Source organism: Pseudomonas qingdaonensis, assembly GCF_018398475.1.
In the GTDB taxonomy this organism is placed as follows: domain Bacteria; phylum Pseudomonadota; class Gammaproteobacteria; order Pseudomonadales; family Pseudomonadaceae; genus Aquipseudomonas; species Aquipseudomonas palmensis.
The window spans coordinates 5,877,874-5,935,544 of record NZ_CP074676.1; the positions used below are offsets into that span (position 1 = coordinate 5,877,874).

General features: G+C 57.6%; 49 protein-coding genes and 1 pseudogene (2 of these 50 only partly in view). 9 read left to right on the forward strand and 41 right to left on the reverse strand.

Translation table 11 applies throughout. The features are described 5' to 3' along the window. A protein-coding gene (gene cls / locus KH389_RS26965; protein WP_054916444.1) for a cardiolipin synthase crosses the window boundary here: on the forward strand, window positions 1-1,171 show its 3' portion. It extends 269 nt beyond the left edge of the window; 1,171 of the gene's 1,440 nt are visible here — the last part of the coding sequence; its start codon lies beyond the left edge, outside the window; its stop codon occupies window positions 1,169-1,171. 9 nt (window positions 1,172-1,180) lie between these two features. On the opposite strand, the gene cfaB is transcribed toward cls, so the two are convergent. Continuing rightward, window positions 1,181-2,365 carry a C17 cyclopropane fatty acid synthase CfaB gene (gene cfaB, locus KH389_RS26970; RefSeq protein WP_054916443.1) on the reverse strand — a complete coding sequence of 395 codons (1,185 nt, stop codon included), beginning with the start codon at window positions 2,363-2,365 and terminating at the stop codon, window positions 1,181-1,183. Between the two features lie 188 nt (window positions 2,366-2,553). Here cfaB and lpdA point away from each other — a divergent pair, with 188 nt between their 5' ends. Then, window positions 2,554-3,954 carry a dihydrolipoyl dehydrogenase gene (gene lpdA / locus KH389_RS26975; protein WP_213606596.1) on the forward strand — a complete coding sequence of 467 codons (1,401 nt, stop codon included), beginning with the start codon at window positions 2,554-2,556 and terminating at the stop codon, window positions 3,952-3,954. A 77-nt stretch (window positions 3,955-4,031) separates the two neighbouring features. Here the strand turns inward: lpdA and hcnC are convergent, their stop codons facing one another. From hcnC to hcnA, 3 genes are read right to left on the reverse strand one after another with little or no spacing between them, the layout of a single operon-like run. Next, entirely contained in the window at window positions 4,032-5,276 is a 1,245-nt protein-coding gene (gene hcnC, locus KH389_RS26980) for a cyanide-forming glycine dehydrogenase subunit HcnC (protein WP_058541963.1), read from the reverse strand. Next, complete coding sequence (hcnB, locus tag KH389_RS26985) at window positions 5,273-6,676, reverse strand: cyanide-forming glycine dehydrogenase subunit HcnB (RefSeq protein ID WP_213606598.1); 1,404 nt, start codon at window positions 6,674-6,676, stop codon at window positions 5,273-5,275. The genes hcnC and hcnB overlap by 4 nt, the downstream gene beginning before the upstream one ends. Next, on the reverse strand, window positions 6,673-6,987 hold the full coding sequence (hcnA, locus tag KH389_RS26990) for a cyanide-forming glycine dehydrogenase subunit HcnA (protein ID WP_043861504.1): 315 nt from the start codon (window positions 6,985-6,987) through the stop codon (window positions 6,673-6,675). The genes hcnB and hcnA overlap by 4 nt, the downstream gene beginning before the upstream one ends. A gap of 176 nt (window positions 6,988-7,163) precedes the next feature. Between hcnA and KH389_RS26995 the strand changes: the two genes are divergently transcribed. Beyond that, entirely contained in the window at window positions 7,164-9,377 is a 2,214-nt protein-coding gene (locus KH389_RS26995) for an LTA synthase family protein (RefSeq protein ID WP_244988668.1), read from the forward strand. Window positions 9,378-10,022: 645 nt separating this feature from the next. Here KH389_RS26995 and KH389_RS27000 read toward each other — a convergent pair. Further along, window positions 10,023-10,472, reverse strand: coding sequence for a type II toxin-antitoxin system PemK/MazF family toxin (locus KH389_RS27000; protein WP_213606602.1), 450 nt, complete (start codon window positions 10,470-10,472; stop codon window positions 10,023-10,025). Window positions 10,473-10,475: 3 nt separating this feature from the next. Beyond that, complete coding sequence (locus KH389_RS27005; RefSeq protein WP_213606604.1) at window positions 10,476-10,754, reverse strand: hypothetical protein; 279 nt, start codon at window positions 10,752-10,754, stop codon at window positions 10,476-10,478. Between the two features lie 1,299 nt (window positions 10,755-12,053). Here KH389_RS27005 and KH389_RS27010 point away from each other — a divergent pair. Continuing rightward, window positions 12,054-12,716 (forward strand): hypothetical protein, encoded by a 663-nt coding sequence (locus KH389_RS27010; protein ID WP_213606606.1) that lies wholly within the window; start codon window positions 12,054-12,056, stop codon window positions 12,714-12,716. Window positions 12,717-13,260: 544 nt separating this feature from the next. Here KH389_RS27010 and KH389_RS27015 read toward each other — a convergent pair. Then, complete coding sequence (locus KH389_RS27015; RefSeq protein WP_213606608.1) at window positions 13,261-14,526, reverse strand: abortive infection family protein; 1,266 nt, start codon at window positions 14,524-14,526, stop codon at window positions 13,261-13,263. Window positions 14,527-14,934: 408 nt separating this feature from the next. Between KH389_RS27015 and KH389_RS27020 the strand changes: the two genes are divergently transcribed. Beyond that, window positions 14,935-15,531, forward strand: a complete 597-nt coding sequence (locus KH389_RS27020) for a GNAT family N-acetyltransferase (RefSeq protein ID WP_213606610.1) — start codon at window positions 14,935-14,937, stop codon at window positions 15,529-15,531. A gap of 143 nt (window positions 15,532-15,674) precedes the next feature. Here the strand turns inward: KH389_RS27020 and KH389_RS27025 are convergent. The 12 genes and pseudogenes from KH389_RS27025 to KH389_RS27080 all read right to left on the reverse strand — a co-directional run. Then, window positions 15,675-15,902: pseudogene (locus tag KH389_RS27025) on the reverse strand (DDE-type integrase/transposase/recombinase); the annotation flags it as partial. 35 nt (window positions 15,903-15,937) lie between these two features. Beyond that, window positions 15,938-18,169 carry a type II secretion system secretin GspD gene (gene gspD, locus KH389_RS27030; RefSeq protein WP_213606612.1) on the reverse strand — a complete coding sequence of 744 codons (2,232 nt, stop codon included), beginning with the start codon at window positions 18,167-18,169 and terminating at the stop codon, window positions 15,938-15,940. Window positions 18,170-18,205: 36 nt separating this feature from the next. Next, on the reverse strand, window positions 18,206-18,712 hold the full coding sequence (locus KH389_RS27035; protein ID WP_213606614.1) for a hypothetical protein: 507 nt from the start codon (window positions 18,710-18,712) through the stop codon (window positions 18,206-18,208). Beyond that, the gene (gene gspM / locus KH389_RS27040; protein ID WP_213606616.1) at window positions 18,705-19,313 is read right to left on the reverse strand and encodes a type II secretion system protein GspM; all 609 of its coding nucleotides are present in this window, start codon (window positions 19,311-19,313) and stop codon (window positions 18,705-18,707) included. Before gspM ends, KH389_RS27035 begins: the two co-directional genes overlap by 8 nt. After that, entirely contained in the window at window positions 19,310-20,344 is a 1,035-nt protein-coding gene (locus tag KH389_RS27045) for a PilN domain-containing protein (protein ID WP_213606618.1), read from the reverse strand. Before KH389_RS27045 ends, gspM begins: the two co-directional genes overlap by 4 nt. Beyond that, the gene (locus KH389_RS27050; protein WP_213606620.1) at window positions 20,341-20,922 is read right to left on the reverse strand and encodes a prepilin-type N-terminal cleavage/methylation domain-containing protein; all 582 of its coding nucleotides are present in this window, start codon (window positions 20,920-20,922) and stop codon (window positions 20,341-20,343) included. Before KH389_RS27050 ends, KH389_RS27045 begins: the two co-directional genes overlap by 4 nt. Then, complete coding sequence (locus KH389_RS27055) at window positions 20,919-21,293, reverse strand: type II secretion system protein (protein ID WP_213606622.1); 375 nt, start codon at window positions 21,291-21,293, stop codon at window positions 20,919-20,921. Before KH389_RS27055 ends, KH389_RS27050 begins: the two co-directional genes overlap by 4 nt. Further along, window positions 21,290-21,697, reverse strand: a complete 408-nt coding sequence (locus KH389_RS27620; RefSeq protein WP_213607560.1) for a GspH/FimT family pseudopilin — start codon at window positions 21,695-21,697, stop codon at window positions 21,290-21,292. Before KH389_RS27620 ends, KH389_RS27055 begins: the two co-directional genes overlap by 4 nt. A 32-nt stretch (window positions 21,698-21,729) precedes the next feature. Further along, a complete protein-coding gene (locus KH389_RS27065) occupies window positions 21,730-22,098 on the reverse strand; it encodes a type II secretion system protein GspG (RefSeq protein ID WP_244988739.1) in 369 nt (122 codons plus the stop codon). Window positions 22,099-22,162: 64 nt separating this feature from the next. After that, a complete protein-coding gene (locus tag KH389_RS27070; protein ID WP_213606626.1) occupies window positions 22,163-23,365 on the reverse strand; it encodes a type II secretion system F family protein in 1,203 nt (400 codons plus the stop codon). Further along, window positions 23,362-25,059 (reverse strand): GspE/PulE family protein, encoded by a 1,698-nt coding sequence (locus KH389_RS27075; protein WP_213606628.1) that lies wholly within the window; start codon window positions 25,057-25,059, stop codon window positions 23,362-23,364. Before KH389_RS27075 ends, KH389_RS27070 begins: the two co-directional genes overlap by 4 nt. 93 nt (window positions 25,060-25,152) lie before the next feature. Then, entirely contained in the window at window positions 25,153-25,881 is a 729-nt protein-coding gene (locus tag KH389_RS27080; RefSeq protein ID WP_213606630.1) for a type II secretion system protein GspK, read from the reverse strand. Window positions 25,882-26,261: 380 nt separating this feature from the next. On the opposite strand from KH389_RS27080, the gene KH389_RS27465 reads away from it, so the two are divergent. The 3 genes from KH389_RS27465 to KH389_RS27095 all read left to right on the forward strand — a co-directional run bounded on the left by KH389_RS27465 (window position 26,262) and on the right by KH389_RS27095 (window position 31,848). Then, window positions 26,262-29,921 carry an RHS repeat domain-containing protein gene (locus KH389_RS27465; RefSeq protein WP_244988670.1) on the forward strand — a complete coding sequence of 1,220 codons (3,660 nt, stop codon included), beginning with the start codon at window positions 26,262-26,264 and terminating at the stop codon, window positions 29,919-29,921. 22 nt (window positions 29,922-29,943) lie between these two features. Continuing rightward, entirely contained in the window at window positions 29,944-30,825 is an 882-nt protein-coding gene (locus KH389_RS27090) for an RHS repeat domain-containing protein (RefSeq protein WP_213606632.1), read from the forward strand. Window positions 30,826-31,590: 765 nt separating this feature from the next. Next, window positions 31,591-31,848, forward strand: coding sequence for a hypothetical protein (locus KH389_RS27095; protein WP_213606634.1), 258 nt, complete (start codon window positions 31,591-31,593; stop codon window positions 31,846-31,848). A 130-nt stretch (window positions 31,849-31,978) separates the two neighbouring features. Here the strand turns inward: KH389_RS27095 and KH389_RS27470 are convergent, their stop codons facing one another. Genes KH389_RS27470 through KH389_RS27110 form a run of 3 tightly spaced genes read right to left on the reverse strand, consistent with a single transcriptional unit; the run spans window position 31,979 to window position 36,284 of the window. Continuing rightward, on the reverse strand, window positions 31,979-33,322 hold the full coding sequence (locus tag KH389_RS27470) for an ATP-binding cassette domain-containing protein (RefSeq protein ID WP_244988671.1): 1,344 nt from the start codon (window positions 33,320-33,322) through the stop codon (window positions 31,979-31,981). Beyond that, on the reverse strand, window positions 33,319-35,328 hold the full coding sequence (locus tag KH389_RS27475; protein WP_244988672.1) for a transposase: 2,010 nt from the start codon (window positions 35,326-35,328) through the stop codon (window positions 33,319-33,321). The genes KH389_RS27470 and KH389_RS27475 overlap by 4 nt, the downstream gene beginning before the upstream one ends. After that, window positions 35,325-36,284 carry a PDDEXK family nuclease gene (locus tag KH389_RS27110; RefSeq protein WP_244988673.1) on the reverse strand — a complete coding sequence of 320 codons (960 nt, stop codon included), beginning with the start codon at window positions 36,282-36,284 and terminating at the stop codon, window positions 35,325-35,327. Before KH389_RS27110 ends, KH389_RS27475 begins: the two co-directional genes overlap by 4 nt. A gap of 604 nt (window positions 36,285-36,888) precedes the next feature. Here KH389_RS27110 and KH389_RS27115 point away from each other — a divergent pair. Further along, a complete protein-coding gene (locus KH389_RS27115) occupies window positions 36,889-38,517 on the forward strand; it encodes a TnsD family Tn7-like transposition protein (protein ID WP_213606636.1) in 1,629 nt (542 codons plus the stop codon). 11 nt (window positions 38,518-38,528) lie between these two features. Here the strand turns inward: KH389_RS27115 and KH389_RS27120 are convergent, their stop codons facing one another. From KH389_RS27120 to mnmE, 19 genes are all read right to left on the reverse strand, one after another. Beyond that, the gene (locus tag KH389_RS27120; protein ID WP_213606638.1) at window positions 38,529-38,921 is read right to left on the reverse strand and encodes an antitoxin Xre-like helix-turn-helix domain-containing protein; all 393 of its coding nucleotides are present in this window, start codon (window positions 38,919-38,921) and stop codon (window positions 38,529-38,531) included. Window positions 38,922-38,952: 31 nt separating this feature from the next. Beyond that, the gene (locus tag KH389_RS27125) at window positions 38,953-40,104 is read right to left on the reverse strand and encodes a TniQ family protein (protein WP_213606639.1); all 1,152 of its coding nucleotides are present in this window, start codon (window positions 40,102-40,104) and stop codon (window positions 38,953-38,955) included. Window positions 40,105-40,259: 155 nt separating this feature from the next. Then, on the reverse strand, window positions 40,260-42,095 hold the full coding sequence (glmS, locus tag KH389_RS27130) for a glutamine--fructose-6-phosphate transaminase (isomerizing) (protein WP_043860659.1): 1,836 nt from the start codon (window positions 42,093-42,095) through the stop codon (window positions 40,260-40,262). 11 nt (window positions 42,096-42,106) lie between these two features. After that, window positions 42,107-42,874, reverse strand: a complete 768-nt coding sequence (locus tag KH389_RS27135) for a DeoR/GlpR family DNA-binding transcription regulator (protein WP_213606640.1) — start codon at window positions 42,872-42,874, stop codon at window positions 42,107-42,109. 191 nt (window positions 42,875-43,065) lie between these two features. Continuing rightward, a complete protein-coding gene (gene glmU, locus KH389_RS27140) occupies window positions 43,066-44,433 on the reverse strand; it encodes a bifunctional UDP-N-acetylglucosamine diphosphorylase/glucosamine-1-phosphate N-acetyltransferase GlmU (protein ID WP_213606641.1) in 1,368 nt (455 codons plus the stop codon). Between the two features lie 127 nt (window positions 44,434-44,560). Continuing rightward, a complete protein-coding gene (locus tag KH389_RS27145; protein WP_043860662.1) occupies window positions 44,561-44,980 on the reverse strand; it encodes a F0F1 ATP synthase subunit epsilon in 420 nt (139 codons plus the stop codon). Window positions 44,981-45,024: 44 nt separating this feature from the next. Continuing rightward, window positions 45,025-46,401, reverse strand: a complete 1,377-nt coding sequence (gene atpD, locus KH389_RS27150) for a F0F1 ATP synthase subunit beta (RefSeq protein ID WP_043860663.1) — start codon at window positions 46,399-46,401, stop codon at window positions 45,025-45,027. 27 nt (window positions 46,402-46,428) lie between these two features. After that, window positions 46,429-47,289, reverse strand: coding sequence for a F0F1 ATP synthase subunit gamma (atpG, locus tag KH389_RS27155; protein WP_054916061.1), 861 nt, complete (start codon window positions 47,287-47,289; stop codon window positions 46,429-46,431). 50 nt (window positions 47,290-47,339) lie between these two features. Continuing rightward, window positions 47,340-48,884 (reverse strand): F0F1 ATP synthase subunit alpha, encoded by a 1,545-nt coding sequence (gene atpA, locus KH389_RS27160; RefSeq protein WP_043860665.1) that lies wholly within the window; start codon window positions 48,882-48,884, stop codon window positions 47,340-47,342. Between the two features lie 21 nt (window positions 48,885-48,905). Then, entirely contained in the window at window positions 48,906-49,442 is a 537-nt protein-coding gene (locus KH389_RS27165; RefSeq protein WP_043860666.1) for a F0F1 ATP synthase subunit delta, read from the reverse strand. A gap of 12 nt (window positions 49,443-49,454) precedes the next feature. Continuing rightward, a complete protein-coding gene (locus tag KH389_RS27170) occupies window positions 49,455-49,925 on the reverse strand; it encodes a F0F1 ATP synthase subunit B (protein WP_043860667.1) in 471 nt (156 codons plus the stop codon). Between the two features lie 57 nt (window positions 49,926-49,982). Next, the gene (atpE, locus tag KH389_RS27175; RefSeq protein WP_003097235.1) at window positions 49,983-50,240 is read right to left on the reverse strand and encodes a F0F1 ATP synthase subunit C; all 258 of its coding nucleotides are present in this window, start codon (window positions 50,238-50,240) and stop codon (window positions 49,983-49,985) included. Between the two features lie 142 nt (window positions 50,241-50,382). Continuing rightward, window positions 50,383-51,252, reverse strand: a complete 870-nt coding sequence (atpB, locus tag KH389_RS27180; protein ID WP_043860668.1) for a F0F1 ATP synthase subunit A — start codon at window positions 51,250-51,252, stop codon at window positions 50,383-50,385. Window positions 51,253-51,268: 16 nt separating this feature from the next. After that, window positions 51,269-51,676 (reverse strand): F0F1 ATP synthase subunit I, encoded by a 408-nt coding sequence (locus KH389_RS27185; protein WP_043860669.1) that lies wholly within the window; start codon window positions 51,674-51,676, stop codon window positions 51,269-51,271. Between the two features lie 149 nt (window positions 51,677-51,825). Continuing rightward, entirely contained in the window at window positions 51,826-52,698 is an 873-nt protein-coding gene (locus tag KH389_RS27190) for a ParB/RepB/Spo0J family partition protein (RefSeq protein WP_043860670.1), read from the reverse strand. A gap of 9 nt (window positions 52,699-52,707) precedes the next feature. Next, the gene (locus KH389_RS27195) at window positions 52,708-53,502 is read right to left on the reverse strand and encodes a ParA family protein (RefSeq protein WP_043860671.1); all 795 of its coding nucleotides are present in this window, start codon (window positions 53,500-53,502) and stop codon (window positions 52,708-52,710) included. A gap of 18 nt (window positions 53,503-53,520) precedes the next feature. Continuing rightward, a complete protein-coding gene (rsmG, locus tag KH389_RS27200) occupies window positions 53,521-54,171 on the reverse strand; it encodes a 16S rRNA (guanine(527)-N(7))-methyltransferase RsmG (protein WP_058541972.1) in 651 nt (216 codons plus the stop codon). Further along, window positions 54,168-56,060: a tRNA uridine-5-carboxymethylaminomethyl(34) synthesis enzyme MnmG gene (gene mnmG / locus KH389_RS27205; RefSeq protein WP_054916064.1), complete on the reverse strand. Its 1,893-nt coding sequence runs from the start codon at window positions 56,058-56,060 to the stop codon at window positions 54,168-54,170. Before mnmG ends, rsmG begins: the two co-directional genes overlap by 4 nt. A 514-nt stretch (window positions 56,061-56,574) precedes the next feature. Further along, window positions 56,575-57,671 carry the 3' portion of a tRNA uridine-5-carboxymethylaminomethyl(34) synthesis GTPase MnmE gene (gene mnmE / locus KH389_RS27210; RefSeq protein ID WP_043860673.1) on the reverse strand. It continues 274 nt past the right edge of the window, so 1,097 of the gene's 1,371 nt are visible here — the last part of the coding sequence; its start codon lies beyond the right edge, outside the window; it ends in the stop codon at window positions 56,575-56,577.

A 57,671-nucleotide genomic window follows, 5' to 3' on the forward strand; every position in this document is an offset into this window, starting at 1 on the left:
GGAAGAGGCGCTGACCGCGCGCAACTCCGAATCCTATGCGGCGCTGCGGGCCATGCCCAAGCTTGGGCGCATGCCGTGCCTGGCCAACAACCAGGTCAGCCTGCTGATCGACGGGCAGGCCACCTTCGACGCGATCTTCAAGGCGATAGAAGCGGCCCACGACACGGTACTGATCCAGTTCTTCATCATCCACGACGACGGCATCGGCCGTGAGCTCAAGGCGCTGCTGCTGAGAAAGGCCGCTGAAGGGGTGAAGATCTACGTGCTGTTCGACAGCGTTGGCAGTCACGCCCTGCCCTCCGCCTATATACAGAGCTTGCGCGAAGGCGGCGTGAACATCCGCGCCTTCGCCACCCGCCGCGGTTGGTTCAACCGCTTCCAGGTCAACTTCCGCAACCATCGCAAGATCGTGGTGGTCGACGGCATGCTGGGGTTCATGGGGGGCCATAACGTGGGCGACGAATACCTGGGCGGCAACCCCAGGCTATCGCCCTGGCGCGACACCCATGTGCAGGTCAGCGGCCCGGTGCTGGCCTGCCTGCAGGAATCCTTTGCCGAAGACTGGTACTGGGCGGCGCGCCAGTTGCCGCCACTGATCCTGCCCGACACCTACCCCGACAACGGCGTACTTTGCCAGGTACTGGCCAGCGGGCCGGCCGATCCGCAGGAGACCTGTTCGCTGTTTTTTGTCGACGCCATCCACGCGGCGCGCGAGCGGCTCTGGATCACCAGCCCGTACTTCATTCCCGACGAGGCCGTGTCGGCCGCGCTGCGCCTGGCGGTGTTGCGGGGCGTCGACGTGCGTATCCTGATTCCCTCGCGCCCTGACCACCGTATCGTGTACGCCGCCTCCAGCCTGTTCGCCTTCGAGGCGGTGCAGGCCGGGGTGCGCATGTTCCGCTACGGGCCGGGGTTTCTGCACCAGAAGGTGGTGCTGGTCGACAACGAAGTCAGCGCCATCGGCAGTGCCAACCTGGACAACCGCTCGTTCCGCCTGAACTTCGAAATCATGCTGCTGACCGTAGACCTTGCCTTTGCCGCGCAGGTCGAAGCCATGCTCCAGCACGACTTCGACCAAGCGCGGGAAATCACCCCCGAGGACAGCCAGCAGACGCGCCGCCTGCAACAACTGGGGATGCGCATCGCCCGACTGATCTCGCCGATCCTCTGAGCGCGACTGTCAGCGGTACAGGTCCTCGCGGGTCAGCGGCAGGTCGTGGCCACCATCGGCGAACGGCTTGACTGCCAGAATCTGGTGCAGGTTGATCCAGCCCTTGGCAAAGGCATAGGAGCAACCGGCCAGGTACAGCCTCCAGATGCGCAGGGCCTTTTCCGGCACCAGGCTCGCGGCCTTGTCCAGCTGGCTTTCCAGGCGATCGCTCCACTGCGCCAGCGTCCGTGCGTAATGCAGGCGCAGGCTCTCGACGTCGACCACTTCCAGCCCCGCTTCGCTGATACGCGCACTGATCATCGACAGGTGCGGCAGCTCGCCATGGGGGAACACATAGCGCTCGATGAAATTGCCCGCGCCGCGCCCCACCGGGCGCCCGTCCACATGCTTGGCGGTGATGCCGTGGTTCATCACCAGGCCGCCTTCGCGCACCGCGCCGAACAAGCGCTGGCAGTACAACGCCAGGTTGGCATGCCCCACGTGTTCGAACATGCCGACACTCACCACCTTGTCGAAGCGACCGTCCTGGGGCAGGTCGCGGTAGTCGAGAATCTGCAGTTCCACCTGATCTTCAAGCCCTTCTGCCTTGACCCGTTCACGCCCCAACTTGAGCTGCTCCTTGCTCAGGGTGATGCCGAACACCTTGGCGCCGAACTCACGTGCGGCATAACGTGACAACCCACCCCAGCCACAGCCCACGTCCAGCAGGTAGTCGCCCTGCTTGAGCCGCAGCTTGCGGCACAGGTGCTCGAACTTGTTCTGCTGGGCCTGCTCAAGGGTGTCGCCGGGGGTCTTGAAGTAGGCGCAGGAATACGCCATGTCGCGGTCCAGCCACAGCTGGTAGAAATCGTTGGACAGGTCGTAGTGGTAGGAAATGGCCGCCGCGTCGGTGGCCTTGTCATGCTCGCTGCGCACCGGCTGGTCTTCTTCCTCGTCCGTGAGCAACGCCTGACTGAGCTCGTCGCACACGCGGATGACTTCGCCGATGGTGCCCTCCAGTTCCAGCTTGCCCTCGACGAACGCCGCGCCCAGCTCATCCAGGCTGGGGTGGGTCAACTGGCCGATCAGCTGGGGATCCTTGACCACGATGGTGACCTGCGGCTGGGGGCCGAGATCGAATTCGTGACCATCCCAAAGCTTGAGTCGCAAGGGCAACCGCAGGCTTTGCAGAACAGGTGGAAGTTGCGCAAGCATGAAATGAGCCTCCCGTAATCTTCGGACGTCTGCACAAAAGGGTAGCCCATCCTCAAGAACAGGGAGGCATGCCGGACTATAGTCGTAGACCGGCCGATGCAAAAAGGTAGTGGCATAAATTGTATACAACCTCCAGATCGGCCCCTAACCTTGGCGGCATTGTCGATTCTTCATCCGGGAGTACAACAATGAAAACCTATGATGTCGTGATCATCGGCGGCGGCCCTGGCGGCTACAACGCTGCCATTCGCGCAGGCCAGCTGGGCCTGAGCGTGGCCTGTGTCGAAGGTCGCCCGACCCTCGGTGGCACCTGCCTGAACGTTGGCTGCATGCCGTCCAAGGCCCTGCTGCATGCCTCCGAACTCTACGAAGCGGCTGCCGGCAGCGAGTTCGCCAACCTCGGTATCGAGGTCAAGCCAAGCCTGAACCTGGCGCAGATGATGAAACAGAAGGACGAGAGCGTCGCGGGCCTGACCAAGGGCATCGAGTTCCTGTTTCGCAAGAACAAGGTCGACTGGATCAAGGGCTGGGGCCAGCTCGATGGCGTGGGCAAGGTCAAGGTCACCGATGACCAGGGCGCCGTGACCGAACTGCAGGCCAAGGACATCGTCATCGCCACCGGGTCCGAGCCGACTCCGCTGCCCGGCGTGACCATCGACAACCAGCGCATCATCGACTCCACCGGCGCCCTCGCCCTGCCCCAGGTGCCCAAACACCTGGTGGTGATCGGCGCGGGCGTGATCGGGCTGGAGCTGGGCTCGGTGTGGCGCCGCCTTGGTAGCCAGGTCACCGTGGTGGAATACCTCGACCGTATCTGCCCCGGCACCGACGAAGAAACCGCCAAGACCCTGCAGCGCGCATTGGCCAAGCAAGGCATGAGCTTCAAGCTGAGCAGCAAGGTGACCCAGGCCACGCCGTCGGCCGACGGTGTCAGCCTGACCCTCGAACCGGCCGCCGGCGGCACCGCCGAAACCCTGCAGGCCGACTACGTGCTGGTCGCCATCGGCCGTCGCCCCTACACCCAGGGCCTGGGCCTGGAAACGGTGGGCCTGCAGACCGACAAGCGCGGCATGCTCGAGAACCAGGGCCATCGCACCAGCGTGCCGGGCGTGTGGGTGATCGGCGACGTCACCAGCGGCCCGATGCTCGCCCACAAAGCCGAAGACGAAGCCATCGCCTGCATCGAGCGCATCCACGGCAAGGCCCACGAAGTGAACTACGGGCTGATCCCGGGGGTGATCTACACCCGCCCCGAACTGGCCAGCGTGGGCAAGACCGAAGAGCAGCTCAAGGCCGAAGGCCGCGCCTACAAGGTCGGCAAGTTCCCGTTCATGGCCAACAGCCGGGCCAAGATCAACCACGAGACCGAAGGCTTCGCCAAGGTGCTGGCCGATGCCGAAACCGACGAGGTACTAGGCGTGCACCTGGTTGGCCCGTGCGTCAGCGAGATGATCGGTGAGTACTGCGTGGCCATGGAGTTCTCGGCCTCGGCCGAAGACATCGCCCTCACCTGCCACCCGCACCCGACTCGCTCCGAGGCCTTGCGCCAGGCGGCGATGAACGTCGAAGGCATGGCCATGCAGATCTGACCCCGGTCAGCCTGCACGCTTGATCCGTGCGCCTGAACCGACAGCGACCATCACCGCAGGTTCAGGCACGCACCGGGTCAGGCCTGCGCGGCTTTGGGCTCAGTACCGAAGCGGTCCGCGAGGAACGGCGTCAGGTCCAGCGGCAGTGCCTCCTCATGCAGCACCTTGTCGATCAGCACGCCAGTGATCGCCGAGGTCAGGATGCCGGTGCGAAAGTGCCCACAGGCATTGAGATAGCCACTCACGCTCTGCACCGGGCCGAGAATCGGCAGCTCGTCCGGCGAACCGGGACGCAGGCCTGCCCAGCTGCGTTTGAGGTTGATCTGCGCCAGCTCCGGAATGCAGCGCACCGCGCCCTGTACCAGACCATTGATTTCCGGATAGGTGGTGGTGACGTCGAAGCCCTTGTCTTCGGTGGTGCTGCCGATCAGGATCTCGCCGTTGTCCTTCTGCGCCATGTAGCAATCGGCGGTGGTCAGGCAGCCCTGCAGCAGCTTGGGCATGCGCTCGGTGAGCAGGATCTGGCCCTTGACCGGCTTGACCGGAATGCTCAGGCCGGTGGCCATCTCGCTCAGTTCTGCCGCCCAGGCGCCGCCGGCGTTGATCAGGGTCTGGCAGTGAAACTCGCCTTCCACGTCGGTCTTGACCCCCACCACCCGGTCGCCCTGGTGCAGCACGCCGGTGACGTTGGTGTTGAGGAACAGGTCGACGCCGTTCTGCCGCGCACCTTCGGTGTAGGCATCGGCCAGACGGAACGGGCTGACCTGGTGATCGCACAGGAACTCCAGCGCGCCGTGGGCATGGTGGCTGACGGCTGGCTCGGCCTTGCGCAGGGCATCGCGGTCGAGCCAGCGAACCTCGTGGGCCAGGTGCGGGATCTGCGCGACGATATGCTCGGCGTACAGGCGGTCCTCGTCGTCGTAGATCACGTACTTGAGGCCGGTGCGCTCGAACTTGAAGTCCATGCCGTGGCGCTCCATCAGCTCCTGGTGCAGGCCGGGGTACAAGGCATTGGATTGCAGCGCGAAGTCGAAGAACGACTGCGGCAGGATGTGCGGGGTGCTGGAATCGACCGCCACGGCGGCGCCGTTGGCTTCGCGCTTGTGCTTTTGCGACATCATGCGAAAGAAGATCACCCCGCAGCCCAGGCCGACCGATTCGCCGATCGCCCACAACCCGCCCGCCGAGGCACGGGTAGCGTTGCCGGGGCGCTTGGCGTCGATCAGCGCGATCCTGAGGTTGCCACGCTTGGACAACTGGTAGGCGCAGGAAGCGCCGATCACACCGCCGCCGGCGATGACCACATCATAGGTTCTGTTCATGCTTCAGCTTCCGTGCCGAGGTTCTTGAATGCGGAGAAAGGGATCGGATCGATGGGGAACCGCGGGCGCAGCCAGCCCACATCGGCACGCCCGGTGGCCTGGCGCAGGCGATCGTTGCAGTAGCCCACGCACATGCGGCCCTGGCAATCGCCCATGCTCACGCGGGTGCGCATCTTCAGCCCGGCCATGTCCTGTACACCCTGCTCCAGGGCGCGGTCGATGTCGCTGCGGGTGACGTGCTCGCAGCGGCAGATGACGGCGTCGGGTGCGGGCAGCGTGATCTGCTCAGTGCCGCGCAGTGTGTAGCGGTCTACCCCGGCACGAAAGCGCTTGATCGCGGCCAGCTTGCCCAGGTAGCGCTCGCGCAGGTCCAGCGCCTGTTCGGGGGTGATGACCTGAGCCTGGTGCAGGATCGACACGGCGGCGATGCGCCCGGTGAGCATCGCGGCTTCGCCACCGCGAATCCCGCCCATGTCACCGGCCAGGTGAATGTGCGGCTCGCTGCTCTGTTGCCACACGTTGCTTTCGGCGCGCAGGTAGCCGTCTTCGTTGAAGCCGTGGGCCAGGCCCATCTGCTGACTGAGCTGGGTGCGCGGAATGAAGCCGTAGCCCACGGCCAGGGTCTGCGCCGAGACGCGCTGCACACGGCTGATGTCCGGCTGCCAGTTGTCACTGTAGGGGGCCAGGCGCACTTCGGTGAGTTCGCCCTCGCCGTTGGCACCTACCACGCCCCAGCCGTAGTTCATGGGGATACCGTTGAGCTTCAGATAACCGAGCATGCTCAGGCCGTCGAGAAACAGCTGCGGCTTGTTCAGCAGCGCCAGGCTTTCCTTGGCGATCTTGCCGAAGGCACATGCCTCGTACACCCCTTCCACCTTGACCCCGGCCGCGTGCAGCTGGCATGCCACCAGGGGCAGCAGCGGGCCGGTGCCGGCGATGACGGTGGTGCCCAGCGGCTTGACCACGCCGCTCTTGATCTGCAACTGCAGACCGCCCAGCAGCATCACGCCGGGCAGGGTCCAGCCGGGGAACGGCACGTTGCGCTCGTGGCAGCCGGCGGACAGTACCAGGTGGCTGTATTCCACTTCGTGCAGCTGCTCGTCGCTGTCCAGCACTATCAGGCGGTTGCCGCCTTCGCCCCCGACCACACGGGTTTCCAGGCGCACGTCGATGCGCTCGGCACAATCGGCGAACTCTTCGTGCAGGGTGTTCAGCGCGCTGGCATAGCGCTTGCCCAGGTAGCCCAGGTCGACGCCGCTGCGCAAAGGGCCGCGATAGACCACCCCGCCCAGACGCGAAGCTTCGTCGAACAGCACGCTGGAGACGCCATGCCGGGCCAGTTCGATGGCAGCCGCCATGCCTGCCGAACCGCCGCCGACTATTACCGGACGCAGGCTCATTCGACACCCTCCACGTCGAAGCGGTTGACCCCGGTTTCGACCTGCATGCCCGGCTTGACGATGGTCTGGCAGGCGCGGCGCTTGGGGCGACCGTTGATCGACACCAGGCAGCAGTGGCACACGCCCATGCCGCAGAAGGCACCCGTGACCTGGCCATGGTCGTTGCGCGCCACCTGGCGCAGGCCCACTGCGTGCAGCACGTTGAGCACGCTTTCGCCTGCCGCGGCCGGTACCGGCCGACCGTTGAGCTCGATGGTCATATCTGCCCGCGACAGGGGCTGAATATCATGATTGCGGTCCATTGACTGCATTGCGTTTCATCCTTGAAAAGAGTGGCAGGAACCCACCACGGTAAGCCATGGAGGCGCATTCGACATTGATCCAGGCCAGAAAACTGGGTTTCGACTTGTTGCCGGAATGCTGTGGAGATGTACTGCACTTGGTACCATCACCACATTTACATGACGACATGATGACGAACGCCCCCGTGAAACGTATCTATCGCTGGTTGCAGCACCCTCGCGCTTCGCTCGCCGCCCTGTTCGGGCTGCTGGTGGTGGTTCCTGTATGCCTGCGCGTGGCGAACGGCTGGGCCGATCCGCTGGGGTACCTGTCCGACGTGGGCCTCGGTGGTGCACTGGTCGTTCTGCTGTACCGTCGTCCGGTATGGCTGGCAGTGCCCGTGGTGCTGGCGTGGGGAGCGCTGACCCTGGCCAGTGCCGAGCTGGTGGCCGCAGTAGGCCGATTGCCGACCCCGGCCGACCTGAACTACCTCACCGATGTGCAGTTCATGGAAAACTCCGCCGGTGGCAGCCTGGCCAACCCTGGCTTCGCCATTGCCCTGGGGCTTGGCCTGCTGTTGTGGCTTGCGACCCGCTGGGCGGCCCGGGCCAGACCCGTCGCGCCATTGCCGCGGCACCTGTGGGCGGTGCCGGTGACCTGCCTACTGGTGCATGCCGGTACCCAGGCCTGGGAACCTGCCGAAGCGGACGAGTGGCAGGTGTTCAACCTGCCACATCAATTGCTGGCGGTAGGCGTGGGTGAAAGCCAGGCGCGTATCGAAGACTGGCTGGAGGCCGATGTGGTCGACCCACCCGTGGCCATGGCCGGCCTGACCCGCCTGGACCTGAGCGGCAAGCCGCTGCTCGACGCGCCCGGCAGCGCGCGCAACGTGCTGGTGGTCGCGCTGGAAGGCATCCCGGGGGCTTACCTGGACATCAACCGACGCACCCTCAACCCCGCCTACCAGGAACACCTGATGCCCAAGCTGAGCGCCTGGGCCGAACGCGGCATGAACACCCCCGACTACGTGCTGCATACCCACCAGACCATCCGTGGCCTCTACGCCATGCTGTGTGGCGACTACGACAAGCTCGACAACGGTACCCCCAAGGGGGTCGAGTTGCTGACGCAGAACCAGCGCAACCAGGAATGCCTGCCGGCGCAATTGCGCGAACATGGCTTCAGCACGCACTACCTGCAGGGTGCCGGGCTGCGCTTCATGGCCAAGGACAAGATCATGCCGCACATCGGCTTCGATACCACCCTGGGCCTGGACTGGTTCAAGAACCCCAACTACCTGGACTTCCCGTGGGGCAAGGACGACAAGGCGTTTTTCGAAGGCGCGCTGGACTATGTCGGCCAACTGCAGAAGCAGCCTGAACCCTGGATGCTCACCCTGCTGACCGTGGGCACCCACCAGCCCTACTCCGCGCCGGCGGAATACCTCGAACGCTACGCCACGCCCAAGCAGGCGGCAGTGGCCTATCTCGACGACGCTGTGGATAACTTTCTTGCCGGGCTGGAACGTCAGGGGGTACTCAAGGACACCCTGGTGGTGATCACCTCGGACGAATCCCATGGCATCGACGGTGTACGCCTGGCGTCTTCGTGGGGCTTCAACCTGATGCTGGCGCCCGAGCAGGCACAACTGCCACAGGTGAAATCCGGCGTGTACGGTCACGTCGACCTGACCGCATCGGTGCTCGACTACTTCGGCTTCCCGGTGCCCAACGCCCTCAGTGGACGTTCGCTGCTGCGCGACTATGACAACGGGCGGGAAATCATGTCGTTCACCAACGGCAAGCTGCGCTATCACGATGGCAATGCCACCTTCACCGAATGCGATTTCCAGCAGCGCTGCCGGTCGTATGCCAGTACCGGCTTCATTGCCGAACGCGCCAACCTGACAGATCGCTTCCGTGGCCAGCGGGCACGCCAGGTGCAGGCGCGCGCCAGCGCACTGGACCAATCAGTGATGGGCTCACCGCTGAACCAGCACTACCAGTTTGGCAGCGCGACAGTGATCCCGCTGCAGCCGCAGATCAAGGATGACTGGGCCGACAACCTGATCGGCGCGCAGTACCTGGAGATGCCCAAGGGCTCGCACACCCGGGTACGCCTGACGGTACGCTCGGCCGACCCGCAGCAGAACGCCTATATCGTGCTCAAGACCAAGGAGTTCGAGCAGGAGGTGCTGGTGGGGCTACCTACCGAGGAGATGCTGGTCACGCCGGATCAGCCCCTGGAAATGGAGTTCACGTTCGACAACAACGAGTCGCGCAAGGCGTTCTCGTTCCACCTGCTGGGGCATGGGTTGGGGGCGGTCGAAGTAAGCGACTTCAGTGTGGTGACCGAAGCGCCGGGGCAGATTGATGAGCTGGATGAAACGCTGGCGCGGTTGAACGGCAAACCCAGTTGATTCCCTGATTGTCGGTGGACAGTTCACCGGCCTTCAGCGCACAACGCGGCTGTTCAACCAGCAGAAGCGGCTGCCCGCTTTTTCCGGTGTGAAGCGTGGCGCTGGCCGACGCTGTGATGGCCTGAGCAGCGGCCGCACGGGTGTGCGGGGCAAGCAGGATCCGGGAAGGCGAACCTTCCCGGATTCTTTGGCGGTGTGGAGTTGATCTTAGAGAATTAAAGCTGTCGCGGAGGGCCTCATGTTATGGGGCCTGCAGCGCTGTCGAGAGGAAACACAAAACTGTCGCAAATGCCGAATTCCCTGATACGGGCTGATGCGCTTGAGAATTAAGTCTGTCGCGGCCAGCAACGACGCTGCTTTGCGGATGATCGAGATCCTGGTAACTACGCTGGGGCCAATCGCGAATGGCTGAGCACCAGCGCCAAACGACTGGACACCATGGGTGACCGGCGTATTCAAGTCGCAAAACGACTGGATTCCACTGAGCACGGGTGCCGTGCGTCCGACGTAGGGCAAACCCTCTGGTGGCTTGAGCACGAACAATCAACAACAGCGAATGCTGGAAACTCCGTCGCTGGAACGTCGTAGGGAAACGCTAAAACAAAAGCCGGCGTGTGACCGGCTTTTGGAGAGCTGAGCTCATCTTCAGGTGGTGCGAGGCGGCACCGATGCCGCGTCGCGTGCGATCGAGAGGTAGCTTGGATGCAAGGTCCCGATCTTAGGCGCAGGAGTCTCTGGTGTCAGTCCGGGCGCCACTTTGAACCAGTCATCGTCGAAGGGCAGCTTCTCAGACCTGGTCATGTCGAATTTCGTAGTGTAGGAGAGGCCGCTCAAGGGGAAACCAACGTCGCCCTTTGGGATCACGAATTCACCTGGGTAAAGCTTGTCAGTTTTCTTCGAGGTACCGAAGCAAACCTTCACCTCATGGGTGGTAGGCGATGTAGCAATAACGAGGGCTGGCCGGGGTTTCGGACCTGGCTCACCAGATGCTTGGGGGAACCAGCAGTAAACAATGTCCCCTGGGGCAGGAAGTGGATGGTAACGCTTAATAGCACCTTGCGATGGCAGTGGTTGGGAAGTGTTAGCAGTTTGCATTTTTTAGAATAACCTCTGAGTGAATAGCTCCTCCGGGGTATCCGTTGCAGGGCTTGCAGCTCGGATTGCCTCGTACTGAGCATGAGTTAGTGGTCCGTCGTCTTCTTCGTATTTCGGGAGCCAGCGGTTAGCGAGCTCTCGCAGAGCGAGGTGGACGAGTTCTGTTCGGTTCAGGCCGGTCTGCGACATCAGCATCTCGATGGTCGAAATGCTCACGCCGGAAGGCGTGTCTTGAGGGCGTAACCGCACCAGAAATGTTTCAGCTTTTTCGGCATGTGCCATTGGGTGTCTCCTGGGTACTAATGAAGAAAGCGCTTTTGTCCTTGCGGACGGGGTACGAAGCCTTCCTTCGTGAACTAAGTGGTCTGCGCTTTCAGTCTGGCCATCTGCCAGGGCAAGAGGCGGTTGACTGAAGCTGTCGGGTTAAGGTTTGGCTAAGTCATCGAAAACTCCTTCATAGGTGTTTGTGGATATTGATATAGATTGTATATCACTGAAGTGATATTTGTCAATATCCTGTTGACAAGATTTCTTTAAATATGGTTGCGCACCATGAGGCTATTCAACGGTCGAGCATAACCGCCACCAGCAGGGACTTAGCGAAAGCTACTTGCTGATTCTCCATGGGCTCAACGGATCAAATGCTGCCGCTCACGACATTCGCCAAGGTAAGGTTTCTCGACGCTGCCACCACGGACAGTACAGAGGGGTAGGCAGCTAGCTCTCGGCGGGAATCATAGGGTTCAGCCACAAGCGCTCCACGAAATCGGCGCCGTATCAAGTCAATCAAATCCACTTGACTATAGAGGATTCGTGGAATGGCAAGTGTCCACGTTTCATGGAATGTGGACACGTTGGCTTTGGGTTTACATCAAGAGTCAAGGACTACGGTAAGGAAAAGTCCCCTTTGCATTGAGCGTCACCGGCAGCTTACCGGCTTCCAGCAACTGAAAGTTCACTACCGCGCCATAGAGGGAATCCGCCAGCAATCTAAGACGCTCTACCATCTCTGGAGATGCCCCTTCGTCTTGAGCCGTTCTGTGCGCCCTTATCGCTTCAAGAGCCTCGCGCAGCAAAGGTTCACCAGCATTTGCCATGCCCTCTATGAGTTCGCTTCATGCTCCGTCCATTTCACTGAATCAGCCCAGCCCAGTATAGAAGGCTGAAGCAGGGTTCATTCCGGACTGTAGGAATGGCGGCTGCTATCAAATCAACCCCTCATTTCTCAATCATTGCGGAACCTTTAGGCACAAAAAATAGGCCTGATCCCCTCCCGCCAGTCCCCTCTTCCCACACCCAACACCCGGCAGCACGGCGAGCACACCGAGCACGCTGAGTACATCGAGCACCCCGAGCACCGAAGAACCTAAATAAGGATTTGAAATTTCTAAGTTTTTTAAGATTTTTATGCGCGATATCGCGCAATTCCGATACCTGAACTAGGCTAAATCATGAATCTGAGTGGCCTGAGTCGTTCATTCACGTGCATAGAAATGCGTGATATGAGCGTGTAATAACGGTTTGCCAGCTTGGGCATATGCCAGGAAACTGGGCTCAACAAAAACGGATAAGGGCTGCGAAATGGCCAACGCAAAACAGTCAGCAAAACGTCGCTTAACGATGGCGGAACGTGCTCAACAACTCATGCAGGTTCACTTTCCCGATATCCCCGAAGCATGGCAATGGACTCGCAAAACTCACGACGGCTTCAGCACGATCCCACGGACATTGCCTATTGCCATGCAGATCATCGACGCACAGTCCAAGGGACAGCCTGCCGGCCACGTGCTGTTCTGTCTATGGGCGCGCATGCCCGATCATCCGGTCATCACTATTGAGAACCCCAGCACCTTTGCTGCCGAAGCGGGATTTCTCGGAGAGCGGGCAGTGGACACTTGGCGTCGCCGGATGAAGACACTTCGGGAGCTGAGGTTCATCACCACCAAGCCAGGTGCTTCGGGAGATTTTCACTACGTGATGCTCACCAACCCCAACGCTGCGGTCGAGTGGATGCGCAATAACGGAAAGGTCCAGGACGGCCTGTATGGCCGATTCATCGAGCGGCTGCCTGAGATCGGTGCCTACGGCGATATAGAAGCGGTTCGCGCTTACTGGGATGCTCTGGCCGCAAAGGCGGCGGCAGACGCTGAGGCAGCTAAACAAGCAAACGTGCCCACGCCTCCGCCGCCACCTGCCCCATCGACCAAAACGAAACGGACTGCGAGGACAAAAGCAAATGCTTAGGAGAGTACGCGGCATCGAGAGCTTCCACCCTCCTCGGTGCCCCTAAAGTGAAAGCCCTAGACCGGCTGAGGGTCGAGTCTTGACTGGCTAGGGCTGTGGTGGCGCAACACCAAAGTGAAACATCACGAAGGAGGCCGTATGCGGATCGCTAGGAGAAGAGTCACGGGCATCGAGTGCACATCCACCCACCTGGATGCCCATCAAAAATGAAAGCCCTTGGCCAGCTGAGGGTCGAGTCTTGACTGGCCAGGGCTAGGGTGGTGCAAACCTATGAATGCTAGACCCCGCCAGGAGTCTAGCATTCATAGCTCATTCTACGGCAGCTTAGCCCTCCTGTAGCGGAGCCTGCACCTTAGCTCATGCAGCAATTCGCCAATCTTTGCGCTGTAGTGGTCAACTAATCTCGGACACTGCGTTAAGTTTTTCCTCGGCCACAGCGGGCGTCAGCTCGCTGTTCGTTGATGGGTATCTGGAAGCGTCTGGCTGGAAGGAAGCAGATCAGGGCACCCTTCGGGCCCATCAAACGACTGCTCTGCCAAGCTCTTCACCTCTCCGGCTCGGAAGCTTCTCGGTATCGATGCGTTTCCGACACGAAATCGATAAATGCCACTGCTGCGGCAACCGCAAGCCGAGCATGCCTGGGCTGCAGCCCGCGATGTTGGCCGTCCTTGCCATGTCCGGTACCGTACAAACCTCTCAACTGCGTGAGATTGCTGGTCAACTGAGTGAGGTTGCGGAGGATATTCTTGATGTTTTCAGCGCCCTTAGCTGCTTCACTGACTCCGTCGGGAACCAACTGCAATGCTTTGGTAACCTTCTTTGTCAGATTGCCTAGGTCATCGGCCTTGGTGAACGGAATTTCTCGTTTCGTGAGAATGGACTTGCAGCAGCTTTCCACCAGTTCTTTGGCTGTCCCGATCGCCAATTCGGGGTCCGAATCGACTGCATATTCCAGACGTTCAATTTGCTTCGCCATCCATCCGGCGCTCAGCGCCTCGACAACAACTCTCGCTCGCATGACCGACCTGGTTGCGTTCGCTTCTGTCGAAGCGCTGCTTATCAACCGGTAGGAAAAGCGTGGACGGCCGGCGATTTGCTGCTCCTGGTACAACTCCCAGCCGGCGTTCTGGAGTTGATCGTTGAAATGCTCAACGAGCTTAATTGCTTCTTCTCGTTGGGGGCGAACTACGGGGTGCACCGTTTCGCAGAGAAACCGGAGAAATGCTTCAGCACTCCCATCGAAGAGGTTGAATCGGGAGTCGCTGAAGACCCAGTCATCCTCCCAGTCATCGTTGTTGTAGCGATGTTGCCAAATGTCGCCGACGGCGTCTTTGTAGCGGTTGTCCGTGGAAGGAAGGGTTTCAAGCTCATACAGCCGACTCAGAAATTCAACATCATTGAGCTCCCCATACCACTTCACGTTCTCTAGACGTAGGCCATCCGTGATGTTTTGCCGCACCGACTTCGGTAGGTTGGAGGACTTCCCTGAACGCCAATCCATTTGATACTCACGTGCAGGCACGATCAGCGCCGAGTACGCGTCGCTTTGTTCGTGCTCAGTTACCGTCCTTAACGCGGTTGTGATCATTTCCTGGAGTTGGACCCGTTTGACCCCGAGCTTGGCGTACTCCAAAGCAGGAATGATGAAGCGAATTTCCCAATAGTTGGTTCCGCCATTCCAGTTGTCGTTGCCTGTCAGTTCCGCATTCGCAGGATGACCGCGGACTACCTCCGCCGCCTCATCAGCACCCTCTGCGCGGAGAACCGCGTATACCGTCGCCAAAAGCGGCTCAATTTCGGTTTGCTCCATACGGCCCCCCAATCCTGATAACTGAGAGTCATCGTAGCTAGCAGGAAGGGCCATGTGCTATCAAAAAATAGATAGCTCAGTGAAAAGCTAAACCCGAGCATGCCCAGCAAACCAGGGGCCATGCGCATGCCCTTCAGTTTTCAGCCCTTTCCCTACTTGTGGTCCTCATTCCCTGAACCTGCAAGCGTGCCCTCCCTTCAGCTAACCCCGCTTACGAGATGTAGACCCTGAACGAACCGACTTTTTCATCATAATAAGAAGCTGCCGTGCTTCTTGGTTATCCAAGCCGCGACATGTCGGATGACAAACTCTCACAGTGGCAGGTACGCTCGGCGCTCTACCCTAGGACAACTGGTATCGCCCATGCGAAACGAGCGGGCCATCCAGTCAAGGCAGGAGCGCTTACCTATGCCAGACACCACTTTTTCTGATCAACAACTGATCGACACCTTCCTTCCCCAGATCTTGGAAAATGAAGCCAAAGGCGTGCTTCAGGATTTGCTCGCTCAGCCCATTCTAGCCATGCAGTTTCTTTTCTTTTCAGAAGAGGCAACCCAAAAGGCCATCAAGCATGTCGCGGGAATTTTTGACGAGTGCTACCGGTCAGGGCATCTGAAGGTTGCCATGAGCCATGAAAATGCCTGCCTCTACGGCTATGCGTTGTTGTTCGTTCATCCAGACCCAAACGTTCCACGCTATTGTCACAAAATCTTTGTTTTCCCAGAGTTTCGCGGCCACGGTATTGGCTCACAGATTCTCAGTGCGCTGATCGAAGATCCGCGCGATACCTCCCTGTTGTGCGGCTATGACCTGATAGATTTTTACGAGAATGCTGGGCTTGAGCAAAAAGGCGCATTCACGGCTCCAGGGAAGCAGCAAGGATTTGCACTAACTCAAGGTATGTACGCAGACCTGGTTGTGATGGGCACACGAGGAGCAAATGTGGCGGCAGGTGTGTTCATGCTCAACGATGACGACGTAAAGGCGTTATTGGCTTACGCCTGACCTCATTTGAGCAAGCTTTGAAAAAAGCGCCGCACACCACGATGCATGAACTGATGATCAAAGCGGGCTTCAAAGAAGCTGCCAAACGTAGTCTCGATAGTTACTGACGTTTGCAAGCAAGCTTGGGGGGTGGACTGTAGCTTCATGCTCTGTTCAAAGCGATAGCGCCCCAGACGTTGGCGGAAAGCCCGGCTGCCATATTGGCTGCCCTGATCGCTATGGAATAAAACATTCTGTGGGCGGCCCCGCTGCTCGTATGCCATGTCCAGGGACTTGATCACCAGGTCGGAATCGGGCTTCGGTGAGAACGCCCAGCCCACCACACAGCGTGCATACAGGTCGATCACTGCCGCCACATAGTGCCAGCGGCTCCTGAAAGTCGAGTTGGCCTTCGTCAGGAAGCTGGTCACGACCGGTTGCTGAGCGACTCGGTCGGAGTTTCCTTAGGCCGAATAAGTTGCAACTGCTGCTTGTACTCGTCGGTCACCTCCCGCGCAGTACTGACATCACTCACTACCTTTGGAGTTATCAGCACGATCAACTCGGTGCGCCCGTGGCTACGCTGTGTATTGCTAAATAGCCAACCTAATCCTGGCACTCGCCCCAACCAAGGCACTCGGCTCTGGCTGTCCGCCTCATTCTGCTTTATCAGTCCACCCAGCAGTACGGTATGACCGCTTTGCACCGCCACCTGAGTGGACACAGCGCGGGTTGATATGTTCGGGTTGCCATTGCTGTCCAATAGCTTGCTCGCATCACTGACTTGTTGCTGAATATCCATGTACACCAGCCCGCCCGGGTTGATCCGTGGCACCACGTCCAGGATCACGCCGGTCTGCACATACTGCACACTGCTGGTAGTGACTGAAGTATTGTCCAGATTAATACTGGTTTGGTTGATCGGGATGTTGTCACCCACCTGAATCTGCGCGTTCTGATTATTCATTACCACCAACGATGGCGCCGACAGCACTCGCGTGTTACCGCTGCTCTCCAGAGCATGCAATGCCACTTGCAGGTTGCTACTGACAAACGAATAGAACAGCGAGTCGGTGGCCTTCAGGCCTACGCCACCACCGCCCAGCGCGCCTTGACTGCCCGACGCGTTCTCGATCCCCTTGGTACCGGAGTTACCGGCCAAGCGCCCCAGATACCATTGCACGCCCAGGTCCAGGCCGTCGTCCAGGCTGACTTCAAGAATGCGTGTCTCGATCTGCACTTGTAGCGGCGGGTTGTCCAGCCGTCGAATGGCAGCCTGAATCTCCTGCCACTGGGTCGGTCGGCAGCGCACCAGTAACTGGTTGCTGCCACGTTGTGCCGTTATTCGCACCAAGTTGTCGACCTGGCCATTCGCTCCCACCCCGGAAGCGGACATTTGCCCACTCTCATCATCTCCGGCCTGTTCTTCCTCATCTTGCTCAGCTTGCCTTGGCTTGGCCATGACATCCTGCGCGCTGGACATCGGCATGCCACCACTTATAGAACCCATTCCGCGACCAGCCGATAGGGTCAACGTACGTAGTCCCGGCGCAACCTGGCCTTGGCCACCGCTGCTCTGCACCTCGTTAACGTAGATTTGCCGTAGATAACGCGCCAGATCGTTGGCCTTCATGTTACGTACGTCATACACGTACATCTGTGGCTCGTATCCACCGCCCTGGTCAATAGTGTCGATCCAGCGGCCAACTTCACTCAGATACTCAGGCTGGGAGGAGATTGCGACGATGGCGTTGGTCCGCTCGATCGGCAGAAAGCGCACCATACCGGCCAGCGGACTCGCGCTTCGGGGGCCGAACAGCTGATTGAGCTCGGGCATCAACTCGGCGACGTTGGCGCGCTGCAAGCCGAACACTCCAATGGACATACCCTTCAACCAGTTGAGATCGAAGGTGTCGATGGTGTCCTGGTAGTTGGCGAGCTCATCCGGTGTTCCGCTGAGTACCAACACGTTGCGCGAGGCATCAACAAGCAGGAAAGCGTTCTCGCGGGCAAATGGCTTCAGTAGTTTGCGCATTTCCACAGCAGAGATGTAGTCCAGCACGAACAGCCGAGCGCTAAGGCCACTGCCCGGTGCCGGCACGCGCAGTTGCGGGGTCATCTGCCCTGCCACTGCCTGGCTAGCGGGCACCACCCAATAGCGGCCGACCTGCAGTACAAGCGCATTGTCGGTCCATGCGAGCAAGGTCTGCAGGATTGACAGGGCCTGCCCCTTATCCACCGGCTTGGCCGTGGAGAACGACACCTCCCCCGTTACACCTTGGCCGATGCTGTAATCCGCTTGTAGCACGTCGCCCAACACGGTGTTTATCACCGCTGCAATAGGTTGGTTGACGAAATTGAAGCTGATCTGCCCTTCTTGGGCGGCTGAGTGGCTGCGGCTTCGCTTAGAGACATTCGCGACGAACTGGCGGTCACCCTGCAAAATCTGCTGCCGGGGAGCCGCAGCCAAAGTGGTTGTCGGCGCTGGCAACACCTTTGCGTCAAGCTCCACTGCCGTTTTGTCCGGCAGCCGCTCGGCGTCTGTCCCGGCAAGGCCCTCACGGATCAAGTCATCCGCCTGCCTAGGTGGGTGAGCAGGAGTGGCACAGCCCTGCAGCACTAATGCTGTTAGGCAGGAAATTGCAAGTCGGTTGACCACGAAATCAGTATCCTTGGGCAATATCTAAAAGCACGTTCAATCAATCGGCATCGGCAGCTTCGGGCTGCTGATTTCCAGAGTGTGGCGATGTTCGCCATAGGTCAGTTCGACTTTCTGTTCTTCGATGCGGGCCAGCGACCAGCCATTAGGCAGCGCATCGCCTTCCTTGGCCGACAGCACCTGGTCGCCGCTTTGTCTGAGCAGCGCCACCCGCAAAGGCGGGGCGACGATGACCCCAGTAAGTACCAAATCATCCAAAGCTGGTGGTGGCGTACCGGCATCGGGGTCCTGAGGATCGGGCCGTCGCTGCTCTGCAAACAGAGGTAGCTCCCACACGGCCGAGTAAGCCTGCAAATCAATCATGGGGCGCTCGGCCAGCGGAGCAGTTTCGGCCTGCCCAGCCACAGGTGCGAGCACAGGACTAGACGCAGGCCATTGCACGGCGGCTTCAGTGGCCAAAAGGTAAAACCATAGTGCACTCATCAGAAGCGTCGGCAGCAGGTAAGGCAACCAGGCCATGAGCAAACGGCGATAGTCATTCATACGATTGCCCCTCGACTTGCCCTAGATAACCCACCAGTTGCACGTTGATGGCCAACCGGTGCAATGTCGGCCCGTCGGTCTGTTCCTGCGCCAGCCGACGAATGTCCATAGTCTCCACCAGCAGGAATGGAGCTTCGCTCTCCAGTCTGTGCAGTGTCGTCGCCAAGGCCTGAGGGCCGCACTCTAGCTCAGCGTCCACCACAATTCGGCTCAACTGGCCCTGCTTGGTCACCGGCTTGGGCACTCGATTGAGCACACTGCAGGGCAAGCCACTACCCGGTTGCAGATCCACTCGATCGACCACCAATTGCATCAGCTGCGCTTGCGCAGCCTCCGGAGACGGGCCGGTCAGCAGGCTACCTTCAGCCAGCGGCGATTCCGTTACGGCGTCCAGGCGCATCTTGACAGCCTCACGCTGCGCCTCCAGCCGGGTAAAGCGCTGATAAGACGTCAGCAGCAGCGCTTCTTCTTCGTTGATTTGCAGCATGGGCTCGACGAACCAAGGGTGAATCGTCAATCCGTACACCAGTATCAGCAGCGCAACCGTCAGCGCAACGGCGCTGAAACGGCTGAAATTGGCACTCAGTTTTATGGCATTCATCCCTCGCCTCCCGGCAAGCGAGCGTGTAGGGTGAAGTGCTCGCGACCTGTCGCTAGTTCAGGCTGGATACCGCCTTGCAAAGTGGCTTTCAGCAGGCCGGCACACTCGCTAATTTGCGCCGGTAAATCGCTGGCACGCGAGCTCGTACCGGTGAGCACGACTAGGCCATCTGCATCGGCGCGCATGCCTTCCAGCCAGGTGTGCTCGGGTACACAACGGGTCAATAGATCAAGTAGCGCAACGCTGCTAAGACGCTGTGCTTCGCGCAAACGTAAGGCGCGTTCCAGTTCGGTACGTGCCTGCAACTGTTTACGCATGGCATCCACCTGCAGCGCGCTTGAACGTATATCAACCAGCTGCGCACGGCGCGCCTCCAGCGCTTGCTCGCGGCGTTCGACCCAGCTGCTCATGCATACCAGTGCTAGGATCAATGCGATTGCTAGCAAACCATGACGGACAGCGCTCGTACGCTTGGCCACCCCCGCAGACGAGCTTGCTGACAAAAGCTCGATACCCTGCGGCTCGCCATGGCAGTCGAGCACGTCAACGCTAGTCACTTCGATATCCAGCTTTCCAACCTGACACACGATGTCATCGAGACGACTACGTGCTATGACCGTTAGCCTGACATTCATGGTGCCAGCAGGTACTGCCCCCAGAGCACGCACGTCGAAGTACACTTCATCGCTGGTGAATGGTGCATATCGGTCGATTTCGTGGGCCATTACTTTGCGCAACACGTGCCTTGGCATGCGCGGCAGTTGCACATCGCATTCCAGCACTTGTACGTGCTCCAGCAATAACGATACCGTCCGCGCAGAGCCTGAGGCGGCATCGTAAGGCAGTGGCCAACGCATTACCGGGCGCAGCTCACCGACCTTAAATTGCCGCATGAATGAAGCTGGCAGGCAGCCTACTAACTCGCGCCACCACCAGGTAAGAATGCGTGGCGCCGGAGACCGCTCCCAGCGCTCGCTAAGCTGCTCACTTACCGCGCGCCAGTTCAGTGAAGGCCACTCTGGGGCACTCATTTCCCAGCCCCGGTCTGTTGATTATTGCGAACGACAATGCTCAAAGTTGGCCACGGCACGCCTCCCTCCGCGCGGGCTTGAATACGGACCAATCGTGGCAAACGCTGCGGCCACGGCCAATCTTCCAGCCAACCACTGTCACGGCGCATGTCGTCGAAACCTCGATAGTTGATGCGCACGTCGCGTAAGTGATGGTTCAGCACCTGGGACTCGCCCCAGGGCGCGCCATTGTCCTTGTCGAAAAACGTTATCTGCAGCGTCCATGTACCGGATTGTTCGGGCACGAACTGCAAGCGGTGCAGTTTGGGCTGCCTACCCAGCTCCAACGGCACGGCAGCGAGATACTCGATTTTTTTTGATTCCCCCACGAACCGGGGCATGTCACGCATGCCTTCGAGCGACTGACGTAAGAAACGCTGAGCGGCAAGAACTTGCTCCATTCTCTCGGCAGCGCGCTGGCTACGCTCGGCTGCGATGCCACTGCTTTTGAAGCTGCTGGCGGCAAGTACCATCAGCAGACCAAGCAGGCTAAGCGCGGCCAGCACCTCTAGCAAGGTAAACCCCTGCATGTGTTTCATTGTGCGATTACCTGCGCTCGCTGCAGGCGCAGCGTAGTAAAGCGCTCTTCGCGCTGGCCTTGGCGCAACGTAAGAGCCAGATGGTAAAGGCCAATGCCCGGAAGGCTGTCGCGCAATGTGCACTCAAAACGCCAATGGATGCCATCGCGCTCCCCTGCCTCGAAACCGGGTTGCAAGATTTGCAGCGAATGCTCTGCCATTAGTGAGCGGGCGACCTGTGCCATGCCGACTTTCGTCTCACCCACCAGCTGATCACGCGCAGCATCACGCAAAGCACTCATTAGTACTGTCAGGCCCAGAGCCAGCAGTACGATGGCAGCCAGCATCTCGAGCAAGGTGAAGCCGCCCTGCCGGCGATTGCAACGGGTCATGGGCGCGTCATCCCAAGGGTTGCTACACCGGTCAACCAACTGACGTTGATCCGTTGCTCACGGCCGGCGATAAGCAACCGCACGTTGCCGCCACTTGAGTTACCGTCAGGGTAGAAATGAATGGCCGGTTCAGAACCTTCTGGCGTTGACGCGACCTGAAGCTCCCATTGTAGGCTAGAGGGTAAGCAACGAGGCTTGTGCGCGTCTCGCCGATAGCACAACGCACGCACATCAAAATATACGCTGACGGGATGTCGCTCACGGCGTGCCTGCAGCCGAGCCTCACGCAACACCTGCAGCAACTCGCCGGGAGCCCGACGCTCACGCACGCTGGCCAGACCTTGCGTCGCCGCAGTGGCCAGCAACGTGCAGGCGATGGCAACCAACGCCATTACTGCTAGCATCTCGAATAGGGTGAAACCATCTTGGCGAAGGGCTACTGCCAATTGCCCACATCCGCATCGTTACCTTTACCGCCTGGCTTACCGTCGCGGCCAAGGAATACCAAGTCGAAGCTACCATGCTCACCCGGGCTCAGGTAGGCAAAGGCATGCCCGAACGGGTCGCGTAATTCGCTTTGTTTAGCATATGGCCCCTGCCAACCTGGGGCATTCGCCGGTTTGGCCAGTAGATAGGCAAGGTCGGCCGGCGGCGCCCCCACATCCATGGCATAGTTTTCAATCTTCATGCTCAAACTAGCCAACTGCGCCTTCCCCGCGCCAACCTTGCCCTTGTCAACGTTACCGCCAACCTGACGTACTACAATGGTGGCGATAACCCCCAACAATACGATCACGGCTAGCATTTCCAAGAGGGTGAACCCCTGATTGCGACGACGTTTTGTCACGACAACTCCTTGTAAATTGCATTCAGATATTGCTGGTCAGACTCATCAGCGGCAGCAGGATCGCCAGCATGATCAGCGCAACCAGCAAGGTCATCACCAGCGTCAAGGTTGGCACTAAGGCCGCCATGAAGCGCTTGATGCTGGTCTGGTTCTGCTTGTCATAGATACGTGCAACCTTCAGTAATATTGAGCCCAACTGGCCGGATTGCTCACCCACCCCGATCATTTGTACCGCCAACTCCGGAAATAACTGGGTGCGGGTCAGCGCCACTACCAGCGGTGTGCCTTCGCGTACTTCCTCGGCAGCTCTGCCAAGGGCCGATTGCATAGCCCGGTTACTGGCAACCTGCCGGGCAATATCGAGGCTTGCCAGCAAGGCCACCCGCTTGTTCAGCAACGTGCCCAATGTTTGTGCGAGCCTGGCTGTATCCAGCTCCTGTAGAAATCTTCCCAGGGCGCCACGGCGCAGCAACCAGGCATCCAGCTTTAGGCGCCGTTGAGGGGCACGCAGAGTAAACAACGCACAACAGATAAATAGCGCCAAGCTCAGCGCAGAGAACGCTCCCCAGCGCGCCAGCCCTTCACCCAGCCACAGAATGGCTTCGGTAAGCATGGGTAGTGCAATACCGAGATCGCTGAACACTGGTACGAATTGCGGCACCACATACGCCAACAGAAGCATCAACGACCCCATTACTCCTGCCACAAGAAATGCGGGGTAGATCAGCGCGCTGATCAGCTCACTGCGCTGCGACTGGGTACGCTCCAGATAGGCCGCAAGTTGGGCCATCGTATCGCCCAGAGTACCTGACGCCTCTCCTGCACGAACGAGGCTCAAGTAGAAGGGTGAAAACAGTGAACTTTGCCGGCCCATGGCCGACGACAACGATGTGCCTGCCTTGACTTGGGCGAGCAAACCTTCAAGCAGTTCACGCTGGTGCTGGCGGTTTGCTTGGCGGGCCTGCAAGGCCAACGCACTTTCCAACGGTTGTCCCGCCTCAAGCAACGTGGCCAATTGCTCGGTGAAACGCACCAAAGCGGTCTGATCGAGTTGGCGTCGTGTGCCGACGATACGCTGCCAGTAACCTTGCGCCGGACATAACTCAACAATCAACAACCCTTGGGCCTGCAGCCGGACAATCGCCTGAGCATAATTGTCGGCCTGCGTAAGGCCAGCCTGACGCTTGCCTTGACCATCCATAGCCTGGTAGCGAAAAAAACTCATGCTGCCTGCTCACCCTCATCACGCGTGACACGTAGCACTTCTTCAAGACTGGTCACACCGGTAAGAGCCAGACGCAGCCCGTCCTCATAAAGTGTACGCAAGCCCTCCTCTCGGGCGACCCGCTCCAGTGCGCTGCTATCGACCCGCTCCATCAGCATGGCGCGGATACGCTCGGACATGACCAGCAGTTCACTGACTACCACTCGCCCCCGGTAGCCCCCCCCGGCAGCATCCGCTCGCGGGCGGAACAAACGTATCGGTCGCTCCTCAGTGTAATGCTCCAAGCGATGCTCACGCACCAGTGCTGGTGGGGCTTCGAAGGCTTCGCACTGGTCAGGATCGAGACGCCTTAGCAAGCGCTGCGCCAGCACACCATTCAGGGTAGATGCAAGCAGGTAGCTCTCCGCGCCCATATCCAGCAAGCGGGTGATACTGGCACATGCACTATTGGTGTGTAGCGTTGACAGCACCAGATGCCCGGTCAGCGCGGACTGGATGGCAATACGGCAGGTTTCTAGGTCACGGATTTCGCCGATCATAATTACGTCCGGGTCTTGCCGGACAATCGAACGCAACGCAGTCGCGAAGTCCAGCCCGATAGCGGGCTTGACCTGCAGTTGGTTGACACCATCGATCTGATACTCGACGGGGTCCTCGACGGTAATGATCTTGCGTTCCGTGGTGTTCAGCCGAGCCAATGCGGTATATAGCGTGGTGGTCTTGCCGCAGCCGGTCGGACCAGTGACCAGCAAGATACCGTTTGGCTGTTCCAGCACCTCCAGCAGCGTGTCCAAATAGCTGCCAGTAAATCCAAGCTGCGAGAAATCAAGCGTGACGCTGGTACGGTCGAGCAAGCGTAGAGCCACCGACTCACCGAAACTGGTAGGCAGTGTCGATACCCGTAAATCAATCTGACGCCCTGCAAGGTGCAAGGCAATTCGTCCATCCTGGGGCAGGCGACGCTCGGCAATGTCCAGCCGGGCCATGATCTTGATGCGAGATATGACTGCGGCAGCCGAGCGTACTGGCGGAGACTCTGCTTCACGCAGCAGTCCGTCCACCCGGTAGCGAACGTTCAGCCGTTTTTCGAATGGCTCAATATGCACATCGGATGCACACAGATCCATGGCACGCTGAAGGATCAGGTTGACAAGACGAATGACCGGAGCCTCCGATGCCAAGTCCTTGAGATGGTCGATGCTCTCGGGGTCCGCTAGGTCCTCGAACTGTTCGATCAGCGTCCCCATCACAGTGCGGCCTCGGCCGTAGAGAGTTTCGATCATCTGCTCGATTTCGCTCCGGGTACCAACAAGCGGAAGTACATTTAACCCGGTCGCGTACATTATTGCGCGCAACGCGTAACGCTCGGCGGGACGGGCGACACCCACCTTCAATTTTCCATCAGTAGTCATGCCGACCGGGACGACACAGTGATGGTGAAGGAAGCGCAATGGCAAAGGTGGTAAATCAGCTTCCGGCTTGACGGCTGCTTGCGGATCGAAACGCTGCCAGCCCAGAGTGGCGGACCATGCCTGCGCCAGATGGGCCTCCGAGAGCAAGCCCAGGCGCAACAACCATTCACTAACACTGCTTTGCGGTTGCTCCCCACGCAAAGTTGCGAGCTGTTCGAGTGAATCACGGGTAAGGCTTCCACCTTCAACCAGGTGCTCCACAAGGCTATCGTCGACGTCCATATCCACGGCTTCCAGCGGCGTTTCCAGAAACCGGAAACCGAAAAATCGGCGGATGATAACAATTAGCACTCGCTTTGGATATGCTCGCCCAGTTCAGCGCTCTTGCCAGTGCAGAACCTTAAAAATACCGGCCTCGCTGTCTTCCGGGGTGATCTGCACTGTCGCCAGCAGCCCTGCAGTGAAACCATCAGCAAGAATTGCCTGTACATCGATGCTCACGACCGAGCCTGGGTTGCTGTTGTATTGCTGTGCCTTTGGCAGACCAATAGCCTTGCTCAACACCTGGTCAGCGAAAGCCGCAGCGGGGACCCCGTCTCCTCCCCACAACGTCACGTAGGGCAAGATGCGCTGATACAGTGCAGTGTCCATGGAGGTGACAACGAGCAAGTCTTCGAGATGCTGCAGCGGCTCACCTTGATCCCGGCGCATACGCATCTGGCTGACCAATGCATTCGCTTCTTCCGAACTGGTCCCCATGACATGGAAAAAACGGGCGAAGTAATCAAGGTTACCAAAATTGAGGTCAAGCTTGCCGTGCTCGCTGCGCACCGAAACCGCCAGCGTCACGCCATCGAGGGTAACGGGGTGCGTCTGACCATTGGCTATATACCGGTCAGGGTTTTGCAGCATCTCATACACAGCCAGTGAGAGCCCGCCCTCGGCAGCGACTACAGCCTTGCTGCGTTGTAACTCGGCATGGTTCTGGCGGCTCTCCACACGATGGGTAGCCACCACGCCCGTGACAAACATGCTGATTGCTGCCAGCAGCCAGATCACCAGCGTCAACGCCATGCCGCGTTGACGCGTGAAACCAATCAGCATGGCCGCCCCTGCCGCAAAGCAACGACAGGCACACAGAATGTTCTCCCATTAAAAATTGATGTCAGGGTTAAGGTCATTTCTGGTAATTTACCGATCAGTTGCAAATGGGTATCATTATACATGATATCGAATCGCTTCCTGATTTGAATCGCATGATACGAGATGCAGTTTTTCATGGAGCGAAAAATTTTGCCGCAAACAATCTTAGTTTATTTTCACCTCCTGAGACACATGATTTTTGACTTGAAGCTCAAGGGCGACTCTTCGGTTTCAATACTAAAAATTTAGCTTTTGTACCATTAGCTATCACGCCATAAATCAATCGCTAAAACAAGAACACCTAGACACTCTCCAAAATCCGTTCAAAGGACAGAACATACATGCGATACATTAAGTTCAGCCATGCCGCGCTTTACGCGGCCTTGCTGTATTCCGCCTTCTCAGTATCAGAGGAAATACCAACCGATCAAGATAAGGATGTCAACGTCACAAAAGGCACGAATAGTGAGAAGCCATCATATGTAGATAATATTGATACTTATAATGGCAACCTGAACATCCGTCATTTGGACCTAAAAATACCTGGGAATGGGCTGCCCATTGAGGTTTATCGAAACTACGATATGCGCAGTACGTCTGCTGGTCTGCGCGCGCCCAATATGCTTTCACATTTGTGGACTGCTCTCGGCGCAGGCTGGCGATTGGACACTGCTCCGGTAATTTCTGTAATCAACGATTCACACAACGTCCCGGCCAACGGAAGCATGGCCCCCCCCCCTGTGCGTTATGTAAGGACCGCTTTCGATTTTGTTTGCGAGAATAAAGGTTCAACCAACGCCTGGACGAAAAGCATTCATTTACGCCTACCAGAAGGCGGCACCGAGGAGTTGTTCTACACCGGAAACTACACTGCTGGCGGAAAAAGCAACTGGCGACTTAAATGTCTCGACAACAACATTACTGTCAATGCGCCCAATGGAACAACTTACGACTTCGGAAGCTATCATGCTCAGCGCAATGTCGGCGTATTCCGAACTTACTTAATTTCAGAATCGGTTGAGCGCACTGAAACTTACCTACAGCCGTTAAAAGCAACTGATATCAATGGTAACTGGCTGAGCTATACTTACGCCTTTCAGGGCCTTCGCTACAAGCCGTGGAACAACCCAATTGTTTCCGATTACCCACCTCATTTCAATAGAGCTATTGACCCGATGCTCGAGGGCTCTACAAATCTGTTGAGAAAGATAAAGTCCAACGATGGAAGAGAGGTCACATTCACTTATGCATCGCCAAGCGGTCGACTGCAGAGCATTTCGGATAACACCGGCAGAACTATAAAATACGAATATTCTGCAAAAAGTACAACACTAAACGCCTTTCTGACATCCGTAGTACTACCCGGTGGCGATACATGGCGCTACGATTATCAGCCCAGCGCCTTTAGTATGGCCAAACCCTCAGAAACGCTCAATCCAGTGAACAATACCACTGCAGCTAACAGGAAATTGATTGGACTGCACTACCCGAGTGGAGGAAAAATTACTTACGACTATACCTTTGTCAACCAAACGACAAACCTCACCTTTACAGGTGGGAACAGTTCACGAATACAAGGGATGTGGCTACGTGAAGAACGTATCGCCAAGCGCACACTTTCCTCTGGCGGATCGTGGAGTTATACATACTTGCGAGGTGGAACGGGCCAACTAGATCAGACAACCGTAACCGGTCCCGATGGCACCCGTATATTCAAATACTTTGGCCTGGGCTACTCTATTATCACCCGTGTCGGCACCCCCATTTCCACCTTCGGCAATGTTGGGTGGAAAGCAGGCTTACTGATGGAAGAACACACACCAAACGGCAACAAAATTATTTATGATTGGCAACCACGCTTAATTGCCGCTGGCCAACGTACGTGGAATGAACTGGGCGTTGTTTACGACAAGCAGGTTTGGGCGCCAATGTTGAGGTCACGTACGGTCTCACGCGACGGAGCCACTTACACCAATACATTCTCAGACCAAGACGAATACGGTAATCCAACGACCAAAGTTGAGACAGGACCCAACGGTGGCTCCCTTACAACCAAGATAAGCTACCTGAAAAACGCTAACAAGTGGATCATCGGAAGAGTTCAAGCCGAAAGCTCGCAGGCCGGTTCGAAAACTCAAACTTTTGATGCCAATGGCAATGTGCTCAGCGTAATCCTAGACGGTGTCACCACCAGCTTCACTTACGATGCTCAAGGCAATCTGGCCAGCAAGACTTTGCCCGGCAACCGCGTACACACCTACTCCAACTACAAACGTGGTATCCCACAGACCGAAGTACAACCAGAAGGCATCACACTCTACCGGGTAGTCGACGACGCCGGCTACATAACCTCCGACACCAACGGTGAAGGTAAGACCACCCGCTATACCTATGATGGCATGGGCCGCATCACCTCAAAGACGCCCCCCCTGGGTAATGCTCAAATCACCACTTACACACCCAACAGCAAAACCACCAAACGCGGCAACTTGGTCGAAACCACTCTTTACGACCCATTCGGCCGTGTGGCCAGCGTCGCCCTCGGTGGCATCACTACCCGATACGAGTACGATGGCCTCGGCCGCCGCACCTTCGTTTCCGATCCAGGATATACCACTGGTACTCGCTACCAGTATGACACCCTAGGCCGTATTATCCGAGTGACCAACGCCGACACCACTTACCAAACCATCGCTTACGGCGCGGCAACTCACACCCTTACCGACGAACGAAGCAAGGTCATCACCAAGACTTACCGTGGCTATGGCAACCCCAACCAATTGCTTTTGATGGCCATCACAGCCCCCGAACCGAGCGCTAACGTCACCCTCACCCGCGACGCCGCAGACCGAGTCACATCGGTCAAGCAGGGTGGCTTCACACGCGTCTATGGCTACAACGCCAACGGCTACCTCACTAGCGTGACTGACCCGGAAACCGGCAAGACTGTGTATGGCCGTGACATAGCCGGCAACATGACCACTAAACAGGTCGGAGCTTCTGGCGTTAACCGCTACACCTACGACGGCCAAAATCGTCTGAAGAGCGTGACCTACCCCGACACCACCCCAGCCGTAGCCAATATCTATGACAAGACAGGCAAGTTGCTGGCCAGTAATAGCACCGGCGGCAACCGAACCATGGCCTACGACGCAGTAGGCAACCTGATCCAGCAAAGCCTGACCATCGATGGTAAGACCTTTACCGCCAAGTACGCCTACAACGCCAACGACCAACTCTCCAGCATAACTTATCCGCAGTCTGGAAACGTGATCAACTACACCCCCGATGTGCTCGGTCGTCCGACAACGGTGTCTGGCTACGTCAGCAACGTCACCTACTGGCCCTCTGGGATGATCAACCAGATCACCTACGCCAACGGCACCACTACCAGCTACACTCAAAATACTCGCCTGTGGCCGGCGACTTTCACCACTACCAAGGCCGGTGGCGCCACCTACCTTAATAGTGCCTACACCTACGATGGCGCTGGCAACCTGGCGACCATCCGCGACACCGCCGACAGCAGCCTCAACCGCACCTTCGGCTATGACGGCATCAACCGCCTGACCAATGCCGACGGCTTCTGGGGCCCAGGCTCCATAAGCTATGACGGCGTCGGCAATCTGCTCAAGCAGACATACGGTACCACCAGCCTCAACTACTTCTACGACACACAGAACCGCCTGGCCTCGGTCAGCGGCCAGCGAGCCAGCAGCTTTACCTACGACGCCTTGGGCAACATCGCCAGCAGCGCCGGCACCACCTACACGTACGACAGCGTGCCCCACCTGGTGTGTATCAACTGCGCGGTCACCGCTAGCAAGGTTGCGTACCAGTACGATGCCATCAACCAGCGCAGCAGCGTAACTAAAGCCGGGCTTAAGGTTTACGAAATGCACGACATCGACGGCAAGCAACTGATCGAACTCGATGGCACCACCCTCACCGAATATATTTACCTCGGCGACAAACGCGTAGCCGACCGCGTGAGCCCTTGAATGGATGCTAGGGATAAAACCAATGAAGAAGTTGAAAAAGACTGCCAGGGCGCTGTGCGTGGCTCTGCTGTGCATGACCATGGTCAACAACGCCATGGCTGCGGTAGTCACCTACTACCACAACGACATCTCCGGCAGCCCCATCGCGGCCACGGATGCTGCAGGCAACCTGAAATGGAAGGAAAGCTATAAACCCTACGGCGAAAAACTGACTCGCTCGGCGGCTAGCCGTGACAATGACATCGGCTTTCATGGCAAGGCGCACGATGACAGCACCGGGCTTTCTTACATGGGAGCGCGTTACTATGACCCAGTACTGGGACGGTTCATGGGGGTCGATCCAGTCGCCTTCCAAACCGACAACCTGCACAGCTTCAATCGCTACGCGTACACGAACAACAACCCGCTTAAATATGTGGACCCGGATGGAAATTATGCGTTCTTGGTCCCCCTAGCGGCCTATGCACTGACTGCGCTAGCGGCTGTAGTGACGGTTCAATCGGCCATGAGGGGTTTCGGCAATCAAGCCCAGGCAGACGTTAGTATCGGTCCGCTTTCATTCCCCGGCGCAGATATAGATAATCCAGCACGGTGGCAAAGCGGTAGCACACATAATGAGAAAATGCCGGAAAGCCAAAGTAGCAAAGATAGCGAGAAAGAATCTCGCCCATTCAAGGGAGAACCGAACAGCGACTACTGGCCTGGCAAACGTGCCGACGGATCCAATAGCGATGGCAGACGATATGGTGCTGACGGAAAAGCGGAAGTCGATTACGATTTCAGTCATGGTAACCATGTTGATGAAAATGGTCTTCCTTTGGGAGATCATGCGCATAATTGGGATAAAAAAACTGATGGTTCCATACGACGAGGTCCGGCATGCCGCTTTTGCCCAATAAAATGACACACGAGAGTTGGCTTCCACTACTCACAAACGATAACATCAAAGTTTTGATGAAATACTTTGGTGGGTTTGCTGACAGTATCGTAATGACCTATGAATGCTGGGGGGAAACTCACGTCGACGAAGAGTCGTGCATTGTTTACCCGCCGGGAGGGCCCCAATCTGACCAAAACATACTAATCACCTTTCAGCGTCAATCACTTGAACAGTTTTCAGTTCAATTGCTTTTGAGAGGTGTCACTGACTTCAAGATGCTTGGTCGAAGCGAAGTATTTGACGGGATCATAAATTTCATCCAAATCGAAGCTAATGCTTCAGAAAACTGCAACCTAGTTGCAAAATCCTTTCAAGATGGCCCGAAAGTGATTGCAGCTCGAGCTACAATAATATGTTGGCGTCCAACGCCAGTGTAACAATATGAGCATGCGGACTTCGTGATGTCGCGGAGTTCCGCATATCAGGCCGAAAGCTGCGAGCAGTGATTGCGTGCTATTGGCCGGTTACAGTATTAGCCACTCATGAAGTCGGTGACAAAAACCTGCTTTCGGCTTTTAGTTTAACTGCGAGGTTTCATAGTAAATTTGAAAAGGCATTGGCATCAGCGTTGGAAAAATTCCAGGCGGGCAATATTGTCGACGAAGAACGCCTCAACAGAGAATTTCAGACGCTCACGATTGGAGGCGAGGCAGTAATCGGAGGTATGCATTAGTCAGTGGTGGGGTGGCACGTAACAAACCAGCATTTTAGGACGGCGATCCGCCTGCTTTGGAATGCGAAGAACGTTCGCTGCCGGATTGTTCTGCACTGATCGCGCCGGATAAGGTCGAAAAGCCCGTCCGCGAAGGCACAATTCTTCAGCTCGCAGGTTGGGAGGATAACTTCTGCAGAAAGCTGCTCAAACCCAGCCTCTACGATGGCAGCAATACCCAGGTGCTGGTGTTGCGCCAGTCTGAATACAGTGACGCACTGAAGGTGTTCGCTATTACGACAGTCATCGAGAACAGAACTGCGGTCACTGCTTGATCCGCAGCCGAGACAGAGTGAATCGCTCAGATTTCTTACACCCATCGACCCCTCCATCGGGAACAGTGCATAGCAATCTCGAGCGATTCATTTTCTCGCCTGGTAATGGCTTGTCCCATCTCGAAGGAAATCAACTCGGCGACTTGGGCCTGCGCGGCTTACTCGCGAGATCGAGACGCTCAAAGAAGGCCTTAGCTTCTTCGTCTTTGCTGAGCGTCTTCGCCGCCGGCCGCCGAGAAGGCTTTTTCACAACGATCTCAGCAGCCTCCTCAAGATGCTTCTTCGCTGACCGTTCAGACTCAGTCAACGATGAGTCGAACACCTTCGCGATCACACCCTGTTCCCTTTCTGCCCTAGCGAACTCCACGACGTTGCTCCTGTAGGCGGCCGGAAGCTCGAAGGGGCATTTCAAATCAAGCCGTTGCTTAGACTGCCGATTCCCCAGCGTTTGAGTCTGCAGTTCCTCTACCTCGCTAGCGTTACTTGTGTACGCTACAGAGCGATAAGCGCTGCAGAGGTCCCGAAGCTCAATCCAATGCCGACGGTCGTTCCGACACTCGATGTAGGCCTGCTTCAACAGCTGAACCGCCAATCGCTTGATACCGAAGGTGCAGCGATAGAGCTCCGCTGCAAAATCAGCCAAACCAGGGCGTACGGCGTCGCCACTGACTCTCACGCATTCATCGACATAATCAGTCCAATCTTTGCTCCCTGGCAGATCTGGAAGCATGATCCGGGGTTGGGATAACAATCGTTGTTTGTCCTCGCTGTTTCGACCGAAGAGTTTATGGACGAGGCTGTAATTACACACATAGACCGCAGGCGGGCCGATGGATGCCAAAGTGAGAAGAATATCAGTAATCTTCGCCGCCGCTAAACCTGTATTGATAAATTGCGTTTCGTCCAGCAAAATCAGTGAAACGCCGTCTCTAATGACCCGCCTGCGAGCCTCTTCTAGAAATTTTCTCTGATTTCCACTTAAAATTTTCGCATCAGGAAAAATAAATTCCGACAATAAACTTTTACCGCTGATTTTCTCCCTGGCACTTGCGTACCAATAAGAAACCAGCGTTACCTGTCCCGCGAAATGATCTGAATGAAACTCAGCTGGCTCAGGCATTACTTTGCATAGTGCCCTCAGCAGGCAGCTTTTGCCAACCCCAGCTAGGCCGGTAAGGCAAACAGGCGTTACCTCAACTTGGAGGGGAGTATAAATTCCGGCTCTATTCTCAACCTCGCTGCTAAATATATCGGCAAAATGCAGACGCGCTCGACATACCATCTCATCAATAAACTTAAGCGAAAACTGATTGGGCAGATAAATACGCTTCCACGCATCAGCTAGCATCTCCGCGCCAATGGCAGGCTGTATATTTGCCAACAAAGAAACAGGTTCTGGCCTTACTGTTACGATCCTTCGGATGCATTCGACGTCCAAATTATTACCGAAGCGCTTTCCGATGACGTCGTTCATTTTCGCTTCCCTTGAAGTCGTTCGTAGTCGTCGGTGTCTCGCCTATACGCTTCGTTCTTTGGGAATCGTCCTACTGTCCGTTCTTCCTCATCCCAATCTTTACCAGTTTGTTGTTTTAACCGATCACGCGTGTGCTGCACGGTAGCCGGTCGCGCATCACGGTGAACCCCTATGCTTTCGCGCCGAAGCTTATCTAGGTGTTCCAAATCCCAAAGTGATATATCAATATCACCATCAAGGGTGCGTTGAGTGCGTACCATCCCAAGCTGATAAAGTACTCCGGAAACCTCGATCCAAATATAGCGCATGCACATCGTAAGCACATAAACCTCGGTAGGGATAACACCCGATTTAGCCACACGATCAAACACGCCGGTCGCCACCAGATCAGCCGATCTATATTTTCTTCCGTATAGGTAAACGGCGTCCTGTCGAATTTTCCCAGGGAGTTTCAATAGAAAATTCTTTACAGCGTCTTCAAACAACATGCCTATAGATGAATCTCGACCTCGGCTACTCCAGTAGCTCCACACACCGAGCGGCGAAGGCACGACCCCTGCTGTATACATTCTTTCTTCCATGCGCCCACTTGCGTCGGAAACCTTGTTGTCCTCAACGGCTTGGAATATTTCCCGCTTGCACATCTCCACGAAATTCAAACCGCTCTTGGCGGATGTCGGCTGATCGAGTGTTTTCTTGTCTCGGGGATGTGAAGACTCGACCGAGGCCTTGGACTGACCGGAAAAGGTCGGAGTCATCTCAAAGGTGCCTAGCCAATGGATTTCAGGCTCAACGTCCAGGGCAGCTCCAGGGCCGCGGTCAAACACAATACCTCCAGAAAGCCCCTCGCATGGCCAGTCTTCCGGCTGGATGTCGACCCCGAACAATTTACAGTATCTGACCTTATTTTGTGCCATAGAGAAAAGGCACATCCGGTATGCAGCCAAGTTTTCTTTACCTTCGGAAAATCCAATACCAACGATAGCTCCTGATAAAGCGCATACCGCACGGATTACACAAAAGCTATCGACCGCGCTGCCCTCAGTGAGGCCGGTAAGCTTTTGTGAAATATTGTATCCGTCGAACTCAACCCTCTGATTCACATTGAGCAATTTCTCGGAAAAGCTTCCTTCATCTGCTAATCGCGCTCGCGTCTTTTGCTTGCCTCTTACCCCTATAGACAGGGTCCTTTCGTCATATGTTTTTCTTATCCAATAGCGCACCTGCGATATTGACGGATAAGGACTTCCTTTGGGGTGTCGAAATTCGTATGAACTGCTTTTTTCTATAGCGATACAACCAAATATTTCCGTGAGAATATTGCGATAGACCCTTTCCTTTGTCTTGAAGGCAGATTTGAACTTGACATAGCCAGCTATGATTTTTTCGCGCATCGCCGGATCACATCGATAACCTGAATATTTTCCTTTCGAGGATGGACGTCCCATCTTTCGCTTGTAACAAGGCGCGTCTCTATCCCAACCTCCTATGTCGTGAAACCGTGGCATCAGCGTCCACTTATCTCGACCAAACGTGATGTATGTGTAAAACCATAGGCGCAAACGGGCTGCGTTTTGTTTGGGTGATTGCGCTTTGGCATCTGCATTGATTATGGCGTCAGGGTCATCGCTCGCCAGAATTTCTGGTATACGAGACACAAGGTCTGCGATCTTGAGAAATCGACGATTGACCTTTTGGTCATAGGTTTCTTTATCTGATCTTCGGCAATTTTCAAGGTGGGATACCTCTACACCTTTGATGGGCTCTAGCCAAGGCGGATAGATATCTGCAGAGCGCACCTCTTGGATCAAACCAGCCTCAAGACCCTCTTCAAATTCGAAAGTCGTCATAGTAACTAAGGAAGTTTTGATTTGTCGGCCCTGGAGGTTGAATTCAACCAGTCTTGCTCGATTATGAGCAGGATCATTCAAGATCAAATAATAAGTGATGCCCTTTGAGAGACTGAGATAGCCCTCAGGCGCGATCAATTGTGCGCCGGTGATCACGAGTCACGCTCCTCAAAGAATGCGCCGTAGATCACTAGCAAATCGCCGCCATCGGTGTCCAGGGGATGATCGATGAGAATTGGCTTAAAGAAATTAACTAACAGCCGGCGCTCCCAGATATCCTGGTAAATCCGAGCGATAAACTGATTTGGGAAACCCCAGCGACGACCGTATTCCAAAGCGATATAAGCTACGGGTTTGCCATCGCGAACAGCTAGCTGCACATCAGCGCTGAAATCCTCCAGTAGGTTTGCTGAATGAGAGAGCTCCAAGCCATGCATAGGAAACAGAACATCCAGATTGGCTTGGACCGTTGTACTGATTTGGTCCAGTGAGAGCTGCAGCGTTCTGATCCCGGCGCTCGCGTAATAGGCCCTCTCGAGTTCAGCACGCCGCTGTGCCTGCTCCTGATCTAGTCTCTGTTGCGCTGGAGTCTTAGGGGTGGACAGACGACGCTCATAAAATGCCGCCTTGCGGTCCTTGATGCTCCAATTCACCGCATAGGGCACGTCATCACTGCCCAGAAGGTATAGAAGCAAATCCCCCTGATAGATAGACGGGATTCTTTGGCGGACACCATTAGTGCAGACGGTGACCTTGTAATGCTTAAGACCTATCTCTTCAGCGATTTCTAGAGTTCCGCGAATCGGCGGGGGGAACATTCCCTTCATGAGAGGGTGTCCCTTGAGCGGATGAGATGCACCGTACGGCCACAGCATTTTCTGCTCATGGATATCAAGCAGATTGGGGTGGTACAGAGCAAGCTGAGTAAAGACCTTCTCGGGTGTGGACAGGGCGTGAAGCGTTCGCCCCAACTTTCGGCTATTGAGCCGGGCAGGACGAGACCCTTTGGGCGCTTCCCGCGGGACCGCCAGAGTTGAAGGGATGTAGCTGTCCCCCCACTGGAACCGTCCCTGACGGCTCATGATGAGGTCGTGTTTCTGCTGCTGGTCCATCCAAACATTCCAATTTTAATTGGCTACCTCTGCCAGTCACCCGCTGGGGATAAAACGCTAGGCGCCTGGCAAACCCTTGCCTGACGGGCAGGCCGCTGCTTCCGGCGTTGTGGATAACGCTCGGCTTCTTGTGGATGAGCGAAGTCGTGCAGGACTTGACGTCCCACATTCAAGGGATAGACAATGAAATGGTCAGCTCCGTAATCTGACTTATCCACAGGAGCCCAAGGTCGCACTTGGGCTTTTGTCTACCTGACTTCTAGAGCTCTACATCGGTTAGAGTTCTGTCACTGGTCTCTCCTGATTTTCTAGGGTATTGTTCTGTTAATTAGAACAACTTGCCATTAGTTGTTCCTCTTCGGTCAACCCATAATGTTACAGCTGCTAATTAGCTTATGACAATGGGAAAACTACGCTCGCGAAACCTCTGTTTCGGCACCTTGGGCACAAGGCCAGGCTACTCCTCTCCGAGCCAGTCGAGCAGCTGAATCGTCGCCCAATTCGTATCAAATATTCTATAGAAAAATTGCTAATTTCCTTTTCAAATTAGCTTTTCAGCTACTACCGCTAGAATTACATTAATATTTTCTTCGGTATTACGTCGATGTCCTCTCGTAGCGATGGTCCAGTTTCGGACTTTCCCCTGCACTGGCTAGAGGATGAGATTTTCTTCAGCATCTGCGCTCGCCAGCATCTCTATCTTGGGAACATGAATACGACGTCGACGCTCACCTGGTTATTCGGATCTCCTAAGGCGGGTACCAATCATGATTTCCCTTTTAATCTTGATGCGCTAAATGAGAAAGCGAGGCTCACCTGGGGCAATTCAACTTCCATTATCTTTCGGCATACAATTCTACCTTTCTTCTTTCCATTTCAGTCCCCACAGCATGTGGCGCAAGCTGTCGCGACGCTCAAAGGCTCGACACTAGGATCGATCAAATACCGTCTAGGTTTACTGACTGGTCGATTTGGTGCAGAGCATCCGTTGAAGGCGTGCAGTGAGTGCATGATCTCAGATCGCACATCCAGCGGGGTCGCCTACTGGCATTTGATGCACCAATATCCAGGCGTTGTGTTTTGTCCAAAGCATCACCTACATTTGAGAGAATGCTCTAGAAATCGCCAATGGTCTGGCCGTTTCCAGTGGTGTTTACCCGATGACGAGATATTGTCGCCGGAACAACATAATGACTGGCCAGCTGATGAACTACGAAGGCTCGATACGCTTTCACGCGCAATTCATCAACTGGCGAAATACGGCAACGAAGCTAGTTTTCATCCAGACATCATTTGCAAAACCTACAGAACTGCCCTGGCCGAGTTCAGCGCCGGTAGTGCATCGGTGGAGGGCGCCGCGGTTTCGCTCGCACGCTACATAGCGCCGCTACGGGCCTACACGCCGTTTAGCTCTTTGCCCGCAACCACAGATGGGGCTGCGGGGCTGCTCTGGCAGCTTACCCGCCGCCCGCGTGGGCACTGCCACCCCCTCAAGCACTTGATCTTCATCCAGTGGCTATTTGGCTCCCTAGATGGTTTCGTTGAAGCCTACAATCGAATGTCGATCTCGGAGCGGGTCCACAAAGAAAACCACAATAGCCACGATATTGATCGGGCGACTGATTATCAACAAAGCCACCTCTCCAGCACCGGAAAAAATATTGTCCGTAGACCGAAAAAACTCAAAGAACCTTTGCGATCAAACATTCTAAATAAATTAGCTAGCGGCGAAGACAAAATAGCAGTTTGCACATCTTTCAAAATTACAATATCAACAGTTAATAGACTGTTGCGTTCAGAGCTGTACATTCGAGATCAGTGGATTGCCGAGAACAAATTACGTAATACGCGTGCGTATAGGCTGGCATGGCTATCGGCGCGCAAATCTAATTCCGACTGTGGCGTTAAGTGTTTACGCTTGTGTATTCCGCACGTTTATATCTGGCTCTATCGCAATGACACGTTATGGCTTCATTCACAAATAAATCAACTCCCCAGCGGTCGGCGAGGAAATAATTCGAACATAGACTGGTTGAAGCGGGACGCTGAGCTGGCCGATTCGATTCTTAACTTTACAGAATCCAAATTAGGCGAGAACGCTGATATCAACAGAGAAGCGTTGTATTTTCGCTTTCCGCAATTAGCAAAATGTCTTGAACAGGATTATCACTACCCGGTAACTAAGAAACTGGTACGCCAGCTTAACGGTAGACATAGAAGTGGCCAAAATTGAACTCCTATCAGTCACCCTTCGCCAAGGTGTTTGAGCTGATCGATACGCTTGTAGGTCTCATACAGCGAGATCAGGTCTCCTTGCGCCATGACGTCCAAGGGCGGGCGACCGTCGAAAAATGCGTTGTCGTTTGGAAGACCTGGAAAACTTGTGACGTTCGCCTGATTGGCAAAAACCGTGCGTAGGGAGGCGTGGATGCCCAGGATAAGCCCGATCCGCTGTAATTGATCGACATCCAAGCTGAAGGCGGTGCGCTTACCCTCCTTGGCGCGGCGGAGGGTAGAACGAGAAATTCGCAAGATTTTACAGGCCTGCCCAGGCGAAGCTCGCCAGCCGCGGATTATGCGAACAGCAGTCTTGAGTCCTACCGTAGCCTGCTCTTGGGTTAGCTGCTGCATGTTCATCACACTCTCCATTCAAGGTCTGTGGTCAAGTCTATCCCTGGCTTCCCCAGCTGTCAGAGGCTGCAGCCCTCACTATCGGAATTCCGGGGAGTGGTTCGACTTTGAGCGGCCTCAGGTCATACAGCCGGCCTGTTGGATGCGGGAGGTTGCAGCACGGGTAGATTTTGGGGCGTCGTCGGTGGTAACTGTCAGCGCTGCTCTGTTCGTCCGAGTGCGGACTGGGGTTTGGACAGGACCAATACCCCACGCCTTGCTCATAGTTTTCATCGACAAAGTGGGCTGACTCGCTGCCACCTGACTGGTAGGTGCACCATAGCGAATCAGTAACCCGTCCTCGCTGTGCCAATGAGCGGATGTCCGCTTCAAAGTCATCACAGCTCTCATACACTCCCACCACCGCATCGCAGATACGGGCGTTCATACTGGCCATAGTTTGGCCTTGGCCACCGATACGCGCGGTCTCCAGCGCTTTGCGTAAAATCCCGAGCTCGCCGTGCAGTAACCCCATTCTTGCAGCTGCTGCGCCTTGCAGATTAGGGATGAGTGCAGCTGCTCTTTCCCAAGCAGCGCTAGCCGCGTGCAAATCGGAAATGTAGTGGGTTGAGGTGCAAAGCTGGTGATAGATTTTTGCGCGACGCAATGCAGTGGGATCCTCATTGGGCACTATGGGCGCGTCAGCGAGGTGCCGGCCGCGGCACATTCGCCACATGACATCCAGGTTATGCCCCACACCGTTGAAAGGCTTATCACAGAATGGGCAGAGATTATGAAGGACTGCGTTGTGCTTGAAGCATACGGTCACATAAGGCACGACGTACCGCCGCCAGTAGGAGAAGCCGCGGTTCTTCAAATCTTCACGGACACATTCTGGACAGAACGAGGAATCCCACACACTGAAGCGTTCACCCTCGGAAATGTACTGCTTTCCTGAGTAGGCGTGGTCCCAGTGGGCTTTGAAGACGTGAGTCGACGCCATCATGGTGTGGCCGTGAACTAGCCGATTGAAGCCGTAGCATCCTGGCCACCCCATCGCCTCCGCAAGCCTCTTTACCTCAATCGTCTTCAGCACGTGACGGGTGCCGAGCTGATGGAAGGTCAGCGGAACGTCGATGTGCCAGCTGAGGTGCAAGTTACGCCGCACGTATGACGCGAGCGATTCGTCGGGCTGAATGGGCAATGGCATTGAGGGCGCCGAAGCAGGTTACGTGAAAGGAAACGGAAGAAAGGAAGGCCGTCTAGAGAGAGGGAGCCAGGGGCGGCTCCCTCTCTGCGACAGTTTTTAATCTCAGAAACAGTTTTTAATCTCCGAGATCAGAGTGCCTGGGGCTGACCGGCCCCTTACTCCACCGTCACCGACTTGGCCAGGTTGCGGGGCTGGTCGACGTCGGTGCCCTTGAGCACGGCCACGTAGTACGACAGCAATTGCAGCGGGATGGTGTACAGGATCGGTGCCAGCGCATCGATGATGTGCGGCATGGCAATCACATGGGTGCCCTCGCCATTGCTCATGCCTGCCTTCTCGTCGGCGAACACGATCAGCTCGCCGCCACGGGCGCGCACTTCCTGCAGGTTGGACTTGAGCTTCTCCAGCAGCTCGTTGTTCGGTGCCACGGTAACGACCGGCATGTCGGCATCCACCAGCGCCAGCGGGCCGTGCTTGAGCTCGCCAGCCGGGTAGGCTTCAGCGTGGATGTAGGAGATTTCCTTGAGCTTGAGCGCCCCTTCCATCGCCACCGGGAACTGCGCGCCACGGCCCAGGAACAGGGTGTGATGCTTGTCGGCGAACAGCTCGGACGTCTTCTCGATGGTGGCGTCCATCGCCAGCGCTTCGCCCAGGCGTACCGGCAGACGACGCAGTTGCTCGACCAGTTCGGCTTCGACGCCAGCCGGCAAGGTGCCACGCACGCGTCCCAGCGACAGGGTCAGCAACATCAGCGACACCAGCTGGGTGGTGAACGCCTTGGTCGAGGCCACGCCGATTTCCGGGCCGGCACGGGTCAGCAGGGTCAGGTCCGATTCACGCACCAGCGAGCTGATGCCGACGTTGCAGATGGCCAGACTGGCAAGGAATCCCAGCTCCTTGGCATTGCGCAGCGCCGCCAGGGTGTCGGCAGTTTCGCCCGACTGGGAAATCGACACGAACAGGGTGTCGGGCTGCACCACCACCTTGCGGTAGCGGAATTCACTGGCCACTTCGACCTGGCACGGAATGCCGGCCAGCTCTTCGAGCCAGTAACGCGCAACCATGCCCGCGTGGTAGCTGGTGCCACAGGCCACGATCTGTACATTGCGCACCTTGGGGAACAGCTCGGCCGCCTTGGGGCCGAAAGCCTGCACCAACACGTGATCCGAACCCAGGCGGTCTTCCAGGGTGCGCTGCACCACGGTGGGCTGCTCGTGGATTTCCTTGAGCATGAAGTGGCGGTAATGGCCCTTGTCGGCCGCTTCCGCGCCTTCGTGATACTGCACGGCCTCGCGTTGCACCGGCTGGCCATCGACGGCCCAGATGGTGATCTGGTCGCGGCGAATCTCGGCGATATCGCCCTCCTCCAGGTACATGAAGCGGTCGGTGACCTGGCGCAGGGCCAACTGGTCGGAGGCAAGGAAGTTCTCGCCGTGGCCCAAGCCGATCACCAGCGGGCTGCCGCTGCGGGCGGCCAGCAGGCGGTCTGGCTGGCTGGCGCTGATAACCGCCAGGCCATACGCGCCATGCAGTTGCTTGACGGTCGCCTTGAGGGCGTCGGCCAGGTCCGGCAGGCTTTTGAGGGTGTGGTGCAGCAGGTGCACGATCACTTCGGTGTCGGTCTGCGAGGTGAATACGTAGCCCAGGCCCTTGAGCTGTTCACGCAGCACATCGTGGTTCTCGATGATGCCGTTGTGCACCACCGCCAGGTCGTGGCCGGAGAAATGCGGGTGTGCATTGCCTTCGGTTGGCGCGCCATGGGTCGCCCAGCGGGTGTGGGCGATACCCAGGTTGCCGACCAGCGGCTCGGCGGCAACGGCCGCTTCCAGCTCGCTGACCTTGCCGATGCGACGACGGCGTTCAAGGTGGCCCTGCTGGGTGAAGACAGCCAGGCCAGCACTGTCATAACCGCGGTATTCCAGGCGCTTGAGGCCTTCGATCAGGATGGTGGTGATGTTGCGTTCGGCGACGGCGCCCACGATTCCACACATAGATGTTGCTCCTAGCTGATAGCGGCACAGATGAGGTTGATGCCGCGGGCTTGAATTTGATCGCGTGCCTCCTGGGGCAGGCGTTCGTCGGTAATCAGGGTATTCACGCTGGCCCAGGGCAGCTCCAGGTTGGGAATCTTGCGCCCGACCTTGTCCGACTCGACCATCACGATCACTTCGCGGGCCACCTCGGCCATCACCCGGCTCAAGCCCAGCAATTCGTTGAAGGTGGTGGTGCCGCGCACCAGGTCGATGCCATCGGCACCAATGAACAGCTGGTCGAAATCGTAGGAGCGTAGTACCTGCTCGGCAACCTGGCCCTGGAACGATTCGGAATGCGGGTCCCAGGTGCCGCCGGTCATCAGCAGTACCGGTTCGTGTTCCAGTTCGCTCAAGGCACGGGCCACGTTCAGCGAGTTGGTCATCACCACCAGCCCCGGTTGCTGACCCAGTTCGGGGATCATCGAAGCCGTGGTGCTGCCGCTGTCGATGATGATGCGCGCATGCTCGCGAATCCGCGCCACGGCGGCACGAGCGATGGCCTGTTTGTAGAGAGAGACGGGCTGGCCCTGGTCGGCGAACAGTTCCTGAGGCAGGGTCACCGCGCCACCGTAGCGGCGCAGCAGCAAGCCGTTGGCCTCCAACGCGGCGAGGTCCTTGCGAATGGTGACTTCGGAGGTTTCGAAACGCTTGGCCAGTGCATCCACACTCACCTCGCCCTGCTCATGCAGCAAGGCCAGGATGTTGTGGCGGCGTTGAGGTGTGTTTCGTTTCGACATGGGAAGTTAAGTTTCGATTCGAAAGATAATGACGCCAATCAAAACCTAAAGCTTTCATTTGGTCAAGCAGGCAATGAAATTTTTTCTGTGGATAAGGCGTTGCTGGGGTCAGGTTATCCACACCTGAGCGCCAGGCAAAAAAAAGCCGACTTATGCACAATGCGGTCGGCTTTTTCAGAGCTGTGGACAACTCAGCTCTTCTCGATCTTCTCTGGCCGTTTCCAGCCATCGATGTTGCGCTGACGACCGCGGGCCACGCCCAACTGGCCAGCCTCGACCGTCTGGGTGATGGTGGACCCCGCAGCGGTGGTGGCCCCATCGAGGATATCCACAGGCGCCACCAGCGAGTTGTTGGAACCGATAAAGACATCATCGCCCAGTACGGTACGGAATTTGTTGGCCCCGTCGTAGTTGCAGGTGATGGTGCCGGCGCCGATATTGGTGCGCGCCCCCACCTCGGCATCACCCAGGTAGGTCAGGTGGCCTGCTTTGGCACCTTCACCCAGGTGGGCATTCTTCAGTTCGACAAAGTTACCCACATGCGCTCGGGCATCCAGCACGCTGCCCGGGCGCAGCCGCGCGAACGGACCGGCATCGCTGCCCTCGCCCAGCACGGCACCTTCGAGGTGGCTGTTGGCCTTGACCACCGCACCCTTGCGCAGGGTGCTGTTCTTGATCACGCAGTTCGGGCCGATGACCACGTCATCCTCGATCACCACGCGGCCTTCGAGGATAACGTTGACGTCGATGAGCACGTCACGCCCCACGATGACTTCGCCGCGTACGTCGAAACGCGCCGGGTCACGCAGGGTCACGCCCTGGGCCATCAGGCGACGACCTTCGCGCAATTGATAATGACGCTCCAGTTCGGCCAACTGACGACGGTCGTTGGCGCCCTGCACTTCCATCGGGTCCAGCGGCTGCTCGGTGGCCACCACCAGGCCGTCGGCCACTGCCATGGCGAACACGTCGGTCAGGTAGTACTCACCCTGTGCGTTGTGGTTCGACAGGCGGCCAAGCCACTCGGCCAACCGAGCCCCCGGTACGGCAAGGATGCCGGTGTTGCCTTCATTGATCGCCTTCTGTGCGTCGCTGGCATCCTTGTGCTCGACAATGGCAGCCACCTGGCCCTGGTCGTCGCGCACGATACGGCCGTAGCCGGTCGGGTCGGCCAGGGTCACAGTGAGCAGGCCCAGTTGCTGCGGGTTTACCCTGGCCAGCAAACGCTGCAGGGTGTCCACCTCGATCAGCGGTACATCGCCGTAGAGGATCAGCACGGTGTCGGCACTGAGCGCCGGCAAGGCCTGGGCCACGGCGTGGCCTGTGCCCAGCTGTTTGTCCTGCAACACGAAATTCAGGTCATCGGCAGCCAGTCGCTCGCGAACCAGCTCGGCACCATGTCCGATCACCACGTGAATACCCTGGGGCTCGAGCTGGCGGGCGCTGTGGATAACATGGCCAAGCATCGAGTTGCCGGCGACCGGGTGCAGTACCTTGGGCACGGCCGAGCGCATGCGTGTGCCCTGGCCTGCCGCGAGAATAACGATATCGAGAGACATTGACTGGCTACCAAATCCGGGGAGAGGTCGATGAATGACCGAAATGAGATATGCAGAAAAAGAAAAAGGGTAGCCGAGGCTACCCTTTAACTCAATCGCGGCGAAAGCAATCAGCCTGTAGGCCGAATTACCTTCCCTTGCGCAACTGCTGGACGGTGCGCAGCTGAGCTGCGGCTTCGGCCAGACGTGCGGCAGCGGCGCCGTAGTCGAACTCCGCGCCTTTGGCGTTCAGGGCGTTCTCGGCAGCCTTGAGGGCTTCCTGGGCCTGAGCTTCGTCCAGGTCGGCAGCACGTTGCACGGTATCGGCAAGCACCTTGACCATGTTCGGCTGGACCTCGAGGAAACCACCAGAGATGTAGAACACCTCTTGGGCGCCACCCTGCTTGGTCAGCGTGATCGGACCAGGCTTCAGATTAGTGATCAGCGGGGCGTGGCCTGGAGCGATACCAAGATCACCCAGGTTGCCGTGCGCAATCACCATCTCGACCAGGCCGGAGAAGATCTCTCCTTCCGCGCTGACGATATCGCAATGGACTGTCATAGCCATCTGCTTGCCTCAACCTGATTAGCGCCCCTCGCGGGGCGCCGGGATTACAGTTTCTTGGCTTTCTCGACTGCTTCTTCGATGCCGCCGACCATGTAGAACGCTTGTTCTGGCAGGTGGTCGTAGTCACCGTTGAGGATGCCTTTGAAGCCAGCAATGGTGTCTTTCAGGGAAACGTATTTGCCTGGAGAACCGGTGAAGACTTCAGCCACGAAGAACGGCTGGGACAGGAAGCGCTGGATCTTACGAGCACGGGAAACCAGTTGCTTGTCGGTCTCGGACAGTTCGTCCATGCCCAGGATCGCAATGATGTCCTTCAGCTCTTTGTAGCGCTGCAGCACGTACTGAACGCCGCGAGCGGTTTCGTAGTGCTCGTTGCCGATCACGTTCGGGTCCAGCTGGCGCGAAGTCGAGTCCAGTGGATCGACCGCTGGGTAGATACCCAGGGAGGCGATGTCACGGGACAGTACGACGGTGGCGTCCAAGTGGGCGAAGGTGGTGGCTGGCGACGGGTCGGTCAGGTCGTCCGCAGGTACGTATACGGCCTGGATCGAGGTGATCGAACCTTCCTTGGTCGAAGTGATACGTTCTTGCAGAACGCCCATCTCTTCAGCCAGGGTCGGCTGGTAACCTACCGCCGAAGGCATACGGCCCAGCAGTGCGGATACTTCGGTACCGGCCAGGGTGTAACGATAGATGTTGTCGACGAACAGCAGAACGTCGTTACCTTCGTCACGGAACTTCTCGGCCATGGTCAGGCCGGTCAGCGCTACGCGCAGACGGTTTCCTGGTGGCTCGTTCATCTGACCGTAGACCAGCGCTACCTTGTCGAGAACGTTGGAGTCCTTCATCTCGTGGTAGAAGTCGTTACCCTCACGAGTACGCTCACCCACACCGGCGAACACGGAATAACCGCTGTGCTCGATGGCGATGTTACGGATCAGTTCCATCATGTTTACGGTCTTGCCTACACCGGCACCACCGAACAGACCAACTTTACCGCCTTTGGCAAACGGGCAGACCAGGTCGATAACCTTGATGCCGGTTTCCAGCAGGTCGTTGCCGCCTGCCTGGTCAGCGAACGAAGGCGCTTCGCGGTGAATGCCCCAGCGCTCTTCTTCACCGATCGGACCAGCTTCGTCGATCGGGTTGCCCAGCACGTCCATGATCCGGCCCAGGGTCGCTTTACCGACCGGTACGGAGATGGCTGCGCCGCTGTCGACGACGTCCAGACCGCGCTTCAAGCCTTCGGTCGAGCCCATCGCAATGGTACGGACCACGCCGTCGCCCAGCTGCTGCTGAACTTCCAGGGTGGTTTCCGCGCCTTGTACTTTCAGTGCGTTGTACACGCTCGGCACGCTGTCACGTGGGAATTCCACGTCGATGACGGCGCCGATGATTTGAACGATACGTCCGCTACTCATAGCTGGATCCTCTGAATATTTGAACCGTTAAACCGCGGCAGCGCCGCCGACGATTTCCGAGATCTCTTGGGTGATCGCAGCCTGACGCGCCTTGTTGTAGATCAGCTGCAATTCGCTGATCAGGTCGCCGGCGTTGTCGGTGGCGTTCTTCATTGCGATCATCCGCGCAGCTTGTTCGGCCGCGTTGTTCTCGACCACCGCCTGGTAGACCTGCGACTCCACGTAACGCACCATCAGGCCGTCCAGCAGCTCCTTGGCGTCAGGTTCGTAGAGGTAGTCCCAGTGGTGCTTGAGTTCTTGATCCGGGGTTGCAACCAACGGAATCAACTGCTCGACCGTTGGGGCTTGCGTCATGGTATTGATGAACTTGTTCGATACCACGGACAGACGATCGATACGACCATCCAGGTAAGCGTCTAGCATGACCTTGACGCTGCCGATCAGATCATTGATCGACGGCTCTTCGCCCAGGTGGCTGATCGCTGCAACGACGTTACCGCCGTAGCTGCGGAAAAACGCCGCACCTTTGCTGCCCACCACGCACAGGTCGATTTCGACCCCTTGCTCGCGGTTGGCTGCCATGTCCTTGACCAGGGCCTTGAACAGGTTGGTGTTCAAGCCACCGCACAGACCACGGTCACTGCTCACAACCACATAACCGGCGCGCTTGACAGGGCGTTCGATCATGAAGGGGTGGCGGTATTCCGGGTTGGCGTTGGCCAGATGACCAATCACCTGGCGGATACGCTCCGCATAGGGACGGCTAGCAGCCATGCGCATTTGAGCCTTGCGCATCTTGCTGACCGCCACTTTTTCCATGGCGCTGGTAATTTTTTGCGTGCTTTTGATGCTCGCAATCTTACTGCGAATCTCTTTTGCGCCTGCCATGTAACACCTATCAGGTTAGCAAGCGGGGGCTGCAAAGCCCCCGCTGCGGCTTACCAGGTTTGGGTGGCCTTGAACTTCTCGATACCGGCTTTGATGCCAGCGTCGATTTCGTCGTTGAAGTCACCCTTCACGTTGATCTTCGCCATCAGTTCGGCGTGATCACGGTTGAAGAAAGCGATCAGCGCTTGTTCGAAGCTGCCGATCTTGGTGATTTCGACGTCGGTCAGGAACCCACGCTCAGCGGCATACAGCGACAGCGCCATGTCCGCGATGGACATTGGAGCGTATTGCTTCTGCTTCATCAGCTCGGTAACACGTTGACCGTGCTCGAGTTGCTTGCGGGTGGCTTCGTCCAGGTCAGAAGCGAACTGGGCGAATGCCGCCAGTTCACGGTACTGAGCCAGAGCGGTACGGATACCACCGGAGAGCTTCTTGATGATCTTGGTCTGAGCGGCACCACCTACACGGGATACCGAAACACCGGCGTTCACTGCAGGGCGGATGCCCGAGTTGAACATGGCCGATTCCAGGAAGATCTGACCGTCGGTGATCGAGATCACGTTGGTCGGAACGAACGCGGAAACGTCGCCAGCCTGGGTTTCGATGATCGGCAGTGCGGTCAGCGAACCGGTCTTGCCAGTTACGGCACCGTTGGTGAACTTCTCTACGTACTCTTCGGAAACGCGCGATGCACGCTCCAGCAGACGGGAGTGGAGATAGAACACGTCACCTGGGTATGCTTCGCGTCCTGGTGGACGACGCAGCAGCAGGGAGATCTGACGGTAGGCAACAGCCTGCTTGGACAGGTCATCGTAGACGATCAGTGCGTCTTCGCCGCGGTCACGGAAGAACTCGCCCATGGTGCAACCGGCGTATGGCGCCAGGAATTGCAGTGCGGCGGATTCCGAAGCACTGGCAACCACCACGATGGTGTTGGCCAGGGCGCCGTTTTCTTCCAGCTTGCGAACGATGTTGGCAACGGTCGAACGCTTCTGGCCGACAGCAACATACACACAGAAAATACCGGAGTCTTTCTGGTTGATGATGGCGTCGATGGCCATGGCGGTCTTGCCGATTTGACGGTCACCGATGATCAGCTCACGCTGGCCACGGCCGACAGGGATCATGGCGTCAACCGATTTGTAGCCAGTCTGTACAGGCTGGTCTACCGATTTACGCCAGATAACGCCCGGTGCAACCTTTTCAACAGCGTCGGTCTCGGTGTTGTTCAGCGGACCTTTGCCATCGATTGGGTTACCCAGTGCGTCGACGACGCGACCCAGCAGTTCCTTACCAACCGGAACTTCGAGGATGCGGCCGGTGCACTTGGCGCTCATGCCTTCAGCGAGGGTGTCGTACGCGCCCAGTACTACCGCACCAACGGAGTCTTGCTCCAGGTTGAGGGCCATACCGAACACGCCGCCCGGAAACTCGATCATTTCGCCGTACATAGCGTCGGCCAGACCGTGAATCCGCACGATACCGTCAGAAACGCTGACGACAGTACCTTCGTTGCGGGCTTGGGAGGCTACATCGAGTTTCTCGATGCGGCCCTTGATGATTTCACTAATTTCGGAAGGATTGAGTTGCTGCATTGCTCTGCTGCCCCTTCAAACTCAAGATTTCAATGCTTCGGCCAGTTTCGCGATTTTGCCGCGTACTGAGCCATCGATAACCAGGTCGCCGGCGCGGATTACGACACCACCGATCAGGCTGGCATCCTCCGTCGCGTGCAGGCGCACTTCCCGGCTGAGTCGTGCACTGAGAACCTTGGCGAGTTTGTCTTGCTGTTCTTGGTTCAACGCAAAAGCACTGGTGACTTCCACGTCCACGGATTTCTCTTGTTCGGCCTTGTACAGATCGAACAGAGCCGAAATCTCCGGCAACAGCAGGAGACGTTCGTTTTCCGCGGCAACATGAATGAAATTCTGTGCCTGTGCATCGAACTTGTCACCGCACACGTCAATAAACGCGGCGGCCTTTTCTGCGCTCGTCAGTCGCGGGGCCTTGAGCAGGCGCTGCATTGTGTCGTCTTGAGACACTGCAGCAGCCAGGCCGAGCATGGCTGACCAATTGGCCAGTTGCTGATGGGCCTGGGCGTGCTCAAAGGCCGCCTTAGCGTAAGGTCGGGCCAACGTGGTCAGTTCTGCCATGATCGCCCTCGCTTAAATTTCAGCGGCCAGTTTATTAACCAGCTCCGCATGCGCGTTTTGATCGATTGTGGCGCCAAGGATCTTTTCAGCACCGTTGACGGCCAGGCTACCCACTTGGGCGCGCAGCGCGTCTTTGACACCGTTCAGTTCCTGTTCGATCTCGGCTTGAGCCTGGGCCTTCACACGGTCAGCTTCGACGCGAGCCTGGTCACGGGCTTCCTCGACGATCTGGTTACCGCGTTTCTTGGCTTGCTCAATGATTTCGGCTGCCTGAGCTTTAGCTTCGCGCAGTTGCTGACCCGCTTTATCTTGGGCCAGCTCCAGGTCGCGAGCTGCTCGGTTGGCAGCGTCCAGTCCTTCCGCGATCTTCTTCTGACGTTCTTGCAAAGCCGCGATGACCGGAGGCCACACGAACTTCATGCAAAACAGTACAAAAATGAAGAACGCAACGGACTGGCCAATCAGGGTTGCATTAATGTTCACGCCAACACCTCGCTCGTTCTAAGTCCATCACACCAATCCACTCGAAAATTCGAGTGATTAGCCAGCGATTTGACCAACGAAGGGATTAGCGAAGGTGAAGAACAGAGCGATACCAACACCGATCATGGTCACGGCGTCGAGCAGACCGGCGACGATGAACATTTTGACTTGCAGCATCGGAACCATTTCTGGCTGGCGAGCAGCGCCTTCCAGGAACTTGCCGCCCAGCAGGCCGAAACCAATGGCGGTACCCAGGGCACCCAGGCCGATCAGCAGAGCAACAGCGATAGCGGTAAGACCAACTACAGTTTCCATCTTTCCTCCCGACTTTTACGTCGTATTGGTTAGGTTTTTTAGTTTGAAGCGGTAAAACAAAATCGTTTGGTACAGTTGCCCTTGCGGACTTTTTCGGCCTCCCCCCACCCCGGCGGAGAGGCCTCAGACACGCCAGGCGGTCTTAATGGTTATCTTCGTGAGCCATCGACAGGTAGACGATGGTAAGCATCATGAAGATGAACGCTTGCAGGGTGATGATCAGGATGTGGAACACAGCCCACGCCCATTGCAGCACCACGCCCAGGCCGCTCAGCCACAGCAGACCGGCACCGAACATCACGGCGATCAGGATGAACACCAGCTCGCCAGCATACATGTTGCCGAACAGACGCAGGGCCAGCGAGATCGGCTTGGCGATCAGGGTCACGAATTCCAGCAGGAAGTTGACCGGGATCAGCAGGATCTGGACGAAGATGTTCTTGCTGCCGAACGGGTGCAGGGTCAGCTCGCCGATGAAGCCGCCGATGCCCTTGACCTTGATGCTGTAGAAGATGATCAGCGCGAACACGCAGAAGGCCATCGCGATGGTGGCGTTCGGGTCGGTGGTGGATACGGCACGGAACGGGATGTGCGGATCACCGGAGATCAGCATCGCCAGTTGCGGGATCCAGTCGACCGGGATCAGGTCGACGGCGTTCATCAGGAACACCCACACGAAGATGGTCAGGGCCAGCGGTGCGATGACCGGACTGCGGCCGTGGAACGAATCCTTGACGCTGCCGTTGACGAATTCGACCATCACCTCGACGAAGTTCTGCAGGCCGCCGGGTTGACCGGAAGTCGCTTTTTTCGCCGCCATGCGGAACAGGAGGATGAAGATCAGACCCAGCGCAACGGACCAACCCAGGGTGTCCACGTGGAACGCCCAGAAGCCCATTGCCTTGGCTTCTGCTGCGGAATGGGCAAAGCCCCAACCGCCGTCTGGTAATTGCCCGAAGGTCAAGTTCTGCAAGTGGTGCTGGATATAGCCCGAAGCGGTTTCTGCTGCCATGTTTGCCTCAAACGCCCTAAGGTCTCGAAAGTCTCGTTTTTATCAGCAGGGGCGCGAACCAGCTGACCAACTGGGTCAGCAAGAAGACGCCGAATACTGCTAATGGCGCCAATGGCTTCACTCCTGCGAACGTCAATGCGAACAGCACTGCCGTCAAAATCAATTTGCCTGCCTCGCCAGCGTAGAACGACTTGACGATGGCCTGCGCTGCCCTGGCGCCGGTGTAACGGAACGCCTTGTAGGCAAAGTACAGATTCGGCAGCCAGGCGATCAGTCCTCCGCAGAGTGCCGAATAGCCGCTGACCACCCCATGCCACTGCCACACCCCCAACGATGCCAGCAGCAACACGACAAATTGAGCGAACAGTACCGGAAAAACCGCCCAGCGATGGAAAGGCAAGCGGTTTGGCGTGCGGGTCTCCATCACAGCTGCTCCTCGAAAGTCGACCAACCAGTCAGTAATGACTTGGCATAATTTGTGCCGACAAAATGCGCGCAGAGTATAGGGGCGCTTGGACCCCTATTCAACTGCTGGGTAGTGATTTCCGACTGCGCGCTACAAAGCGAATTGTTTCAGCGGATGTGAGCAAGCACGCCCTGCAACTCGTCCAGGGAGTTGTAACGGATCACCAACTGGCCTTTGCCCTTGTTGCCGTGACGGATCTGTACCGCCGAGCCCAGCCGCTCTGCCAGACGCTGTTCAAGGCGGGTGATGTCCGGATCGGGCTTGGCCGGTTCCACCGGCTCGGGCTTGCCGCTGAGCCACTGGCGAACCAGGGCTTCGGTCTGGCGTACGGTCAGGCCTCGTGCGACAACGTGTCGCGCCCCGTCGACCTGCTGTTCTTCAGGCAAACCGAGCAGCGCACGGGCATGACCCATCTCCAGGTCGCCGTGGGAGAGCATGGTCTTGATGACTTCCGGCAGCGAGATCAGGCGCAGCAGGTTGGCCACGGTCACCCGCGACTTGCCCACAGCATCCGCGACCTGTTGCTGGGTCAGCTGGAACTCCTGCTGCAGGCGCTGCAGCGCGATGGCCTCTTCCACCGGGTTGAGGTCTTCGCGCTGGATGTTCTCGATCAGCGCCATGGCGATGGCGGTTTCATCCGGCACATCGCGCACCATCGCCGGGATGGTCTCCATGCCGGCCTGTTGGCTGGCGCGCCAGCGGCGTTCGCCGGCGATGATCTCGAAGCGGTCGTCGCCGATCGGGCGGACCACGATCGGCTGCATCACGCCCTGGCTCTTGATCGAATGCGCCAGTTCTTCAAGGGCCTGCGGGTCCATGTCCCGACGGGGCTGGTATTTGCCGCGCTGGATCAGGTCCAGCGGCAGGTGTTGCAGTTCTTTCTGGTCGACCTTGACAGCCTGCTCTTCGAGCGCGCTGACGGTAGGACCACTGAGCAGTGCATCCAACCCACGTCCGAGACCTCGTTTCTTAACGGCCATGCGGATTCCTTAAGTTGCCTGTGCGGCAGTGCGGGTTTGACGGCGTTGACGGCGTACCAGTTCACCGGCCAGGGCCAGATAGGCCAGGGCGCCACGGGACTGCTTGTCGTAGGCCAGGGCCGGCATACCGAAGCTCGGGGCCTCGGCCAGGCGGATGTTGCGCGGGATCACCGTATCGTAGAGCTGCTCGCCGAAGTGTTCCTTGAGCTGCGCGGACACGTCGTTGATCAGGCTCAGGCGCGGGTCGTACATGGTGCGCAACAGGCCTTCGATCTTGAGCTGCGGATTGAGCTTGGCAGCGATGCGCTTGATGTTATCCACAAGGTCGCTCAAGCCTTCCAAGGCAAAGTATTCACATTGCATCGGAATGATCACGCCATCGGCGGCCACCAGGGCATTGAGCGTCAGCATCGACAGCGACGGCGGGCAGTCGATCAGGATGTAGTCGTAACTCTCGCGGATCGGCGCCAGCGCTGTGCGCAGCCGGCTCTCCTTCATCTGCATTTCGAGCAGAACCACTTCGGCCGCAGTGAGGTCGCGGTTGGCCGGCAGCAGTTGATAACCACCGTGTTCGGACACGTGCATGGCCTGAGCCAGGTCGCACTCGCCGATCAGCAGGTCATAGACCGAATGTTCAAGGACGTGTTTATCCACACCGCTACCCATGGTGGCGTTGCCCTGTGGATCGAGGTCAATCAGCAGCACGCGGCGCTTGGTAGCCACCAGCGATGCAGCGAGATTGATGCAGGTGGTGGTCTTGCCCACACCACCTTTCTGGTTCGCGATCGCGAATACCTTAGCCATTCTTGCTTGTGTTCCCAGTCATGCCGTGCGGCGCAGTATCAGCAGATGGCGCTGGCCTTGGCAACCCGGAACGGTCAAGGCCTGCTCGCTATCCACTTTGAAATCTGCCGGCAATGCTACCAGCTCATCAGCTGGATGCAGCCCTTTCATTGCCAGCCACTGCGTCTGGGCGTCGCCAAGGTGGCGCGTCCAATTGGTGAAGTTCTCCATGCTGCTGAAAGCACGAGAAACAATTCCGGAGAAAGGCTGTTCCGGCTGGAACGCCTCGACCCGGCTGTGGATAACTTGCAGGTTATCCAGCTTCAGCTCCAGTTTCACCTGGGTGAGGAAGCGGGTTTTCTTGCCGTTGCTGTCCAGCACCGTGACCTGCTTGTGCGGATGCAGGATAGCCAGGGGAATGCCCGGCATGCCGCCGCCGCTACCGACGTCGAGCCAGCGCTCGGTGTCGCTGTGGATAAACGGCATGACGCTCAGGCTGTCCAGCAGGTGGCGGGACACCATTTCGTCGGGATTGCGCACTGCAGTCAGGTTGTAAGCCTTGTTCCACTTGATCAGCAGCGCCAGATAAGCCAGCAGTTGCGCGTGCTGGGCCTCGCTCAGCTCGACACCAAGCTGGCGGGCACCTGTGGACAACTCCTGGGCGTGTTGAGGGGTGACCATAGAACTCAAGCGCTTTGCTCCAACTCGCGGCCTGCGCCGCGTTTTTTCAGGTGAATCAGCAACAGGGAAATAGCCGCCGGGGTCACGCCGGGAACGCGCGAGGCCTGGCCGAGTGTCTCTGGGCGGGCCTGGCTGAGCTTACCCTGAATCTCCTTGGACAACCCGGAAATACCAGCGTAGTCGATATCCTCGGGCAGGCGGGTGTCTTCGCTTGCCCGCAGGCGAGCGATTTCTTCCTGTTGCCGGTCGATGTAACCAGCGTATTTGGTCTTGATCTCGACCTGCTCGGCCACCTGAGGGTCGATTTCTCCACCGCCGGTCACTTCCACCAACCCGGCATAGTCGATTTCCGGACGGGTCAGCAGGTTGAGCAGGTTGTATTCATGGCTGAGCGGCGTGCCGAACTTATCCACAATCGCCTGGCCCATCGCGGTATTGGGCTGAACCCAGGTGGACTTCAGGCGTTGCTCCTCGCGCTCGATGCTTTCGCGCTTGGCGCTGAACGCGGCCCAGCGTGCATCGTCGACCAGGCCCAGTTCACGGCCTTTTTCGGTCAGACGCAGGTCGGCGTTGTCTTCACGCAGAATCAGGCGGTACTCGGCCCGCGAGGTGAACATGCGGTACGGCTCCTGGGTACCCAGGGTGATCAGGTCGTCGACCAGCACCCCGATGTACGCCTCGTCGCGGCGCGGGCACCAGCTTTCGCGGCCCTGTGCACGCAGCGCGGCGTTGGCACCGGCCAGCAGCCCCTGCGCGCCGGCCTCTTCGTAACCGGTGGTGCCGTTGATCTGGCCGGCGAAGAACAACCCGCCGATGGCCTTGGTTTCCAGGCTGTACTTCAGGTCACGCGGGTCGAAGTAGTCGTATTCGATGGCATAGCCCGGGCGCACGATGTGCGCGTTTTCCATGCCGCGGATCGAACGCACCAATTGCAGCTGCACGTCGAACGGCAGGGATGTGGATATCCCGTTCGGGTACAGCTCGTGGGTATTGAGCCCTTCTGGCTCGATGAATACCTGGTGGCTCTGCTTGTCGGCAAACCGGTGGATCTTGTCTTCGATCGACGGGCAGTAACGCGGGCCGATGCCCTCGATCACGCCGGAGTACATCGGCGAACGATCAAGGTTGGAAGCAATGATCTCGTGAGTGCGTTCGTTGGTGTGGGTAATCCAGCAACTGACCTGACGCGGGTGCATGGCCTTGTCGCCCATGAACGACATCACCGGTATCGGGGTGTCGCCGGCCTGTTCGGTCATCACCGAGAAATCCACCGAACGCCCGTCGATACGCGGCGGCGTGCCGGTTTTCAGGCGACCCATGCGCAGCGACAGCTCACGCATGCGGTGCGCCAGAGCGATGGCCGGCGGATCGCCGGCACGCCCACCGGAATAATTCTGCAGACCTATGTGGATAAGTCCGCTGAGGAAGGTACCCGTGGTCAGCACCACAGAATCGGCATGGAAACGCAGACCCATCTGCGTGACGACGCCGCGTACCTGGTCCTGCTCGACGATCAGGTCGTCACAGGCCTGCTGGAATATCCACAGGTTGGGCTGGTTTTCGAGAATCTCGCGTACCACGGCCTTGTAGATGGCGCGGTCGGCCTGGGCGCGGGTTGCACGCACCGCCGGGCCTTTGCGGTTGTTCAAAACGCGGAATTGGATACCGCTCTTGTCGGTAGCCAGGGCCATGACACCGCCCAGCGCATCGATCTCCTTGACCAGATGGCTCTTGCCAATACCGCCAATGGCCGGGTTGCAGCTCATGTGCCCGAGGGTTTCCACGTTGTGGGTCAGCAGCAGGGTTTTCACACCCATGCGTGCAGACGCAAGCGCAGCCTCGGTTCCGGCATGGCCGCCGCCGATGACGATCACTTCAAAACGGGAAGGGAAATCCACCACGCACCTCGTGCCTGTTTCGGGAATAGATAGGAATAACGCACAAGTATAGGGACTTACCCCCCTTCTAGGAACCGCTTGAACAAAATTTAACCAGCCTGTGGATGAGTGGCTCACAATAGAAATAAAGAGAGAGAAATTTATTAAAGCTTTGTTTTTATGTTTATTCTTAGTGAGGCACCTTTCTGTGGATAAACCTCTACAGCCCTTATTCCACCTTATGTACAGAGGTTCAAAAGGCTGTGGTCTAGTGGCCATGAGGGGTCTGGATAAGCGCCTTAAGCCTGTGGATGAAACACCCACTTATCAACAGGGGGAGTTATCTCCAGCCTTGAGGCCGGGTTATCAACCGAGCTGAGGCGGGGTTTTCCACAGGGCTTATTCTGCGGTTTGTGAGTAAGACAGGCACGCGAAAGCCCCGGAGCGTTCCGGAATTCTCGACAGGGGATAAAAAATTGAGGGGGATGACAGCCGACAACGAGGCCCTGGATCGGCCCCGTTGTGGATAAACGGACTACTTGCCGATGCAGAAGCTGGAGAAGATGCGCCCCAGCAGGTCATCGGAGCTGAAGGCGCCGGTAATTTCGCCCAGGGACTGCTGGGCCTGGCGCAGGTCTTCGGCCAGCAGCTCTCCAGCGCCCGCCAGGGTCAATTGCGCATGACCGTGGTCCAGGTGCGAACTGGCCTGGCGCAGGGCGTCCAGGTGGCGCCGGCGGGCACTGAAGCCGCTTTCGGCAGTCTGTTCGTAACCCATGCAGGCCTTGAGGTGATCGCGCAGCAGTTCCAGGCCCTGGTCGGCGCCCTTGGCACTGAGGGTGATGGTGACGTGACCATCGTCGGACAACTGCAGGCCCACGGGGTCGCCACTGAGGTCGGCCTTGTTGCGAATCAGCGTGACCTTGGCCGGGTCGGGGCGCTGTTCAAGGAATTCAGGCCACAATGCGAACGGATCATCGGCTTCAGGTGCCGTGGCATCCACCACCAATAGCACCCGATCGGCCTCGCCAATGGCTTTGAGGGCGCGTTCCACCCCAATCTTTTCCACATGGTCTTCGGTATCGCGCAGGCCGGCGGTGTCCACCACGTGCAACGGCATGCCGTCGATGTGGATATGTTCGCGCAGCACATCCCGGGTAGTACCGGCGATGTCCGTCACGATGGCCGCCTCGCGCCCGGCCAGTGCGTTGAGCAGGCTGGACTTGCCGGCATTCGGCCGCCCGGCGATCACCACCGTCATGCCGTCGCGCAACAGCGCACCCTGCCCCGCCTCGCGCTGCACTGTGGATAAACTCTCGCGCACCTCCTCGAGCATGCGCAGGACGTGGCCATCGGCAAGAAAATCGATTTCCTCTTCGGGAAAGTCGATTGCCGCCTCGACGTAGATACGCAGGCTGATCAGTTTTTCGGTGAGGTTATCCACACGGCGGGAGAATTCGCCCTGCAACGAGCGCAGCGCATTACGCGCCGCCTGTGCAGAACTGGCCTCGATCAGGTCGGCGATGGCTTCGGCCTGCGCGAGGTCGAGCTTGTCGTTGAGAAAGGCGCGCTCGCTGAATTCGCCCGGACGCGCCAGGCGGCAACCCAGTTCCACGCAGCGCTGCAGCAGCATGT

Excerpts from the sequence above, each read along its gene's own strand:
- cfaB (WP_054916443.1), bottom strand. The coding sequence starts at position 2,365 with ATGCTTGCGCAACTTCCACCTGTTCTGCAAAGCCTGCGGTTGCCCTTG.
- lpdA (WP_213606596.1), top strand. The coding sequence starts at position 2,554 with ATGAAAACCTATGATGTCGTGATCATCGGCGGCGGCCCTGGCGGCTAC.
- hcnC (WP_058541963.1), bottom strand. The coding sequence starts at position 5,276 with ATGAACAGAACCTATGATGTGGTCATCGCCGGCGGCGGTGTGATCGGC.
- hcnB (WP_213606598.1), bottom strand. The coding sequence starts at position 6,676 with ATGAGCCTGCGTCCGGTAATAGTCGGCGGCGGTTCGGCAGGCATGGCG.
- hcnA (WP_043861504.1), bottom strand. The coding sequence starts at position 6,987 with ATGCAGTCAATGGACCGCAATCATGATATTCAGCCCCTGTCGCGGGCA.
- KH389_RS27000 (WP_213606602.1), bottom strand. The coding sequence starts at position 10,472 with ATGCAAACTGCTAACACTTCCCAACCACTGCCATCGCAAGGTGCTATT.
- KH389_RS27005 (WP_213606604.1), bottom strand. The coding sequence starts at position 10,754 with ATGGCACATGCCGAAAAAGCTGAAACATTTCTGGTGCGGTTACGCCCT.
- KH389_RS27010 (WP_213606606.1), top strand. The coding sequence starts at position 12,054 with ATGGCCAACGCAAAACAGTCAGCAAAACGTCGCTTAACGATGGCGGAA.
- KH389_RS27015 (WP_213606608.1), bottom strand. The coding sequence starts at position 14,526 with ATGGAGCAAACCGAAATTGAGCCGCTTTTGGCGACGGTATACGCGGTT.
- KH389_RS27020 (WP_213606610.1), top strand. The coding sequence starts at position 14,935 with ATGCCAGACACCACTTTTTCTGATCAACAACTGATCGACACCTTCCTT.
- KH389_RS27035 (WP_213606614.1), bottom strand. The coding sequence starts at position 18,712 with ATGAATGACTATCGCCGTTTGCTCATGGCCTGGTTGCCTTACCTGCTG.
- gspM (WP_213606616.1), bottom strand. The coding sequence starts at position 19,313 with ATGAATGCCATAAAACTGAGTGCCAATTTCAGCCGTTTCAGCGCCGTT.
- KH389_RS27045 (WP_213606618.1), bottom strand. The coding sequence starts at position 20,344 with ATGAGTGCCCCAGAGTGGCCTTCACTGAACTGGCGCGCGGTAAGTGAG.
- KH389_RS27050 (WP_213606620.1), bottom strand. The coding sequence starts at position 20,922 with ATGAAACACATGCAGGGGTTTACCTTGCTAGAGGTGCTGGCCGCGCTT.
- KH389_RS27055 (WP_213606622.1), bottom strand. The coding sequence starts at position 21,293 with ATGACCCGTTGCAATCGCCGGCAGGGCGGCTTCACCTTGCTCGAGATG.
- KH389_RS27620 (WP_213607560.1), bottom strand. The coding sequence starts at position 21,697 with ATGCTAGCAGTAATGGCGTTGGTTGCCATCGCCTGCACGTTGCTGGCC.
- KH389_RS27065 (WP_244988739.1), bottom strand. The coding sequence starts at position 22,098 with ATGCTAGCCGTGATCGTATTGTTGGGGGTTATCGCCACCATTGTAGTA.
- KH389_RS27070 (WP_213606626.1), bottom strand. The coding sequence starts at position 23,365 with ATGAGTTTTTTTCGCTACCAGGCTATGGATGGTCAAGGCAAGCGTCAG.
- KH389_RS27075 (WP_213606628.1), bottom strand. The coding sequence starts at position 25,059 with ATGGACGTCGACGATAGCCTTGTGGAGCACCTGGTTGAAGGTGGAAGC.
- KH389_RS27080 (WP_213606630.1), bottom strand. The coding sequence starts at position 25,881 with ATGCTGATTGGTTTCACGCGTCAACGCGGCATGGCGTTGACGCTGGTG.
- KH389_RS27465 (WP_244988670.1), top strand. The coding sequence starts at position 26,262 with ATGCGATACATTAAGTTCAGCCATGCCGCGCTTTACGCGGCCTTGCTG.
- KH389_RS27090 (WP_213606632.1), top strand. The coding sequence starts at position 29,944 with ATGAAGAAGTTGAAAAAGACTGCCAGGGCGCTGTGCGTGGCTCTGCTG.
- KH389_RS27470 (WP_244988671.1), bottom strand. The coding sequence starts at position 33,322 with ATGAACGACGTCATCGGAAAGCGCTTCGGTAATAATTTGGACGTCGAA.
- KH389_RS27110 (WP_244988673.1), bottom strand. The coding sequence starts at position 36,284 with ATGGACCAGCAGCAGAAACACGACCTCATCATGAGCCGTCAGGGACGG.
- KH389_RS27115 (WP_213606636.1), top strand. The coding sequence starts at position 36,889 with ATGTCCTCTCGTAGCGATGGTCCAGTTTCGGACTTTCCCCTGCACTGG.
- KH389_RS27120 (WP_213606638.1), bottom strand. The coding sequence starts at position 38,921 with ATGAACATGCAGCAGCTAACCCAAGAGCAGGCTACGGTAGGACTCAAG.
- KH389_RS27125 (WP_213606639.1), bottom strand. The coding sequence starts at position 40,104 with ATGCCATTGCCCATTCAGCCCGACGAATCGCTCGCGTCATACGTGCGG.
- glmS (WP_043860659.1), bottom strand. The coding sequence starts at position 42,095 with ATGTGTGGAATCGTGGGCGCCGTCGCCGAACGCAACATCACCACCATC.
- KH389_RS27135 (WP_213606640.1), bottom strand. The coding sequence starts at position 42,874 with ATGTCGAAACGAAACACACCTCAACGCCGCCACAACATCCTGGCCTTG.
- glmU (WP_213606641.1), bottom strand. The coding sequence starts at position 44,433 with ATGTCTCTCGATATCGTTATTCTCGCGGCAGGCCAGGGCACACGCATG.
- KH389_RS27145 (WP_043860662.1), bottom strand. The coding sequence starts at position 44,980 with ATGGCTATGACAGTCCATTGCGATATCGTCAGCGCGGAAGGAGAGATC.
- atpD (WP_043860663.1), bottom strand. The coding sequence starts at position 46,401 with ATGAGTAGCGGACGTATCGTTCAAATCATCGGCGCCGTCATCGACGTG.
- atpG (WP_054916061.1), bottom strand. The coding sequence starts at position 47,289 with ATGGCAGGCGCAAAAGAGATTCGCAGTAAGATTGCGAGCATCAAAAGC.
- atpA (WP_043860665.1), bottom strand. The coding sequence starts at position 48,884 with ATGCAGCAACTCAATCCTTCCGAAATTAGTGAAATCATCAAGGGCCGC.
- KH389_RS27165 (WP_043860666.1), bottom strand. The coding sequence starts at position 49,442 with ATGGCAGAACTGACCACGTTGGCCCGACCTTACGCTAAGGCGGCCTTT.
- atpE (WP_003097235.1), bottom strand. The coding sequence starts at position 50,240 with ATGGAAACTGTAGTTGGTCTTACCGCTATCGCTGTTGCTCTGCTGATC.
- atpB (WP_043860668.1), bottom strand. The coding sequence starts at position 51,252 with ATGGCAGCAGAAACCGCTTCGGGCTATATCCAGCACCACTTGCAGAAC.
- KH389_RS27185 (WP_043860669.1), bottom strand. The coding sequence starts at position 51,676 with ATGGAGACCCGCACGCCAAACCGCTTGCCTTTCCATCGCTGGGCGGTT.
- KH389_RS27190 (WP_043860670.1), bottom strand. The coding sequence starts at position 52,698 with ATGGCCGTTAAGAAACGAGGTCTCGGACGTGGGTTGGATGCACTGCTC.
- KH389_RS27195 (WP_043860671.1), bottom strand. The coding sequence starts at position 53,502 with ATGGCTAAGGTATTCGCGATCGCGAACCAGAAAGGTGGTGTGGGCAAG.